This window comes from Terrisporobacter mayombei, assembly GCF_020748465.1.
Lineage (GTDB): Bacteria > Bacillota > Clostridia > Peptostreptococcales > Peptostreptococcaceae > Terrisporobacter > Terrisporobacter mayombei.
The window spans coordinates 115,343-173,013 of sequence record NZ_JAHZMP010000001.1; the positions used below are offsets into that span (position 1 = coordinate 115,343).

At 27.7% G+C, this 57,671-nt stretch carries 49 protein-coding genes, 1 other RNA gene and 5 riboswitches (1 of these 55 cut by a window edge); of the genes, 14 read left to right on the plus strand and 36 right to left on the minus strand.

What is annotated here, in order from left to right:
* Positions 1 to 11 precede the first annotated feature (11 nt).
* Positions 12 to 689 carry a GTP pyrophosphokinase gene (locus K0039_RS00660; protein WP_228103135.1) on the minus strand — a complete coding sequence of 226 codons (678 nt, stop codon included), beginning with the start codon at positions 687 to 689 and terminating at the stop codon, positions 12 to 14.
* A 199-nt stretch (positions 690 to 888) separates the two neighbouring features.
* Here K0039_RS00660 and K0039_RS00665 point away from each other — a divergent pair, with 199 nt between their 5' ends.
* Positions 889 to 1,668, plus strand: coding sequence for a class I SAM-dependent methyltransferase (locus tag K0039_RS00665; protein WP_228103136.1), 780 nt, complete (start codon positions 889 to 891; stop codon positions 1,666 to 1,668).
* Positions 1,669 to 1,733: 65 nt separating this feature from the next.
* On the opposite strand, the gene K0039_RS00670 is transcribed toward K0039_RS00665, so the two are convergent.
* A complete protein-coding gene (locus K0039_RS00670) occupies positions 1,734 to 5,351 on the minus strand; it encodes an AAA family ATPase (protein WP_228103137.1) in 3,618 nt (1,205 codons plus the stop codon).
* 271 nt (positions 5,352 to 5,622) lie between these two features.
* Between K0039_RS00670 and K0039_RS00675 the strand changes: the two genes are divergently transcribed.
* Complete coding sequence (locus tag K0039_RS00675) at positions 5,623 to 5,961, plus strand: hypothetical protein (RefSeq protein ID WP_228103138.1); 339 nt, start codon at positions 5,623 to 5,625, stop codon at positions 5,959 to 5,961.
* Between the two features lie 104 nt (positions 5,962 to 6,065).
* Here K0039_RS00675 and K0039_RS00680 read toward each other — a convergent pair whose 3' ends face one another.
* The 4 genes from K0039_RS00680 to K0039_RS00695 form a co-directional block, all read right to left on the minus strand.
* Complete coding sequence (locus K0039_RS00680) at positions 6,066 to 11,342, minus strand: Cna B-type domain-containing protein (protein ID WP_228103139.1); 5,277 nt, start codon at positions 11,340 to 11,342, stop codon at positions 6,066 to 6,068.
* A 511-nt stretch (positions 11,343 to 11,853) separates the two neighbouring features.
* A riboswitch (cyclic di-GMP riboswitch) is annotated at positions 11,854 to 11,937 on the minus strand.
* A gap of 102 nt (positions 11,938 to 12,039) precedes the next feature.
* Positions 12,040 to 12,123, minus strand: a riboswitch (cyclic di-GMP riboswitch).
* 147 nt (positions 12,124 to 12,270) lie between these two features.
* Positions 12,271 to 12,429: a hypothetical protein gene (locus K0039_RS00685; RefSeq protein WP_228103140.1), complete on the minus strand. Its 159-nt coding sequence runs from the start codon at positions 12,427 to 12,429 to the stop codon at positions 12,271 to 12,273.
* 97 nt (positions 12,430 to 12,526) lie between these two features.
* A riboswitch (cyclic di-GMP riboswitch) is annotated at positions 12,527 to 12,610 on the minus strand.
* 110 nt (positions 12,611 to 12,720) lie between these two features.
* A riboswitch (cyclic di-GMP riboswitch) is annotated at positions 12,721 to 12,804 on the minus strand.
* 139 nt (positions 12,805 to 12,943) lie between these two features.
* Complete coding sequence (locus K0039_RS00690) at positions 12,944 to 13,708, minus strand: lysozyme inhibitor LprI family protein (protein WP_228103141.1); 765 nt, start codon at positions 13,706 to 13,708, stop codon at positions 12,944 to 12,946.
* Between the two features lie 153 nt (positions 13,709 to 13,861).
* Positions 13,862 to 14,767, minus strand: coding sequence for an SDR family oxidoreductase (locus K0039_RS00695; protein WP_228103142.1), 906 nt, complete (start codon positions 14,765 to 14,767; stop codon positions 13,862 to 13,864).
* Between the two features lie 181 nt (positions 14,768 to 14,948).
* On the opposite strand from K0039_RS00695, the gene K0039_RS00700 reads away from it, so the two are divergent.
* Entirely contained in the window at positions 14,949 to 16,277 is a 1,329-nt protein-coding gene (locus K0039_RS00700; protein WP_228103143.1) for a hemolysin family protein, read from the plus strand.
* 63 nt (positions 16,278 to 16,340) lie between these two features.
* Here K0039_RS00700 and yjeM read toward each other — a convergent pair whose 3' ends face one another.
* The 5 genes from yjeM to ilvD all read right to left on the minus strand — a co-directional run bounded on the left by yjeM (position 16,341) and on the right by ilvD (position 25,078).
* Positions 16,341 to 17,876 (minus strand): glutamate/gamma-aminobutyrate family transporter YjeM, encoded by a 1,536-nt coding sequence (yjeM, locus tag K0039_RS00705; RefSeq protein ID WP_228103144.1) that lies wholly within the window; start codon positions 17,874 to 17,876, stop codon positions 16,341 to 16,343.
* Positions 17,877 to 17,902: 26 nt separating this feature from the next.
* Complete coding sequence (locus K0039_RS00710) at positions 17,903 to 19,288, minus strand: aminopeptidase (RefSeq protein ID WP_228103145.1); 1,386 nt, start codon at positions 19,286 to 19,288, stop codon at positions 17,903 to 17,905.
* Between the two features lie 492 nt (positions 19,289 to 19,780).
* Positions 19,781 to 21,397 (minus strand): EAL domain-containing protein, encoded by a 1,617-nt coding sequence (locus K0039_RS00715; protein ID WP_228103146.1) that lies wholly within the window; start codon positions 21,395 to 21,397, stop codon positions 19,781 to 19,783.
* 186 nt (positions 21,398 to 21,583) lie between these two features.
* Positions 21,584 to 23,005: an alanine/glycine:cation symporter family protein gene (locus K0039_RS00720; protein WP_228103147.1), complete on the minus strand. Its 1,422-nt coding sequence runs from the start codon at positions 23,003 to 23,005 to the stop codon at positions 21,584 to 21,586.
* A 411-nt stretch (positions 23,006 to 23,416) separates the two neighbouring features.
* A complete protein-coding gene (gene ilvD / locus K0039_RS00725; protein ID WP_228103148.1) occupies positions 23,417 to 25,078 on the minus strand; it encodes a dihydroxy-acid dehydratase in 1,662 nt (553 codons plus the stop codon).
* A 185-nt stretch (positions 25,079 to 25,263) separates the two neighbouring features.
* Between ilvD and K0039_RS00730 the strand changes: the two genes are divergently transcribed.
* The 3 genes from K0039_RS00730 (at position 25,264) to K0039_RS00740 (ending at position 26,906) form a co-directional block, all read left to right on the plus strand.
* Positions 25,264 to 25,944 (plus strand): FadR/GntR family transcriptional regulator, encoded by a 681-nt coding sequence (locus K0039_RS00730; RefSeq protein ID WP_228103149.1) that lies wholly within the window; start codon positions 25,264 to 25,266, stop codon positions 25,942 to 25,944.
* A gap of 149 nt (positions 25,945 to 26,093) precedes the next feature.
* A complete protein-coding gene (locus tag K0039_RS00735) occupies positions 26,094 to 26,411 on the plus strand; it encodes a winged helix-turn-helix transcriptional regulator (RefSeq protein ID WP_228103150.1) in 318 nt (105 codons plus the stop codon).
* Positions 26,412 to 26,609: 198 nt separating this feature from the next.
* Positions 26,610 to 26,906, plus strand: coding sequence for a winged helix-turn-helix transcriptional regulator (locus K0039_RS00740; RefSeq protein WP_228103151.1), 297 nt, complete (start codon positions 26,610 to 26,612; stop codon positions 26,904 to 26,906).
* Positions 26,907 to 26,929: 23 nt separating this feature from the next.
* Here the strand turns inward: K0039_RS00740 and K0039_RS00745 are convergent, their stop codons facing one another.
* Complete coding sequence (locus K0039_RS00745; RefSeq protein WP_228103152.1) at positions 26,930 to 27,409, minus strand: hypothetical protein; 480 nt, start codon at positions 27,407 to 27,409, stop codon at positions 26,930 to 26,932.
* A gap of 93 nt (positions 27,410 to 27,502) precedes the next feature.
* The gene (locus K0039_RS00750; protein WP_228103153.1) at positions 27,503 to 29,128 is read right to left on the minus strand and encodes a Kae1-like domain-containing protein; all 1,626 of its coding nucleotides are present in this window, start codon (positions 29,126 to 29,128) and stop codon (positions 27,503 to 27,505) included.
* 319 nt (positions 29,129 to 29,447) lie between these two features.
* Between K0039_RS00750 and K0039_RS00755 the strand changes: the two genes are divergently transcribed.
* Positions 29,448 to 30,536, plus strand: coding sequence for a PfkB family carbohydrate kinase (locus K0039_RS00755; protein WP_228103154.1), 1,089 nt, complete (start codon positions 29,448 to 29,450; stop codon positions 30,534 to 30,536).
* Positions 30,536 to 31,456, plus strand: coding sequence for a pseudouridine-5'-phosphate glycosidase (locus tag K0039_RS00760; protein ID WP_228103155.1), 921 nt, complete (start codon positions 30,536 to 30,538; stop codon positions 31,454 to 31,456). Before K0039_RS00755 ends, K0039_RS00760 begins: the two co-directional genes overlap by 1 nt.
* 90 nt (positions 31,457 to 31,546) lie before the next feature.
* Here the strand turns inward: K0039_RS00760 and K0039_RS00765 are convergent, their stop codons facing one another.
* From K0039_RS00765 to K0039_RS00790, 6 genes are all read right to left on the minus strand, one after another.
* The gene (locus K0039_RS00765; RefSeq protein ID WP_228103156.1) at positions 31,547 to 32,458 is read right to left on the minus strand and encodes a GTP-binding protein; all 912 of its coding nucleotides are present in this window, start codon (positions 32,456 to 32,458) and stop codon (positions 31,547 to 31,549) included.
* Positions 32,459 to 32,608: 150 nt separating this feature from the next.
* A complete protein-coding gene (locus tag K0039_RS00770; protein ID WP_228103157.1) occupies positions 32,609 to 33,859 on the minus strand; it encodes a saccharopine dehydrogenase family protein in 1,251 nt (416 codons plus the stop codon).
* A 177-nt stretch (positions 33,860 to 34,036) separates the two neighbouring features.
* Positions 34,037 to 34,143: riboswitch (glycine riboswitch) on the minus strand.
* A 146-nt stretch (positions 34,144 to 34,289) separates the two neighbouring features.
* On the minus strand, positions 34,290 to 34,589 hold the full coding sequence (locus K0039_RS00775; protein WP_228103158.1) for a (2Fe-2S)-binding protein: 300 nt from the start codon (positions 34,587 to 34,589) through the stop codon (positions 34,290 to 34,292).
* Between the two features lie 100 nt (positions 34,590 to 34,689).
* A complete protein-coding gene (locus K0039_RS00780; protein WP_228103159.1) occupies positions 34,690 to 35,226 on the minus strand; it encodes a dihydrofolate reductase family protein in 537 nt (178 codons plus the stop codon).
* A gap of 160 nt (positions 35,227 to 35,386) precedes the next feature.
* Complete coding sequence (locus K0039_RS00785) at positions 35,387 to 36,043, minus strand: hypothetical protein (protein ID WP_228103160.1); 657 nt, start codon at positions 36,041 to 36,043, stop codon at positions 35,387 to 35,389.
* Between the two features lie 277 nt (positions 36,044 to 36,320).
* Entirely contained in the window at positions 36,321 to 36,893 is a 573-nt protein-coding gene (locus K0039_RS00790; RefSeq protein WP_228103161.1) for a biotin transporter BioY, read from the minus strand.
* 227 nt (positions 36,894 to 37,120) lie between these two features.
* On the opposite strand from K0039_RS00790, the gene rnpB reads away from it, so the two are divergent.
* An RNA gene (gene rnpB / locus K0039_RS00795) (RNase P RNA component class A) lies at positions 37,121 to 37,465 on the plus strand.
* Positions 37,466 to 37,711: 246 nt separating this feature from the next.
* Here the strand turns inward: rnpB and K0039_RS00800 are convergent.
* The 11 genes from K0039_RS00800 to K0039_RS00850 form a co-directional block, all read right to left on the minus strand.
* Positions 37,712 to 39,640: a heavy metal translocating P-type ATPase gene (locus K0039_RS00800; protein ID WP_228103162.1), complete on the minus strand. Its 1,929-nt coding sequence runs from the start codon at positions 39,638 to 39,640 to the stop codon at positions 37,712 to 37,714.
* 163 nt (positions 39,641 to 39,803) lie between these two features.
* On the minus strand, positions 39,804 to 40,076 hold the full coding sequence (locus K0039_RS00805) for a metal-sensing transcriptional repressor (protein WP_018590633.1): 273 nt from the start codon (positions 40,074 to 40,076) through the stop codon (positions 39,804 to 39,806).
* A 112-nt stretch (positions 40,077 to 40,188) separates the two neighbouring features.
* On the minus strand, positions 40,189 to 41,337 hold the full coding sequence (locus K0039_RS00810) for a YybI family spore inner coat protein (protein ID WP_228103163.1): 1,149 nt from the start codon (positions 41,335 to 41,337) through the stop codon (positions 40,189 to 40,191).
* A 132-nt stretch (positions 41,338 to 41,469) separates the two neighbouring features.
* Positions 41,470 to 43,143, minus strand: a complete 1,674-nt coding sequence (locus K0039_RS00815) for an ABC transporter ATP-binding protein (protein ID WP_228103164.1) — start codon at positions 43,141 to 43,143, stop codon at positions 41,470 to 41,472.
* Positions 43,133 to 44,872 (minus strand): ABC transporter ATP-binding protein, encoded by a 1,740-nt coding sequence (locus tag K0039_RS00820; RefSeq protein WP_228103165.1) that lies wholly within the window; start codon positions 44,870 to 44,872, stop codon positions 43,133 to 43,135. Before K0039_RS00820 ends, K0039_RS00815 begins: the two co-directional genes overlap by 11 nt.
* 22 nt (positions 44,873 to 44,894) lie before the next feature.
* A complete protein-coding gene (locus K0039_RS00825; RefSeq protein WP_228103166.1) occupies positions 44,895 to 46,091 on the minus strand; it encodes a S41 family peptidase in 1,197 nt (398 codons plus the stop codon).
* Positions 46,092 to 46,323: 232 nt separating this feature from the next.
* On the minus strand, positions 46,324 to 48,252 hold the full coding sequence (locus tag K0039_RS00830; RefSeq protein ID WP_228103167.1) for a molybdopterin-dependent oxidoreductase: 1,929 nt from the start codon (positions 48,250 to 48,252) through the stop codon (positions 46,324 to 46,326).
* A gap of 296 nt (positions 48,253 to 48,548) precedes the next feature.
* The gene (locus K0039_RS00835) at positions 48,549 to 48,710 is read right to left on the minus strand and encodes a hypothetical protein (protein ID WP_228103168.1); all 162 of its coding nucleotides are present in this window, start codon (positions 48,708 to 48,710) and stop codon (positions 48,549 to 48,551) included.
* 34 nt (positions 48,711 to 48,744) lie between these two features.
* The gene (locus K0039_RS00840; RefSeq protein ID WP_228103169.1) at positions 48,745 to 48,984 is read right to left on the minus strand and encodes a hypothetical protein; all 240 of its coding nucleotides are present in this window, start codon (positions 48,982 to 48,984) and stop codon (positions 48,745 to 48,747) included.
* A gap of 95 nt (positions 48,985 to 49,079) precedes the next feature.
* Positions 49,080 to 49,463 (minus strand): VOC family protein, encoded by a 384-nt coding sequence (locus K0039_RS00845; protein WP_228103170.1) that lies wholly within the window; start codon positions 49,461 to 49,463, stop codon positions 49,080 to 49,082.
* Between the two features lie 33 nt (positions 49,464 to 49,496).
* Positions 49,497 to 50,510 (minus strand): ROK family protein, encoded by a 1,014-nt coding sequence (locus tag K0039_RS00850; RefSeq protein ID WP_228103171.1) that lies wholly within the window; start codon positions 50,508 to 50,510, stop codon positions 49,497 to 49,499.
* 218 nt (positions 50,511 to 50,728) lie between these two features.
* On the opposite strand from K0039_RS00850, the gene K0039_RS00855 reads away from it, so the two are divergent.
* The 3 genes from K0039_RS00855 to K0039_RS00865 all read left to right on the plus strand — a co-directional run bounded on the left by K0039_RS00855 (position 50,729) and on the right by K0039_RS00865 (position 52,570).
* Complete coding sequence (locus K0039_RS00855; RefSeq protein WP_334302522.1) at positions 50,729 to 51,061, plus strand: PadR family transcriptional regulator; 333 nt, start codon at positions 50,729 to 50,731, stop codon at positions 51,059 to 51,061.
* Positions 51,061 to 51,993 (plus strand): permease prefix domain 1-containing protein, encoded by a 933-nt coding sequence (locus K0039_RS00860; RefSeq protein ID WP_228103173.1) that lies wholly within the window; start codon positions 51,061 to 51,063, stop codon positions 51,991 to 51,993. Before K0039_RS00855 ends, K0039_RS00860 begins: the two co-directional genes overlap by 1 nt.
* Positions 51,994 to 52,108: 115 nt before the next feature.
* Entirely contained in the window at positions 52,109 to 52,570 is a 462-nt protein-coding gene (locus tag K0039_RS00865) for a hypothetical protein (protein ID WP_228103174.1), read from the plus strand.
* A 57-nt stretch (positions 52,571 to 52,627) separates the two neighbouring features.
* On the opposite strand, the gene K0039_RS00870 is transcribed toward K0039_RS00865, so the two are convergent.
* The 4 genes from K0039_RS00870 to K0039_RS00885 all read right to left on the minus strand — a co-directional run bounded on the left by K0039_RS00870 (position 52,628) and on the right by K0039_RS00885 (position 54,823).
* Entirely contained in the window at positions 52,628 to 52,876 is a 249-nt protein-coding gene (locus K0039_RS00870; RefSeq protein ID WP_228103175.1) for an alpha/beta fold hydrolase, read from the minus strand.
* A gap of 49 nt (positions 52,877 to 52,925) precedes the next feature.
* Positions 52,926 to 53,399 (minus strand): alpha/beta hydrolase, encoded by a 474-nt coding sequence (locus K0039_RS00875; protein ID WP_228103176.1) that lies wholly within the window; start codon positions 53,397 to 53,399, stop codon positions 52,926 to 52,928.
* Between the two features lie 101 nt (positions 53,400 to 53,500).
* Positions 53,501 to 54,100, minus strand: a complete 600-nt coding sequence (locus K0039_RS00880; RefSeq protein WP_228103177.1) for a histidine phosphatase family protein — start codon at positions 54,098 to 54,100, stop codon at positions 53,501 to 53,503.
* Between the two features lie 291 nt (positions 54,101 to 54,391).
* Positions 54,392 to 54,823 (minus strand): hypothetical protein, encoded by a 432-nt coding sequence (locus K0039_RS00885; protein WP_228103178.1) that lies wholly within the window; start codon positions 54,821 to 54,823, stop codon positions 54,392 to 54,394.
* 122 nt (positions 54,824 to 54,945) lie between these two features.
* Between K0039_RS00885 and K0039_RS00890 the strand changes: the two genes are divergently transcribed.
* Positions 54,946 to 55,107 (plus strand): hypothetical protein, encoded by a 162-nt coding sequence (locus K0039_RS00890; protein WP_228103179.1) that lies wholly within the window; start codon positions 54,946 to 54,948, stop codon positions 55,105 to 55,107.
* A 76-nt stretch (positions 55,108 to 55,183) separates the two neighbouring features.
* On the plus strand, positions 55,184 to 55,735 hold the full coding sequence (locus K0039_RS00895) for a GNAT family N-acetyltransferase (RefSeq protein WP_228103180.1): 552 nt from the start codon (positions 55,184 to 55,186) through the stop codon (positions 55,733 to 55,735).
* A gap of 32 nt (positions 55,736 to 55,767) precedes the next feature.
* Here K0039_RS00895 and K0039_RS00900 read toward each other — a convergent pair whose 3' ends face one another.
* Positions 55,768 to 56,568, minus strand: coding sequence for a PIG-L family deacetylase (locus K0039_RS00900; RefSeq protein ID WP_228103181.1), 801 nt, complete (start codon positions 56,566 to 56,568; stop codon positions 55,768 to 55,770).
* 147 nt (positions 56,569 to 56,715) lie between these two features.
* Positions 56,716 to 57,671, minus strand: the 3' portion of a protein-coding gene (locus K0039_RS00905) for an NUDIX hydrolase (RefSeq protein WP_228103182.1). Its footprint extends 292 nt past the window's final position; the window shows 956 of its 1,248 coding nt (coding positions 293–1,248); the start codon falls outside the window, past its right edge; the stop codon is at positions 56,716 to 56,718.

Sequence of the window (57,671 nt, forward strand, 5' to 3'; positions counted from 1 at the left end):
TCAGTTTTTTATTACTTATCTTCTAATAATTGTATATCTCGTTGAATATTTTGCATTGTTTCATCAGTACCAGAAATAGTCGCTGCACATTCTCTTAATTGATCTCTTATTTCTTCTGGTACACTTACATCAACTTTGTACATAAGCTGATGTTCTAAACTTGCCCAAAAATCCATGGCTATAGTTCTTATTTGTATCTCAACTCTAGTAGGAACTTTACCGCTGGATAAGAAAACAGGTATTTCTATAATTAAATGAAGGCTTCTATATCCACTTGGTTTTGGATTTTTTATATAATCTTTTGTTTCTATTAATTTTACGTCATCTTGTTCTGTAAGAAGTCTGGCAATTTCATATATATCATTTATATATGAACATATTACTCTAACACCTGCCACATCATCTAGATTTTCTTTTATTAAATGAACATTAAAATTATCAAATTTTTTTTCAACTTTATTTATTATACTAATAGGAGATTTTACCCTATGACTTATTGATTGAATCGGATTATGTCGATGTTTCAATTGAAATTCATCATTTAGATTTTCTAATTTTGTGCATACTTCTTTTATTGCACAAGAATACTCCATCATTAACTCATTGAAAATTTTTGTATTATCTAAAAATTCTTTTGGCGCATCTGGTACGTTTAATTTTTTTATAAAAAATTGTTGAATATTTTCCATAGTCTCTCCCCTTAAATGGATTTTTGGTTTTTTAAATTATATCACATAAGAATTAACTTCATATTATCACTTAACTATTTAAAAGACAATAATTTTATAATATACTATTTATAAAGCAAGCAATTTAATTAGTACAAAAATAATCTATCATTATTTAATTTAATCATTTTATTTGTGTTAATTTTAAGGGGTGTATATTATGGATAACAAAGAAGTAGTAAAACAAAATCAATTAGCTTGGGACAAAAAGGTTGTAAATAATACTCCTTGGTCAATACCAGTGACAAAAGAAGAAATTGAGAATGCAAAAAAAGGTATATTTAATATAAAACTAACTGCTCACAAGAATGTACCTAGAAGTTGGTTTCCACAAGATTTAAATAAAAAAAGGATATTATGTCTTGCTTCTGGAGGAGGACAACAGGGTCCTATTTTAGCAGCTACTGGGGCAATAGTTACAGTATTTGACATATCAATGAATCAATTAAAGCAAGATGAAAAGGTTTCTAAAGAAAATAATCTGATGATTTCAACTGTTCAAGGTGATATGACACATTTACATTGTTTTAAAAACAATTATTTTGATCTAGTGTTTTGCCCTGTGTCAGTCACATATATACCAGATGTACTTCCTGTATTCAAAGAATGTTATAGAGTTTTAAAAACAGGTGGAAACTTCTTATTTGGTAGTGCTAATCCTTTAATTTATTTGTTTGAAAATAAAAAATATGATAAAGGTGTATTTGAAGTTGCAAACAAGCTTCCATTTAATTCTTTAGATGAATTAAATGAAGAAGAAAAAATGAACTTTTTAAATAATAAGGAAGCCATAGAATATAGTCATACTTTAGAAGATTTAATAGGTGGCCAAACAAGTGTTGGCTTTGCTATTAATGGTTTTTATGAAGATGTAGATAATGATAAAATTTGTAAATATAGTGCTAAATATTTTGCAACAAAAGCTGTAAAAACTAAATAATATTAAAAGGGACTACATTAGAATATTTTTCTATATAGTCCCTTTTATAATTTATTTACTTATAATTAATATCTTAATAAATCTTTTTTTAAAACATTAAATTCTTCTTCAGTAATTAAATTCAAATCTAATAAATTTTTTAATTTAAGTAATTCATCTATAGTATTTATACTTCTACCATAAGATGATCTACTTTTAGTGTAATTTACTAAGTTATCTTGTGCTACATTTTCTTCCTTAGCTTTCATATTACAAGTAGGTTCTTCAATTGTATTTTCTTTTATAAATTGTTCTTTACTTTTTCTTATATCTAAAGCGTTAATAGTATTTATATCTTTTGGTATGATTTTATCATTATAAACTCTTATACTTTGCATTCTTACAACTTTATCTAAAAATTTAGTAATCATAAGTGCATTGTTAACACTAAGATTAGATAAGTTTGAAAGATCTATTATGGATTTTCTTAATTCTTCTTCTCCATCTTTATATATTTCATACCCTCTATAAGTTATAAGATTTGTTGCAATTTCAAATAGTTCATTTTCATTGTAATCCTCAAAATCTAGCCATATTGGAAATCTGCAACTAAGAGCAGGGTTGCTTAATACAAATTCCTTCATACCATCTTTTTCTCCACATAAAGCAATAATTATTTTATTATTATTTTTATCAATAAACTTAATTAAAGATGATATTAGCTCTTTTTTATTGTATTTATTATTAAATAAATGTACTTTATCGATTAATACCATTTTGCCTAAATAACCGTTTAATATATCTTCAATTTGTACTCCTCCATCTAAAAGAGCAGTTATTTCTATTTCATCCATTTCCACTATATTTTTCGATTTTAATATTCCTACACTGTAATACATACTTGATAATATTTTTAATGTTGATTTTTTACCTGTACCATTATTTCCTGTAAATACCATATTACTATATTTACTTAACTGACTTTTAACTCCGAGCTTTTCTCTTTTTTCTTTTGTCTTTATAATTTTATATTGATTTCTTAGAAAGTCCTTAGCTTTTTCATTTGCTGCAATTTTTTTCAACTTAGATTCTAAATTAAAATCATTTGCAGATGTAAATTCGTTTATATGGTCAATATCTTTCGTAGTTATTAGGTTCATTTCGTAAACACTAATATCACTTTCAGAGATTCTAATACTTTGAGCTCTTATTAAGTTTTCCACATAGTTTCTAACCAATCTACCATTTCCAGATTGCATATCGGAGTTTTCATATATATCAACAAAACTCTTTTTAAGTGATGTATAGCCATTCTTTGATAATTTAAATCCTTTAGATTCTAAAAGTTTTATTGCCATTTCAGAAAGTTCATCTGGCTTATAATCTTCAAAGTTGGTCCATAGAGGAAATCTAGAACGAAGGCCAATATTCACATCAAAGAAATCTTCCATTTCTTTTTCATAGCCTGCAAGTATTACTATTACATCTTTTGAGTAATCCTCAATTAATTTAAGTAAAGTTTCTATGGCTTCTCTTCCAAGAGGATCGTAGGCTAGAGTATAAGCTTCATCTATAAACAATATACCCCCTATAGCTTCTTTAAAAGTTTCTTCAGTTTTTTTAGATGTTTCACCAGGAATTTCTGAAACAAAGTTAGATCTATCAGTTTCCACAAGTTGACCTATTTTAAGCAAGCCCATGCTATTTAACATTTCTGCCACAAGTCTTGCTATGGAAGTTTTTCCTGTTCCCGGGTTTCCTGCAAAAACCATGTTTAGATTTTGTTCAATTTCTGTTTCCACTCCTACTGATTTTCTTTTTTCCTGTGCTACAATAAGCTTGTACTGACTTCTTAGTAGGTTTTTAACTTCTTCCAATCCAATTATATCCTTTAGTCTTTCTTCCAAATTAAATTTAGCTTTAACCTTGAAGTTGAAGTTATGTCTTTCTAACAAATCTATTTTCTTTTGTTTATCTTGTAAATACTTTCTAGATGCGTCCATTATGGCATTTTCAATTATATTTCTTACAAATCTGGCATTTCCTAAATCATTTTTTCCACTAATTTGATTTTTAGCAAACAAGTCTATTAAATCATCTTCCACATTATCTGCTATTTTATATCCTTTACTTTTTGCAATATTAACTGCTATGGCATACATTTCATAAGGAGTATAGTCTTCAAAGTGAATTATATTTGGAAATCTAGATTTTAATCCTGGATTTATGCTTAGGAATTTTTCCATATCATTTTCATATCCAGCAAGAATTACTACTAAATCATCTCTATTATCTTCTATTCCTTTAAGAAGAGCATCTACTATTTCTTTACCAACCTTATCATCTTCACTCTCACATAGAGAATAAGCTTCATCAATAAATAAAACTCCTCCAATTGCAGAGTTTATAACTTCCATAGTTTTCTTTGCAGTTTCATTTGTATTTTCGCTAACGAAATCTGCTTTACTTACTTCTCTAAATACTCCACGAGAAAGTAAACCTAGGGCATTTAAATATTCAAAAGTAGTTCTTGCTGCATTAGTCTTTCCTGTACCTGCATTTCCTGCAAATATCATATTCATTGATATTTTAGAAGTAGTAAGGCCCAATCTTTCTCTTATATTTTGTACTTTATAATTATTTTGAACATTATAAATAAATTCTTTAAGTTCCTTTATCCCTATAATAGAATTTAATTTATATTTAGCTTCTTCCAAAGTTGGTGTTGTATAATCACTTAATTTATAAACCTGAAATCCTACCTTACAATATATCTCGTCATTTTCCACATAAATAAATAATCTACTATTTAATTTTATATTTTCTTTAATAACAAGATTTCTAAGAGGATTATTAAGTTTGTATATAACATATTCTGATATACCAAAATCACTATCTTTTTTATAACTCTCTTGTAAATATTTACAAATACCGAAGTATTCTTTATTAGACTCATCTTTATTTAGATCTATCATTATGTCCAAGGATAATTCTTCTTTGATCTTATTTATTGTTTCAATTACCCTTCTTCTTACAACAATATTTCTTTCTTTTTCATCCAAATCTTTAGTATAGAGTATTTTATCAATTAGATTATTACCAAATACTTTTTCTAAATCAATATTTTTATCATCACTAGTAAATACTATAAACTTATTATTACAAATTAATTGATTTATTTTTTCTTTATGAATTTTTTCTGATTTCAAAATATCATTTATCTCTTCTCTATTTTCTTCGTCAGCTTTTACAAATACATTATTTTTTATAATATAATCATCATTTAAGTTGAAACAAGAATTTAAACAAAGTTCTGAGATAACATTAACTATTTCCTCCATTGCATCTTGTATATTTTTAAACATTATGCATTTTGATTTAGATTTTAACTTTTCATGTAAATCACTTAAAAATGCATTATATCCTAATTTAAAATTATATGTATCTAGATTTATTTCGTTTATATTATCACTTTCTATTAGTTCTTCTTTGTACATTTCTTCAATCAAAAGCCTAACACTCGTTTTCTTGCCCGTATCTTTTTCTCCAACTAGAAGAATAACTCCTTTTTCATTTTTTACTGTTTTATCTTTTATATAATTTATTAAATTTTTTATATATAAGTCTTGCCCTATAAGCTCACTTTTTAAAAGTTTTTCTATTTTCTTAAATTTACTTTCTGCTTCATTGTATATATCATTCATAAATTGACTCCTCTCTTTTACTATTATCTATAATCTTATACCCTTTTAGTCCTTATATTCATTATTATTTTTAAAATTCAAACCATAGAGTTATTTATTATTTATATATCAAAATAGTAAATTTGTAAATAATTTCTTTAAAACTTAAAGTATGTTGTATACATATATAATTTATGAAGGTTTATATATTTTTATGTCTAATTATTGAATTAAGGCAATATTTAAACAAATATTTTTCTAACAATAAATTAAGAAGGTTGGTGTAAAGTATATGGCAAGTACTATAGTAAATTTTCCTTTTAATTCTTTAGGTGTTGCAAGATTAGATTCTGATGGTGTAATTCACAATCATTTATATCACCAATGTCCAGTGGGAAGAATAGACACTAACAATATAATTCACAATCATCCAATTAATAATTCTCCAATCGGAAGAATAGATGATAATAATATAATCCACAATCATCCAACTAGTTACTTCCCTGTGGGAAGAGTTGATGATGATGGATATGTATATGATAATAAAAATGTTAAAATAGGTAGAGTAGAGGGAGAAGAATACCTAAAAGCAGGAAGTGCATTTTTATTGTTAATTAATAATTTGAGATAACATAAGAATTAAATATAAAATAAAAAGACTTGCTTATTAAGCAAGTCTTTTTGAATTAATTCTTCATTAAAAATCTAGGCTTTTAACAAAATTATTTTGTTTTATCATTTAATATTTTTTTTACGTTGGATCACAAAAATTATAACTATTGATGATAATAATATTATTAGATAAAATAAAATATTTGCTGAATCTCCAGTTGTTGGTGTATTTGTATTATTATTACTATTTGAATTATTATTATTTGAGTTATTATTATTTGAGTTATTATTATTTGAGTTACCATTAGTATTAGAATTTGTGCCTTTTTTAGTATTTGTGATTAAATACCCTTCTTCTACACTACCAGTTATCGTTGTGTTATAGCCATCAACAAGTACTTCTTTTACTGTATAATTTATTTCTTTACCATCTTTATACTTTTCTAAGTTAGAGAATGTATATTGCCAGTCTTCTTCTTTAGATAATTGTTTGCGTTGTATTTCTTCTCCATTAGCCAACAATATAACTGTGATATTCTTTTCTTCTCCACCCTTCCATACTTTTGTTACTCCAACTGATGTTTTTCCTGTTATTGTGTTAGTTACGGTAAATCCTGTTTCTGCACTTCCTGTTATTACACTTGAATAACCTTCTACGGCTTTTTCTACTAATGTGTAATTTATTTCTTCTCCAGTTACTTCATCATATTTTGGTAATTCTGTAAATGTATGTTTCCAGTTTGTTTCATCTGTAAGTTTTATTGTTTCTTTTTCTACTTTGTCTGCTAAAAGCGTTACTTCTACTTCTTTTGCTGCTTTTCCTACCCATACCTTATTTACTGGTATTGATATTTTTTCTGTATTAGTATTTGTTACTACAAAACCTGAGTTCACATCTCCTGTAATTTCTGATTTATATCCATCAATAGGGGCTTCTCCTATTGTGTAATTAATTTCTTTTCCATCTTTATATTTTTCTAAGTTTGAGAATGTGTATTGCCAGTTGTTTCTTCCATTTAGAATTTGGCTACCTATCATCTCACCGTCAGCCATTAAACTTACTATTACACTATCAGATGCTTTTCCTATCCATTTTTTTGTAACTCCAACTGATGTTTTCCCTGTTATAGTGTTGGTTACAGTAAATCCTGTTTCTGATGTTCCTGTTATTACACTTGAGTAATTTTCTAGTGCTTTTTCTTCTAATGTGTAATTTATTTCTTTTCCTGTTACTTCATCGTATTTTGGTAACTCTGTAAATGTATGTTTCCAGTTTGTTTGTGCTGTAAGCTTTATTGTTTCTTTTTCTACATTATCTGCTAAAAGTGTTACCTCTGCTTCTTTTCCTGCTTTTCCTACCCATACCTTATTTACTGGTATTGATATTTTTTCTGTATTAATATTCTTTATTACAAAACCTGAATCCATATTTCCTGTGATCTCTGTTTTGTATCCATCTACAGCTATTTCTTCAACTGTATAGTTTATTTCTTTTCCATCTTTATACTTTTCTAAATTTGAGAATGTGTACTTCCATCCATTTCCTTCATTTAGAGTTTGGCCGTCTACCTTCTTACCATCAGCCATTAAGTTTACTGTTACACTATCAGATGCTTTTCCTATCCATTCTTTTGTTACTCCAACTGATGTTTTTCCTGTTATTGTGTTAGTTACAGTAAATCCTGTTTCTGATGTTCCTGTTATCACACTTGAGTAACCTTCTAAGGCTTTTTCTTCTACTGTATAGTTTATTTCTTTTCCTGTTACTTCATCGTATTTTGGTAATTCTGTGAAAGTATGTTTCCAGTTTGTTTTTTCTGTAAGTTTTGTTGTTCCTTTTTCTACATTGTCTGCTAAAAGTGTTACTTCTGCTTCTTTTCCTGCTTTTCCTATCCATACCTTATTTACTGGTATTGATATTTTCTCTGTATTAATGTTCTTAATAACAAAACCTGAATTCATATTTCCTGTAATCTCTGTTTTATATCCATCTACAGCTATTTCTTCTACTGTATAGATGATTTCTTTTCCATCTTTATACTTTTCTAAATTTGAAAATGTGTACTTCCATCCATTTCCTTCATTTAGAATTTGACTGTCTACCTTCTTCCCATCAGCCATTAAATTTACTGTTATACTCTCAGATGCTTTTCCTACCCATTCTTTTGTTACTCCAACTGATGTTTTCCCTGTTATTGTGTTAGTTACAGTAAATCCTGTTTCTGATGTTCCTGTTATTATACTTGAGTAACCATCTAATGCCTTTTCTACTAATGTGTAGTTTATTTCTTCTCCAGTTACTTCGTCATACTTTGGTAACTCTGTGAATATATGTTTCCAGTTTGTTTTTTCTGTAAGCTTTATTGTTTCTTTTTCTACATTTCCTGCTAAAAGTGTTACTTCTGCTTCTTTTTCTGCTTTTCCTATCCATACCTTATTTACTGGTATTGATATTTTTTCTGTATTAGTATTTGTTATTACAAAACCTGAACTCATATTTTCTGTAATTTCTGTTTTATATCCATCAATAGTTGTTTCTTCCACTGTATAATTGATTTCTTTTCCATCTTTATACTTTTCTAGGTTCGAGAATGTATATTGCCACTCATTTCCTTCATTTAGAATTTGGCTATCTACCTTCTTACCATCAGCCATTAAATTTACTGTTACACTATTAGATGCTTTTCCTATCCATGTTTTTGTTACTCCAACTGATGTCTTTCCTGTTATTGTATTAGTTACAGTAAATCCTGTTTCTGCTGTTCCTGTTACCACACTAGAATAACCTTCTTGTGCTTTTTCTTTTAATGTATAATTTATCTCTTTTCCAGTTACTTCATTGTATTTTGATAACTCTGTAAATGTATCTTTCCACCCTTTTGCTTCTGTAAGCTTTATTGTTTCTTTTTCTTTTCCATCTGCTAAAAGTGTTACCTCGGCTTCTTTTCCTGCTTTTCCTACCCACACCTTATTTACTGGTATTGATATTTTTTCTATATTAGTATTCTTTATAGCAAAACCTAAATTCATATCTCCTGTTATTTCTGTTTTGTATCCATCAATAGATATTTCTTCTACTGTATAATTGATTTCTTTTCCATCTTTATACTTTTCTAAATTTGAGAATGTATATTGCCACTCATTTCCTTCATTTAGAATTTGGCTATCTATTTTCTTACTATCGGCCATTAAATTTACTGTTACACTATCAGATGCTTTTCCTATCCATGTTTTTGTTACTCCAACTGATGTCTTTCCTGTTATTGTGTTGGTTACAGTAAATCCTGTTTCTGATGTTCCTGTTACTACACTTGAGTAACCTTCTTGTGATTTTTCTTCTAATGTATAGTTTATTTCTTTTCCTGTTTTTTCATCGTACTTTGGTAACTCTGTAAATGTATTTTTCCATCCTGTTGATTCTGTAAGCTTTATTGTTTCTTTTTCTTTTCCATCTGCTAAAAGTGTTACTTCAGCTTCTTTTCCTGCTTTTCCTACCCATACTTTATTTACTGGTATTGATATTTTTTCTATATTAGTATTCTTTATAACAAAGCCTGAATTCATATCTCCTGTAATTTCTGTTTTATACCCATCAATAGACTCTTCTTCTACTGTATAGTTTATTTCTTTACCATCTTTATACTTTCCTAAATTTGAGAATGTATATTTCCAGTTATTTCCTTCATTTAGAATTTGGCTATCTACCTTTTTACCATCAGCCATAAGATTTACTGTTATACTATTAGATTCTTTCCCAACCCATTTTTTTGTCACATCAATATTAGTCTTTTCATTATAGGTATTTGTTACTGTAAGACCTTTTTCTGTCTTCGCGTAACCATTTGGTGTAAAATCTTTTCCATCTTTATCGACTTCTTTTACGAAATAATTATAAGGGTTACCACTGTTATCAGTTTGATCTAAGTTATTCCATTTTACTTCTGAAGTACCGTCTGGAAGAGATTTTATCTCTGCATTTGTAACTTCTTTAGAAGTCGTATCATTTCCAGCACTACGATATAATTTAAAGTATATTGTAGGCTTTTCTGCTGGACCACCATCCCAAATTTTTGTTGCTTTTACATCAATAAGTTTTTTGTTATTTTCAATATTTAATAATGTTCCTTCTGTATCTGTATCTTTTACAGTAAAAGTTATTTCTTTTGATTCAAGTGGATCAAATTTAATCCACTCTGGTGCAGAAATTTCTTTAACTACATACTCTGCTACAGGCAAATTTTTCACATTTGCAATACCATTTTCGTCAGTAATCAGTTGGATGACTTTCTCATTATTTTTAATTACTTCACCATCTTTTCTTTTTAGCTCAAACTTAACATTTGGTATACCAACTTGTGTCCCAGAAATAGACTTGAAAATTTTCAATTCACCTTTAACTGTACCAGTTATTCCTCCACCAGAATGAATATTTTCTACACTATGATTGAAATCTTCTCCTTTTACTGCTGGCTTATTATTTTCCTTGTACCAAGCTTTTGTATTATTCTCAAATTTATCTTGATTTTCATTTGTTATCTTTGTTAAGTACATAATTGAAAAACTATTTAAAGAAGCATATTCTCTAGGAATATCAACTGTAATTTCTCCTGAAGAAACATTCTTGCTTATACGAGAACCTGGATAATCTCTTTCAAAATTCGCTATGGCATTTTCACCATAATATGAATTTGGTCTATATCCTTGAACATAAATTCTAAAGCTATCTGGTTCTAATATTTGGCCAGGTTGAATGATATCTTCAATGTGTATACTTTCATCAACATATGCTTTTTCATTGTTTATATTTAAAAACCAACGGACATGCTCTGTATCATCTGATTGAATATCTCCAGTTTTATAATAAAAAACGCTGCCTGTTCCAGATGCCCCTTTGTGAATTGATACATCTGCTGTTTTTGAACCAGATTCAACATATACTGTTTTTGTATCTTCCTCTGAAGTGTCTGTTAAATTTCTTCCCAAAACTTCAAATTCTACCCATCCTTCAACATCATCCAAATTATTTACTTCACTATTAAATGTAATTGTTGCTTCTGAATTAGTAATAACTGCTTTAGCAACTTCTTTTCCTTGAATTATAAGTGGTATAGTTTTTTTATATCCTGAAAGAAATGCTTGACCAGACGAGTCCCAACTTACATGTATTGTATCTCCCTCATTAATATTCCCACCATTTTCATTAAATTCTAACCGAATAGTTGTTTTTCCCCCATCATCAATTTTTGATGGTGAAACAGATAATTGTGTTACATTTGTAGACGAAATATCTCTACCCACTTGCCTGTTTTCTGCATATACGCCCATGTTTGGCATAATAAGATTTAATATCATTATAGCTGCCATAAATATACCAAATATACTTTTCTTTTTTTGTTTCATAATTATAACTCCTCACTAGTAATATTTTTATTTACAGTTTCTGCACCACAAATACTGTAATAAAGCCCAAATAGAACATATGACTTCTTTTTAAAGATAAAATGTCAAAGAAATATGTTAGAAAAACACGCCTTATGTGTCTGAATATTTTTTATTTTCTGTATATTTTCGACATTATTTTGTTAGTTTGAAACCATATGACTTTTATATTTACAATTTACATAAATCAAATTAAGGTTATCGTCACTACTTACCCTTATATTTAAAATTTTTTATTTTAGTAAATCCCCCCTCGATTATCATAAAATAATTAAGCACCTTATTATCCTGTATGTTTTTCCCTACATGGTTATGACATAATCATTAATTTTCGTTAGATTTCTTATCATTTCTTTATATTATTTTCTCACTTTAATGTCCAAATCAGTTTTTTTAAGTTTTCATAAGCTATGAGATAATACGATTATCAATAAAAAAAGCTATATTCAACAATTAATAAAGTTTTATTAATTGAAAATATAGCCGGTTGCACCACTTACTCCATATATCTTAGGTGCCCATATACAAGATATACTTCACTGTTTCTATTCTATTTTATGTAATTTAAAAAGTAGTTATATAAACTTTCATACGCCATGAGATAATACAATCTATAATAAAAAAAGCTATACTCAACAATTAATAAAAATTTATTAATTGAAAATATAGCCGGTTGCACCACTTACTCCATATATCTTAGGTGCCCACATACAAGATATACTTCACTGTATCTATTTTGTTATTTTGTTTTGTATAAATATAAAAAGTAGTTGTATAAATTTTCATAAGCTATTAGATTATTTATTATAAATGCTTAATTAATTATTAATTTATACTACATACATACATACCTTAAATTGGGTTGGTTTAAACAAAAAAATTAAAATTTTTAATTGGGTTTATAAACACTAGTGTTAACTAGCTCTTTTTTCATAGTATTGTTTTCCTCGTCTAAAAATAATTTATATGTTTGTACAGTAATCTTATTTTTTGTATATTCCTCTACAATTTTTATACTTATTCTTTCTCTACCTATAGTTACATCCATATATTTTTAAGTTATTGCTCCATTTCCAACTATATTTTTTATAATACAATCATGAACAAAAAAAGCTATACTCAACAATTAATAAAAATTTATTAATTGAAAATATAGCCGGTTGCACCACTTACTCCATATATCTTAGGTGCCCACATACAAGATATACTTCACTGTATCTATTTTGTTATTTTGTTTGTATAAATATAAAAAGTAGTTATATAAATTTTCATAAGCTCTCAAATAATATAATTTATAATAAAAAAAGCTATACCCAACAATTAATAAAAATTTATTAATTGAAAATATAGCCGGTTGCACCACTTACTCCATATATCTTAGGTGCCCATATACAAGATATACTTCACTGTTTCTATTCTATTTTATATATTTTTAAAATTGTAGTCTATATATAACTTAACAACTTATATATTCATAGTAATGTTACCATATTTATGTATTTTTTGCAACTTTTAAAATATTTTTAATATAAATATAAATTATAAAATAAAAACATACTATATTATATCATATAATTATAAACTAAATAGTAGCATCTTTCTTTTGTAGATTGTAGTAATGAATCTGCCTTCATCTCCAAACCTAAAGTTCCTGTTCCACCTTCTTCTTGTGCAAAATCAGCATCTGCTTCTTTAGTTTTTATCCATGTTTTTTGATTTCGTGTTAAACCTTTTATTTCTTCATCAGGTAATTGTTCTTTGAGAACAGACCATATTTCATTTAAGATTTTATCCCATTGAGAGTATTCTTTACCTAACATTTCACTAAGTTCTACTTCTGATATAAAGTCATCATAAGCATATTTGTAATTTTCCTCTATTGCATTCAAGCTATCTAAATAATATGTTTTTTTAGAAATAGTAGTATTTGTGTTAATTTCTTCTTCAGAGTCCTCTTTTGATTTTTTTAATAAGGTATTACATTCCTCTTTTAAAGATTTAGCTACATCTTTTATTATACTGCTTTTACTACTTATTTTTTCTACAGTGTCACATAGTTGAATTGCCACATCATACTTTTCATCTTCTATTGATTGTAAAACTTCAACTAAGTTGTTACTTTGGTTGTATAATGCCTTTGCTTCAGTGTCTTCATTATTTTCTTTTGTAGCTAATGAGAAAAATTTACTTGCCACTTCATACTCATCACTTGCTATAGCTCTTTTTCCTTCCTCCATATATCTTTCAAAAGAGTCTGACTCTTTATTTTTACTGCACCCCGTAATTAATGTACTTAATAAAATTAATAAAACCGATATTTTCTTCATAATGATATATTCCTTCCTAAATTCGTCCTGCATTCTCTATAATATCATAATATTTACACAAATTCATTTAGAATATATACATATTAAATCAAATTTAATTAAAACTATTATTTATCAAAAAAAATAGTTGCAACGATGCAACTATTCTAAAATTTATCCTATTACATTTCCTCCATTAATATGTAATACTTGACCTGTCATATAGCTTGAATCATCACTTGCCAAAAATACATAGGCATTTGCGACTTCATAAGGTTGACCTGCTCTATCCATAGGTACTTTACTTCTAAGACTTCCAAATGTTTCGACTTCTTCTGCATCAAAACTGCTTACTATTAGTGGTGTCCATATTGGACCTGGTGCTACTGCGTTTACTCTTATTTTATCTTCTACTAAAGACTGGGACAAAGATCTGGTAAATGCGAGTATGGCTCCTTTTGTTGCACTATAGTCTATTAATAATTCTTCACCTTTAAACGCTGTTGCTGATGTAGTATTAATTATGGAAGAATTATCCTTCAAGTGAGGAAGCGCTGCTTTTACTAAGTAAAAAAAGGAAAATATATTCGTCCTAAATGTTTTTTCCAATTGTTCTTCATCTATATCTAAAATACTTTGTTGAATATATTGAACTGCATGATTATTTACTAATACATCTATTTTGTTAAACTCTTCTATTGCTTTTTTTATTACTAATTTGCAGTTTTCTTCTTTTTGTAAATCTCCTCTTATGGCTATACATTTTCTACCTAAACTTTTTATGTGCTCACAAGTCTCTCTTGCATCTTCATCTTCGTTAAGATATGCAATCACTATATTAGCACCTTCTTTTGCAAATGCATATGCAACTGCTCTTCCTATTCCACTGTCTCCTCCAGTTATAATTGCAACCTTATCTTTTAGTTTGCCACTTGCCTTGTAATTTGCATTTTCAGATATGGGTCTTGGGTTCATGAGGTATTCCATACCAGGATGACAATTTTGGTGTTGTGGGGGAAAGTTTACTTTAACAACTTCACAATTTTCCTTAGTCCCTATATTTTTGTAAACAGGATACATTTACATTCTCCTCTCATTTTCTCTCTTAGTATAAATTATCCTCATTTTCCTTAATTTAATGTATTTTAAATAATATAAAAAATTCATTAAAAAATATTCATAAATTAGCACAAATTTAATATATTATATCTATAATTATTTATATAATATTATTAATAAAAACTTTAGGAGGAGTTTGATAATGAGTAGTCTTGATGACCTCTCGAGGAGTATTATTCCTCAATTATTTTTAATACTAATTCTTACACTGATTAATGGGTTTTTCGCAGCTGCGGAAATGGCCTTTGTATCAGTCAACAAGCACAAAATTAATTCTCTCTGTGAAGAGAATAATAAAAAAGCAATCCTTTTAAGGAAATTGTTAGATGATCCAAGTAATTTTTTATCTACTATACAAATAGGAATTACTTTGGCTGGATTTTTCTCAAGTGCATCTGCTGCAACTACACTATCAGTTAGATTATTTAATTTACTCGCACCATACAACATTCCATATATCAAGGAATTTTCCATGATATTAATAACAATAATACTTTCATATTTAACATTAGTATTCGGTGAGATAGTACCAAAAAGAATTGCTTTGCAAAAGTGTGAAAAAATCGCTTTAGCTTCAGTAAAACCTATTTACTTTGTATCTAAAATTTCCAAACCTTTTATAAAAATATTGTCATTATCCACTAAGGCTGTACTAAAGCTAACGCATAATGATGATGTAGAAGACGAAAACAATATTAGCACAGAAGAAATAAAACTATTAATTACTCAGTCTGAAAAAAATGGAACAATTAATATTATGGAAAAAGAAATAATAGATAAGGTCTTTGATTTTTCAGATAAAATGTCTAAGGAAATTATGACCTCTAGAACAGATACTGTTTTAATTGATATAGATGATAATATTGATACAAAACTTAACACTATTCTTAGTTGCAAATATTCACGGATACCTGTATATAAGGATTCTGTAGATAATATAATTGGCATACTTTATATTAAAGATTTAATATCACATTTAGTTAACTGTAATTTTGATAATCTTAACTTGAAAAGTTTATTACACTCACCTTCCTTTGTACCAGAAACGAAGAAAATTGATGAATTGTTTCTATTGTTAAAACAAAGTAAGAACCATATGGCTATTTTAATTGACGAATATGGTGGTTTTTCTGGTATAGTCACAATGGAAGACATAATAGAAGAAATAGTTGGTGACATTGAAGATGAGTATGACATAGATAATGATAAAGTTAAAAGTCTTGGCAATGGTAGCTTTGAAATTAAAGGTAACATGTCTCTCTTGGATTTTAATAATATTTTTGACACACATATTAAGTGTGATGATTGCGATACAATAAATGGTTATATTATTTCAACTATAAATAAGATTCCTAGTAATGAAGAAAATATTATTTTAAATATAGAAAATTATGAGCTGGAAGTAGTTGAGGTTGACGATAATCGCATCGAAAAACTGAAAGTCAACTTTGCTAAGGAAAGCGCAAGCTAAAACTAATAAAAAAGTCACATAGCTTATATCCAATAAGCATGTGACTTTTTATAGTGTAATTATCTACATTACATCTTTATTTTTACTGATTCTTTTTTGTTTTTTCTCATAACTTCCATATAATAAATATGCTATCAAAGTAAACGCTAAAGGACCTGCTATCATTGTTATTGTGCTTACCAAACCTTCAGATGATTGTATAGTTGGTTGTATTACTGTAAATACATTTGCAAAACCTACTATAAAAGTTACTATTATTGCAAATATTGTTGCTGATGTTTGTGTTTTATATATCATAAAAGGACTTTCAATTTCCCCATTTAATTGCTTCTTCTTAAACTTTATAAATGCCAACGATAAGAACATGTATGGAATTGTCATAGCCACATTTGTCATTAAAGCTAGTATATTAAAGAAGGCTGATGCGCTCTTTCCTCCAAATGATACTATAGCTATAATAATTATTACTATTGCAGCTTGAACTTTCATTGCATATACTGGCATACCATCTTTTAATTCACCAATTTTTCCAGGCCAAATTTCTTTTGGAGATCCTTGTATTAATGTTTTTAAAGGTGAATAAGTTAATGTAAAGAATGCTCCTGTTAATGCTAAGAACATTGATAATCCTACTAATCTAGCTGTCCATGATCCTATACTTAATGCTACTGCCTCACTAGTTCCAAATCCTATACCAATTTGATATCCTAAGTTTTTCATTAATACATATGCAACATTTCCTAAGTGAACATTATCTGAGTTTAGTATGGTATTCCAATTTGTAAACATACCACATGCAAATATACCTATTGCATATCCAACTGATATTATAATAGCAGAAATCATAACACCTTTTGGGAATGTTTTTTCTGCATTTTCAGTTTGATCAACTAGACCTCCAACTACTTCTAAACCTCCAAATGCAAATATTGCAAAAGTTAAAAATGAGAATATACCAGTCATTGATTGGTAGTCAGGACTTGGAGATGTTGTAAATGATTGAGCCACATTATTTATAGGCTCTGATAATCCACCATTTGCAGCAAAAACACATATACCACCAATTAATAAAACTAAATTTAATAAAGTAACTGCTGTTCCACCAATAGAAGTTATTTTACTTATTTTATCTAGACCTTTACTTCCAACAAATGTAACTAGTAATATCCAGGCTATTCCTAATATTCCCAAAGTTTGAACTGAAGTCAATCCAAATAATGACCAAGTAGTTGTCATGTCACTTCCAAATATAGCGTTTGATAATGGAACCCATATTCCTGAACCAACGTTTACCATCCATATTATGTAAGATGCATACCACATAAATGTTCCAATAAATGCATATTTTCCACCTACTGATTTTTCCATCCAAGAATACATTCCACCTGTTTCGTGTTTAAATGCAGCACCATACTCTGACATCATAAAAGCATATGGAATAAAGAACAAAACTGCACTAAATACATACCAAGGTATTGCAGAATATCCCATTAAAAAGAATGCTCTTGGCATATTTGTAAAGCCAAACACCGATGTAAAAATCATAAGTATTAAGGATACTAGTGTAAGTTTTTTTGCATTGCTACTTTCATTCGACATGTTAAGTCCCCCTTAAAATTTGTAATTTATTTTATAAATTGTTTGTAGCCTCTATACATTTCATAAATATCCACTTTAGATATTACTTCATAAGGGGCATGCATGCTTAGCACCCCAACACCACAGTCAATAACTTGCGCTCCATAATTAGCTAAAATAAATGCTATAGTTCCCCCACCACCTTGGTCTACTTTTCCAAGTTCTGCAGTTTGCCATGCTATATTTGCTTTATTGAATATATTTCTAATTTCAGATACAAACTCGGCATTTGCATCACTACTTCCTGCTTTTCCTCTTGCTCCTGTATATTTTGTAAGTACAACACCACTACCTATTTTGCATGAGTTGTTCTTGTCATATACTGATGCAAAGTTTGGATCATATCCAGCTGTAACATCTGCTGATAGCACTTTAGAGTTGTAAAATGCTCTTTTTACCTTTAATTCACAGTAATCTTCTTGTAGATTTACAAGCTCAGATACCACGTTTTCAAAGAACTTTGACTTCATTCCTGTGTTACCTTCAGATCCTATTTCTTCTTTATCAACACAAATTACAGATGCTGTATACTCTGGATTTTCTATATCAAATATGGCCTTTATTCCTGCAAAGGAACAAACTCTATCATCATGACCATATGAAATTATCATAGATCTATCTATTCCTAAATCTTTAGCAAATCCGGCAGGTACTATTTCAATTTCTGCACTTAGGAAGTCTTCTTCACTCATTCCGTATTTTTCATTTAATAATTTTAAGATTGTGTATTTTACTTTATCTGATTCTTCATTTTCATTAGGCATATTTCCACATAATACGTTTAAATCTTCTCCACCTATACCATCACTCATTTTTTTAGAATTTTGATCTGCTGATAAATGAGGTAATAAGTCAGTTATGCAAAATACTGGATCATTTTCTCCATCACCAATAGATATTTCCATAGATGTACCATCTTTTAATATTACAACTCCATACATTGCTAAAGGAATTGTAACCCATTGATATTTTTTAATACCACCATAATAATGAGTTTTTAGCATTGCCAAATCAGTATCTTCATAAAGAGGATTCGCCTTTAAGTCAAGTCTAGGAGAATCAATGTGACTTCCAATAATTTTCATACCTTCTGATATATTTTTTTCACCTATTACAAATAGTGCTACTCCTTTGTCTCTGTTAATGGCATATATCTTTTGTCCAGGCTTTATCTCCTTGTCTAACATTGCATCTTCCAAAGATATATAGCCCCTTTCCTTAGCCATATTTACAATTTCTTTTACGCATTTTCTTTCTGTTTTACCACGGTCTAAGAATTCCATATACTCTTTCGAGTACTGAAAAACGTTTTCGCACTCATTATTTTTTCTTACAACATCCCATCCATTTTTTAATTCGTAATTTAATTTCATTATACATCCCTCCAAAATATTTTATATTATGAATATAATTATGCTAAATGACTTACTAAATTAAACATATGTATGTTTTCACTTACTTTTATTATTTGTTTAAATTCTAACAACATCATTTTCGAATTTCAACAAAAAAAATGTTTTCGCAATAGTAAATATTTTCTATTTTTTCGAATTATTTGAAATATTAAATATTATTTTTCTAACTATTCAAATTTCATTAGTTACTAGATTTTTATTTGTGAAAAATTTAATTATTTAATCAGTAATAGAACACTTCCATTAAAATAAATTGAACTCTACAAATCTTAACTTGCTTTTTTTAAAAAAATGAGTACTTTAAATATGAACATATCAAATGAAAAATAGATAAAATTACTTAAACAAAATAAAAATACTGGAATGAAATATCATCCCAGTACAAAGTCTAAATTTTTAGTTTTAATTCATATATACATATCAATATGTATATTTATTTACAGCTTATTATTATTTCACAGTGAACTTTTCCAATTCTTCAATAGGTAAGGGTTTAGAGTAAAAGTATCCTTGAATATATAAATTATTATGATATATATTTTTTATTTCATCAATTTGATATTTCTCCTCAACACCCTCAATAATAAAGTATTTATTTGTTAGTAATGTTACATTAGACATAAATTTTATTACTTCATTGTTGATTTTCGATTTTGCTATATTATCAGCAAAATATTTATCTAATTTGATAATATCAAATGCTACTATTTCTAACATATTTAAATTTGCATATTCTATTCCAAAATCGTCTATAGCAATTTTATACCCATTATTTTTTAAGATTCCTATGGTAGACTTTATGCCTTCTAAGTCTTTAAAATGAATGTTTTCTAAAATTTCTATGCAAATACTTCCCTTTTTAATTTTATTTTTATTTGCTATATCTATTATTTTATTTATAAAAGCTTCATTTTCTAATTCTTCAAATGATAAATTAATAGATATATAAAAGTCTTTATTTTTATAATATTCATAATTACTTATAATTTTATAATCATGAATTGCTCTTTCTAAAACCCAAAGCGTCATCTCAAAATACATATTTGATATTTCAATATCTTTTAAAAAGCATGAAGGCAGTAATATTTTATTATTTTTATCTTTTAATCTTAATAAACTCTCAAAACCAACTACTTCATTATTATTAGGGTTAACTATTGGTTGATAATATAAAGTAAAGTTATTTTTTTCTTTGTTTTCTCTTATCTTTCTCCTTAGTATTATTTTTTTAATAACAGGATATATAATCCTATATGATATAAAGACTACTAGTAAAATCACACAAAATAAACTAATTGAATTAGTTACTATAATTTCTTTTCTAAAATACTTGTGGTATATAAATAATAATTTATTGTAATATTTAGACTTATATTTTTCATTAATAATTGTATCAAACTTTTTTACTATATCTTTACTATTTTCATTCCCCGCAATATAAGCAACACCAGATGAATAGTTAAATATATTATTGTAATTATTTTTTAAACTATAACTTTTAGGTAAAGATGTTACATCAGCTCTGCCAGTTTCAAGCATATTAACACATTCATCAAGACTTTTAGCTTCTATTAAATCCAGTTTTATATTCTGTCCTCCAAATGCATTATTTATCCAACTGGCAGTTATATCACCTTTGACATATGCGAATTTCTTTCCATTTAAATAATTTACATCTCCATAAACAACATTCTTATCTTTTGTATATATGCTTTGGTCATCTAAAGATATATTATTAACTGAGTAAAATAGCTTTTTTGCCCTATCTTCTCCATAATGCACACCTAATAATATATCAATTTCATTGTTTTTTAATTTTTCTATGGCATTATCAATACTAACATTTACATATTCATATGTTATATTAGAATCTTTGCACAAAACATTTAATAAATCATTATAATATCCAGTTATATTATTATTCTTATCCTTATAGTAATAAGGTTCATATAAGTATAACCCTACTTTTATTGTTTTATTATTTTCATATGCAAAAATATTTATTTTTGAAAAAACTATCACAAAACATATACTTAAAAAGAGTATTTTTCTTATTTTTTTAACCATTCTATCCCCCTTCAATTTTAAGTATTTTCACCATTAATATTTTATGGTAAAAAAAGTAATAATTCAAGCTTCTAATAATTAAAAAGTGCTAATCTAAAATTAGCACTTTGGTTAAAAATCATATTATTTTCTAATTTTAAAGGGTGTATCATTTTTGATACACCCTTTAAAATTATTTATGTTATATTACATAGCTTTTTCTTCTCTATCATCTCTCCAATGTTCAATGTTTTCTAATCCTTTTATGTTAGAAGCATCAAATACTGGTTCTTTTATTCCAGCTTTCTTTTGAGCTGTGTAATCTTGTAAAGCTATAAAAGCATATTTACCAAGTAAAGCTATAGCTATTAAGTTTATTATTGCCATTAGACCCATAAATAAGTCTGCTAAATTCCAAACTATTTCTACAGTTGCTACTGAACCAAATAAAACCATACAAACAACTAATGCTCTAAAAACATTTAACACTGTTTTATTGTTACTCATAAATTCTATATTTGATTGACCATAGTAATAGTTACCAACTATAGAACTAAATGCAAATAGCAATATACATATTGCTAAAAATACATATCCTATTGATCCTATGTGAGAACTTAAAGCTGCCTGAGTTAATTGTATTCCGTCAAGTCCTGCTGTTGAATAACCAGGGTATAACAGTACAATAAATGCAGTACATGAACAAATTACTATAGTATCTGTAAATACACCTAAACTTTGGATTAAACCTTGTTTAACTGGATGAGTAGTATCTGCAGTTGCCGCAGCATTTGGAGCAGAACCCATACCTGCTTCATTTGAGAATAAACCTCTTTTTATACCAACTAATATCATACCACTCATTGAACCTACTGCCATTTCTCTAAATCCAAAAGCACTTTCAAATATAGTTAATATTACTCCTGGTATTTCTGTTATATTAATTGCCACAACAAATAAAGCAACTAATATATACATAACTGCCAATACTGGCACTATTATTTCAGAAACTTTTGCAACTCTGTGAACACCACCAAATATTACCAATGCTGTTAGTATAGCAATAACTACTCCTATTACAAATTTATCTATTCCAAAAGCATTGTTAAATGCAGCTGTGATTGTGTTTGATTGAACTGCATTAAACACAAATCCAAAACATATTGTTATAAGAATTGAGAATAACATTCCCATTTTTTTACTTCCAAGACCTTGCTCTATGTAATATGCAGGTCCTCCTCTAAATCCTTCACCATCTTTTATCTTAAATATCTGTGCTAATGTACTTTCAACAAAGCTTGATGCTGAACCAATAAGAGCTATTAACCACATCCAAAATACTGATCCTGGTCCTCCAGCAACAACTGCCATTGCAATACCTGCTATATTACCAGTACCAACACGAGATGCTGTTGATATACAGAAAGCTTGGAATGATGAAACTGCTCCTTCTTTCTTCTCTCCCTTTGCTCCATCACCTAAAAGTCTAAACATTTCTCCGAAATATCTAAATTGTACAAACTTTGTCCTAAAAGTAAAGTAAAGTCCTAACACAATTAACATTACTATAAGAACTTTTGACCATAAGAAGTCATTAAAACTTAATACTAAATTGTTTAATAATTCCATTATATTTTTCCCTCCAATAATATTCATATTTTATTTCTTGTTTTATTAATGCAAAAAATGCATAATCTATTCACACTTCATTCATTTAAGCTAATTATAAGATATTTTTTCTTAAATTACAACATTTTTTTGCATAATTTGATTATCATGTTGCAATTTATGCAAAAAAAGATTAAGGAAAACATTTTTCCTGCATTTTTTGAAATTAAAAATAAGATACTCTGAAATGCTTTGCAAGATTCATTTCAAAATATCTTTAATTTTTATAATTCTAAATTAGTTAGTATTGAGTAATTTCTTTCCCGCTTTTTTCTGCCTCATCTGTGTCTTTCATATTGGCAAATATGTTGGCTATTATAGCGCCTGAAATATTATGCCATACAATAAATATAGCTCCTGGTAATGTAACTATTAAAACTCCAATACTGCCCCTCTATCTCCAGAAGTAACCATTTTACTATATCTACCTAAATAACCAGTAGTTATCTTTGGTTCTCTTAGAATCCAAGCTTTTCTTCTTTCTTCTAATTCATCTTCAGATACTACCATATCTAAAGTTTTTTCATTTATATTTATTCTTATTAGATCTCCTTCTTTTACTAAAGCTATAGGTCCTCCCACTGCTGCTTCTGGTGAAACGTGACCTATAGATGCCCCTCTAGATGCTCCAGAAAAACGTCCATCAGTTATAAGAGCAACACTTTCTCCCATACCCATACCTGCTATGGCTGAGGTTGGATTTAACATTTCTCTCATTCCTGGTCCTCCCTTTGGACCCTCATATCTTATTACAACCACATCTCCTGCTACTATTTTCCCACCTTTTATGGCAGCTATAGCATCTTCTTCACAGTCAAATACTCTAGCTGGCCCAGCATGTATTAACATTTCATCACAAACTGCTGATTTTTTCACTATAGATCCATTTGGTGCAAGATTTCCTTTAAGAGCTGCAAGTCCTCCAGTTTCACTATATGGATTTTCAATCGGTCTTATAGTTTCTGAATCTTTGTTTTCACATCCTGCTATGTTTTCACCAATGGTTTTTCCAGTAGCAGTTATTAAATCTGTATATAGTAAACCTTTTTTATCTAGTTCATTCATAACAGCATATACTCCACCTGCTTCATTTAAATCTTCCATATATGTATACCCTGCTGGTGCTAAATGACAAAGATTAGGAGTTTTTTCACTTACCTCATTTGCCAAGTCTAGCGTTAATTTTATCCCTGCTTCATGAGCTATAGCTGGTAAATGAAGCATAGAGTTAGTAGAACAACCTAGAGCCATATCTACTGTTAGAGCATTCATAAATGCTTTTTCAGTTAATATATCTTCTGGTCTTATGTTTCTTTCGTAAAGTTCCATAACTTTCATACCGGCGTGTTTAGCAAGTTTTATTCTCTCTGAATACACTGCTGGTATTGTACCATTTCCTTTTAGCCCCATACCTATAGCTTCTGTTAAACAATTCATTGAGTTTGCTGTGTACATTCCAGAACAAGACCCACATGTTGGGCATACTTTATTTTCAAATTCAGCAACTTCTTCTTCAGTCATATTTCCTGCAGCAAAAGTTCCTATGGCTTCAAACATAGAAGATAAACTTCTTTTTTCTCCTTTAACACGACCTGCAAGCATAGGTCCTCCACTTACAAATATGGTAGGAACATTCACTCTTGCAGCTGCCATTAAAAGCCCTGGTACATTCTTATCACAGTTTGGTACCATAACTAGTGCATCAAGTTGATGAGCAAGTGCCATAGATTCTGTTGAATCTGCTATAAGTTCTCTAGTTGCAAGTGAATATTTCATTCCCTCATGCCCCATTGCTATTCCATCACATACAGCTATTGCTGGAAACACTACAGGTGTTCCACCTTCCATGGCAACACCTAGTTTTACTGCATCTACTATTTTATCCAGATTTATATGACCTGGTACTATTTCATTATATGAACTTACTATCCCTACTAAAGGTTTATTCATTTCCTCCTCTGTATGGCCTAGTGCATTGAATAAAGAGCGATGTGGCCCTTGCCCAATCCCTTTTCTCACATTATCACTTTTCATTTTATTTCCCCCTGCCATTTTATATATTCTAAATTTTCAAATAATTTATTTTACAATTAAATATGTTATAATACTATTATCCATCAAATAGTTGTTGGACAACAATACGTGTTGTGTAACATAATATTAGTTCTACATATGTATAATGTCAATTAAATTTTTAAATATACTTTTAGGAGGATTACATGAAAAGAAAAGAACCTTCATTATCTTTACAAATTGCTGATGATTTAAAAGAAAGAATAATAATAAAAAAAGAATATAAAATTGGAGATAAGTTACCCAATGAAAATTTATTATCAGATGAATTAAATGTTAGTAGAACTACTTTAAGAGAAGCCATTAGAATCCTTACAACAGAAAATATTCTAGAAATAAAGCGAGGCAAGGGAACTTATATTATTAATGATAGCCTCGATAATCATGATTTTGGAAAACTAAGTAACACAGTTTCTAATTTGAAGGATTTACTTGAACTTAGACTCATAATAGAGCCTATGGCCGTTTATTATGCCACTAAAAGAGCCACTGAGAAAGATGTGGAGAACATCTTACACTATGGTAAAAATGTTGAAGAGAAAATTCTAAACAATGAAGATAGAAGTGAAGATGAGTTATATTTTCACAACGCCATTGCTAAGGCTAGCCACAATGCTTTTATAAAAGATTTAATGCCTATTATTAATGAAGCTATTAACAAAGGTGTTAATTTATCTAAAGAATTTGATAAGATAAATGAATTAACCCTAAGGGATCATAAAATGATTATGGATTTTATAACTGATGGAAATGCTGAAGGTGCCAAGGTTGCCATGGAATTACATATTATAAATGCTATGACTGTATTTGGTATACAAGGTAATTAAAATTGTTAATAAATTACTTTTCAAAATATTCTGAAATTAGTAGCTTTTCTAAGTGTTTTTGTATATACTATATTTAAAATAATAAATAAAGTTTATTACTAATATAGTTAAATAAAACAAGAACATTCTCAAAAGGAAAGGTGATTACTTTGAAAAATGAAAGAAAAGAAAATAAAGTTTGTAAACAAGTCATAGGATTCGATCCAATCAAATGTGAATGCAAGACTATTACAATGTGCAATTTGCAATCTGGAGGAAAAACTCTATTTAGCCTTCAAAAATTAATGGAAGGTACGAGTTTTGATTTAATGAGTTTAAAACTACAACAGTTAGAAGAAATAGGATTAATATACAAAAGTGTAAACTATTCATATCCTGCTGAGATAAAATACTTCTTAACTATTAAAGGTTGGGAATGTGTAAGATCTCTACGTAGTTATGTGGATGTGGATAGTATAGCAGTATAGGAGATATATTTACAAATGATGTATATAAAATATATTAAATAATAAATGCCAAGTTAAATTACTTGGCGTTTATTTTTTGCTAAAATTTGTATTGTATTTTTTATTTAAGTTTTCTACGATAGTTACCTTTTAGTAAGTATTATATTTTATTTTCTGTGTAAAATATATATATATACAATTAGTTAAAGGAGAATTAAAATGAATAGTCATCATGATACAGTCAACATGGAAAATAACTTTCACACTATAAGGGGTAAATACAAATCTTCAATAATTTGTAATTTGTCAACTGGTAGAAAAAGATTTACTGCCCTACAGAGATCTATTGGCCAAGTAAGCCATAAAGTACTATGTGAAAAATTAAAAGAATTAGAAAGTGATAATTTAATTAATAGAGAATATTTTTATGAATATCCACCAAGAGTAGAATACTTTTTAACTACAAAAGGATGTGAATACTCAAAGCTTATTAAACAATTTGAAATATTAACATAAAAGCCAAGGAAAAATCCTTGGCTTTATTTTATATTGCTTCTATAAAAATCTCTTATTTTTGTATATGCATCTTCCAATTTACCATCAGAGTATTGAAGATTTACATTATAGTCCCCTCTTACCTTAGTTTTAGGTTGTGGAAATTTTATATTTTTAACTTCCTCTCCCTCTTTTTTAAGTCTAATTGCCAATACATCTACTGGTCTGTCTTTGTATGAGTCTTTATCAATATAAATTTCAGATATTTCATTCCAAGATATATATTTCCCCTTTGTATACTTTGTTTTAATTCCTTCTTTATTTACAGTAAGAATTGCATTAGGTATAATTAGTGACTTAATTTGATAAAGTGTTATTGCTCCAAATATAACTAAACATATTATTCCTAATGTATAAGAGCCGCTCAACATCATATACGCGCAACCTAAATCAGCAATTATTACTAAAAGTAAATACATCAATATATCTCTTCTTGACCTTCTATATACTATTTCATTTTCCATATATATTCCCCCTTTGATAAATATGCATATATTTACATTATAACTGAAAAAATAGGCCGATAGATTTATTTTACTTCATAATATAAATAGTTATTATTCTTTATTAATATCTATTATTAATTGCCCTATTGATAAGTTATAATCATTACATGGAAGAATTTTGTGAGTTAATATTTCAAAGTTATTGTTATTTAATTTTTCATATATTCTTGTAAATATTATTTCATTTTCAAATACTCCTCCACTTAAAGCAACTATATTTAAATGATATAATTTTCTTAAGTACAGACATATTCTAAAAGAAAATTCTACTATCGTATTATGAAATTTCATAGCTATTACACATGGATTTATATTATTTATAACGTCTTTGAAGACTTCTTCTACTACATAATCTGTGTCCACTACAAACTGATTATTTTCATAGTTAATTTCAAATTTGTAGTAACCCTTTGTATTCATAGATTTCTTTGCCAAATTTTCTAACTCTACACATGCTTCTCCATCATAAGAAATCTTATTTTGAAAATTTAAAAATGCACTTATTCCATCAAACAATCTTTCCATAGAAGAAGTGAGAGGTGTATTAACATCATTTCTAATCATGTATAATATGGTGTTATAATTTTTGTATTTAATATAACTAAAAAGATTATTTATACTTAAATTACTTATTAGCTCTTCCACAGGAAAATTTAGCTTATTACTTGACCATGACTCAAGTAAACTTACTGCCATCTTCCATGGTTCTTTTGTTGCATTATCTCCTCCAGGCATTTTCATATATTTTAAATGGCCTACTTTATTAACGTTTTTGTTGTCACAAATTAAAAACTCGCTGCCCCATAAATTTTTATGTTCTCCACAACCAGTTCCATCAAAGCATAATCCTATAACTTTTTCCCTTATATTATTTTCAAACATACAACTTACTATATGAGCATGATTATGATTAACTTTTACTTTGCTTATATGATTATCTTTTAAATTAGTAAAATCATACCCTTTTCCAATTCTTATTATTCTTTCTTCATTTAAAAGTACTTTTAACACAGATTCTTCTCTTTGTACATCAATTTCTTTATCATTAATTATAAAAAAATCTGCGATATTTTTTAACTTTTCCAAAGCATCTTCATTTTCATAGACCATAGGCATACCACTTGTATTGCCACTTGTTATTACTAGAGTTTTAAGTTCATCATCAAATAACATGTAATGAAGAGTTGTATAGGGTAACATCACTCCTAAAGAATCTTTATTAAAGGAAATATTATTAGGTAGGCTATTGTTCTTCTTTTTTAAAATAACTATAGGATTATTACTTCTATTTAATATGCTTTTTTCTTTTTCATTAAGATAACAATAGTTTTTAACTTCATCAATGTCTTTCATCATCAATGATAAAGGTTTTGATTTTATATTTTTTCTTTGCCTTAAATTAGCTATGGCTTTGTGATTTGTTCCATCGCAAACTAAATAAAATCCTTCCAATCCTTTAATTGCTATAATCTTACCTTCCTTTATAAGCTTTTTTACTTTCTCTATAATCTTCTTATTGTCACTATATTCCCTACCATATTTATCTATTAATTTAAGATTAAGCTCACTATTTTTGTAACAAGTTGCTTGGGAATCAAACCGTCTATCTAAATGATTCTTATCTATTATTTTTTCTTTATTTTCTATTTTAATTTGTTTTGTTTTTTTACTATTCATAATATCACTTCATTTCTTTCTTTTTTATTCATAAATTACCTCCTATTTGTAAAATCTCTTCTATATTATAAATATTCTTAATTTCCTTTCAAAATACATACATAGTTCTTTTAAACAGTATACATAATCTTTTATATGCCCAATTTTATTTATCAAGATTAAATACCGCATTAATATAACACATTTATCATATTTCACATTTAATACATACTATTTGTAAATATTAATAAAAAAAGTATTGTACTTTATAAATAATGATGTTATTATATCCTTAACAAATGTTTATACACATAAACAAATATTAATTTTAGGTGATTAAATGACTTATAGAGAAAAAGAAATTTTGCAAATCCTAAAAAGTAATCCTCTGATTTCACAACAAGAGCTGGCAGATATGCTAAATATATCTCGTGCTTCTGTGGCTGTTCATATAACTAATTTAATGAAAAAAGGACAGATTTTAGGCAAAGGATACATTTTAAGAAAAGAAAATTACGTTACAGTTATTGGTGGATCAAATATGGATATTCAAGGTTTTCCAAATAATCCTCTGGTAATGCATGACTCTAACCCTGGTCAAGTAGATATATCCATGGGTGGAGTTGGTAGAAATATAGCAGAAAATTTAAGTAGACTTAATGTGAATACTAAACTTGTTTCAGCTATAGGAAATGACTTATATGGAAATACTATTCTTTCTGAATGTAAAAATCTAAATATAGATGTAAATGATTGTTTTGTATCAGATGAATACTCTACTTCAATTTATGTTTCTATATTAAACGACTCAAAAGATATGCAACTTGCCATAAGTCATATGGACATTATCGAAAAACTGGATGAAACTTTCATTCATTCAAAGCACAAATCAATAGATGATTCTAAGGCTATAGTTTTAGATACTAATTTGTCTAAAGAAACTATAGATTTTATCACAAGAAATCACAGTCATTTACCAATTTTCGTAGATACTGTTTCTACTGCTAAATGCGTAAAAATAAAAGATATACTTCATAAATTTGATGGAATCAAATTAAACAAATATGAAGCAGAAACATTGTCTGGAGTTAAAATAGAAAATTTAGACGATGCTAAAAAATCTTGTGAATACTTTATAGAAAAAGGTGTTAAAAGTGTATTTATAACACTAAGTGGTGATGGTGTATATTGTGCTAACAAGGAAAAAACACTGCACATACCAGGCGTAAAAATTGATATAGTAAATGCCACTGGAGCTGGAGATGCTTTTATGTCCGGTATAGTATATGGATTTATGAATGATCTTGATATAGAACAAACTGCAAAGTTCTCTGTTGGAGCATCAATTTTGGCACTATCTCATAAAAATACAATCAATCCTAATTTAAGCGAGGATTTAATAAATAAAACAATAAAGGAGCTAATATAATGTTAAAAAAATATTTACAAATACATCCAGAAGTTGAAGCAGCAGTTAAGGAAGGAAGACCAGTTGTTGCGTTAGAATCTACAATAATATCTCATGGTATGCCATACCCACAAAACGTTGAAATGGCTAGTACTGTTGAAAATATAATAAGAGAAAATGGTGCAGTTCCTGCAACTATAGCTATACTAGATGGAGTTTTAAAAGTTGGTTTAACTAAAGAAGAAATAGAATTCTTAGCTACTAGCAAAATTGTTGTTAAGGCTTCTAGAAGAGATTTACCATTTATAATATCTAAAAAATTAACTGGAGCTACTACTGTTGCTACTACTATGATCCTTGCAGATCTTGCTGGTGTTAAAGTATTTGCTACTGGTGGAATAGGTGGAGTTCATAGAGGTGCTGAAACTACTATGGATATATCTGCTGACTTAGAAGAATTAGCTAATACTAATGTGGCTGTTATATGTGCTGGAGCTAAGTCTATACTTGATATAGGTTTAACTTTAGAATACTTAGAAACTCATGGTGTTCCAGTAGTAGGATTTGAAACTGAAGAAATGCCTGCTTTCTACACTAGAAAATCAGGATTTGGTGTTGATTACAGAGTTGACTCTTCTATGGAAGTAGCTGAGGCTCTAAAAGCTAAGTGGGACTTAAATCTAAAAGGTGGTATGGTTATAGCTAATCCAATACCTAAAGAATTTGAAATGGATTACGATACTATAACTAATGCTATAGAATCTGCTTTAAAAGAGGCTGAAGAAAAACATATAGGTGGAAAGCAAGTTACTCCTTTCTTATTAGATAAAGTAAAAACTATAACTGAAGGAAAATCACTTGCTTCTAATATAGAACTTGTTTACAACAATGCTAGAGTTGCTGCTAATATAGCAAAGGACTTAGCTGATTTAAATAAATAGTAATCCTAAAAACGGCTATGGTACAATAACTTTTAATCCTTGTACTATAGCCACTTATTTTATATCATTATTTTAATTTTCACTTTTAATTTAAAATAATTCTTTTATTAATTTTGTATTTAAAAGCAGTCCTATTATAACTACTTTGGGCTTACATATTTCATCCATATATTCATAAGAATAATTCTTTGGAGTAAAGTCAAAGTGAACAGTTTTTCCATTTTCAATTTCAATTATCCCTTTTCCCCTTAACACATATCCTTGTTTTTTATCTTTTAGTAATTCTAATGCTTTTTTTAATTCTTCTTCTGTAAAAACTTTAGGTTTATCTATTGTAGTAGATTTCAATAATTTCTTTATTCTACTTGTATCCTTTAAATTTTCTTTTATAACAACTCTATCTATCTCTAAAGCCTCAATATAATGTTTTAAATTTAATTCTCTTTTAAAATACCAGTCTTCTTCTATTATATAAGCTTGCTCGTTATAGTCACTAAGTTTATCTACAATAGTTTCTAGCTCATTTTTATTTACTTCTTTCAAGTGACTAAGTAGTATAATGTTTGCATTTTTTATTTGGTTTAAATAAAAATTCCCAAAATTATCTTCATACTCATAAAAATTACATAAATCCACTATTGTTATTACATTAGTGATTATCATTTCTTTATTTGAAGATTTACAAATATCTTGGCACAATTTAATTATATCTGATAACATAGCAACCCCAGAAGGTTCAATTATAATTCTATCCAAACTAACTTCTTCACTTAGTGATAGAATTGCTTCTTTAAAATTACCTATTAAACTGCAACATATACAGCCTGAAGGTAATTCTTTTACTGTGAAACCGCCCTTTATTAAATCACTATCTATGGAAATATCCCCAAATTCATTCTCAATAATAGCAATTTTTTCATCTGTATTTTTGATAAATTGATTTAAAAAAGTTGTTTTTCCCGCACCTAAAAATCCTGAGATAATATCGATTTTTATACTCATTTCCTGTCCCCTTTTGTCTTAATTTAACTTAATTCAATTATAAGAGTAACATATTAGAAACATTTATTGAAATTGATATTTTCTATAAAGTTTGAATACATATAAATTTCATTGATATATATTAACATGAGAAACTAAAGTTTTTTGAGTTTACATATTTATTACTTCGTATCTAAATCCTGTTTCTTTCATTAAATCTAAGTATGGAATTGGATTAAAGTACTCTGGTGAAAATACTCCTTCACCCTTCCAAATTCCTTTAGCAATAAGTTCTATAGTAAGAGCTGCACCAAATCCTGTTTGAGCTACTACTGCTTGCATACCCCAATCTTTTATCGATTGTTTATTTTCAAATGGTTGATATATGAATATTTCTTTTTTCTTTCCATCTTTTATACCTATACAATGAACTCCAACAAGCATCATACCTGTCATTTCATCACCTATATCTTTTGGTTGTGGTGCACATGCTGCAACTACATCTCTTGGCACAACTTTTACTCCACCTACGTCAACTTGATGTATACTTCTAAGACCTAATGAGTCTATTACTTTTAGTGCATTTATCAAAGCTGGATCTAAAGCTATTTTGAAAGTAGCTTTTTTAAGTCCATATTTACTTAAATATCTTTGCATAGTAACTACTTCTTCATGTTCTACTTTTATTAAAGTATTTTCTCCCACACCTTCAGGCATGATAAATGTTTCTTCTCCACAAAAAGCATCTTCCACTATAAATCCGTCCTTGTCTTTGTCATACTCCACATTTGGATTCATAACTTCATCTAAAATAGTCCATACGTTAAATCCAAATGTTATATCATTTTCTTTAGCACCTGGTATTTCTAAGTTTCCACCATCTTTTATATGCACTTCATATAGTTCATCAAATTCATACTCTGCAGCATATTTTGCAAATACATTTACTACACCTGGGTCTATACCCATACATATACAAGCCATTTGATTTTTATTTTCCCAGTTTTCATGTCTATCAAAATTGTACTTCGTCATAGGTTCTATATAACTATTTTCTATACCTATACCAAATTTAGGGTTATCCATAGGTACTGACCAAGTTCCCATACTTCCGTAATTTGTTCCACCCTCATAAGCAGCATCAAATATTTGGTTACTTACAAATGGTGCCGCAGCATCCATTACAAAATCTATATTATACTCTTTAATTAATTCAATCATCTCATTTTTATTTTTAGCATCAACTTGAACTGCCTTATAATTTTCTCTTTCCTTTAAATTTTCTATTACTTCTTTAGCTCTACCTAGATTATAATCAGCTACTAAAACAAATTCTAACCACTCTCTATAATTTTCTCTACTTTGCAGTATTCTTAATATTGATTCTCCTACTGCTCCTGATCCTACTAACATCATTCTCATAATAATTTTTATCTCCCTTATTTAAATTTATAAATATACATTTATACATAAATATGATTTTTGAAAATGAAAAAGGACAGAGTAATAAGCATACTAAAATTAAGTATCTTATTACTCTGTCCTTTTGCCAGTTGGTTATAGCCACGTAGGCGACGGTATCCGTTCTCTCCAAAGCTTCGTCAAATAATCTTCCTTTTGCCTGTCAGTTTCAAAAAAGATTAAGATAAATTCTTTTTTTTGCTTCTTCGGCCTTACATTTAAGTAATGTCTAAGATTATTATCATCCGATCATATTTATTTTACTATTATATTTTATAATATATATTTTCATTGTCAATATATAATTGGGATTGCTCTTTAAATTATGTATCTTACACATATAAAAAACCTTAGTAATAGTTTTCTATTTACTAAGGCTTATTTAATATAATTATTTTTTATTTTTTAAAATATTTTCTATTATTCCTTTACATCTACCACAACCAGTACCTGCATTAGTTTCTTCCATAACTTGCTCTACTGTCTCTGCACCATTTTTGACTGCTGCTACTACTTCATTTACAGATACATTTTGGCATTTGCAAACATTTTGTACTACCCTATCAATTTCTCTATATTCTTCATCATTTTCTATAACTATATCTGTCATTACCTTAATATCTTGTACTGTTCTAGCTCCTTGTGCTTGAGCTGCTCTAACTTTTATATATTTTTCCTTATCTAAAATCATATGCATACTCCTTATATTTAGAAATAATATTATTTATTACTTTAAATCTATTATTCCATTTTAGTGTAGGTTTATACAAATATCATTTTTTAATATAATTCTATCTTTTTGTATAAGTTAAAACTGCAATTCCATCTGAGAAACTATAATTTTTTAAATGTAAATTTATAGTTGGATTATTTTCCAAAAATAACTTTCTTCCCTTACCTAAGATGCATGGAATTATGCCAATAATGTACTCATCTATAACGTCAGCTTTTATAAATGAATCTGCTAAAATTGCGCCACCAAATATCCATATATTTTTTCCTTCTTCTTTTTTCAACTTAAGTATTTTTTCAACAATATCTCCATTTATAATCTCCACATTATCTTTATTTATATTAAGTTCCTTATTAGTAACCAGGTAAATTTTTTTATTTGAAAACTCATCAAAAGTTTCTCTAGGTATATCTTCATAAGACTTTCTTCCCATTACTATTGTGTCACAAGTTTCTAAAAATTTATTAAACTCAAATTGTTCTTTAGTATCCAGTGAATTATTATCTTCACCCACAATCCACTCAAACCCACCATCTTCGTCGCTAATATATCCATCTATACTCATGGCTAAGTTAAAGATTATTTTTCTGTTCATTATATTTCTCCTTTTTTCAATAATTAAATATCTTTAAATAGTATTTCCTCTATATACCCATTATTTATTCACTTAAATAAAAAAGATAGGAACGATACATTAATGTATTGTTCCTATCTTTTTATTATATCAGGTTATTCTTTAATGATTATTTAAATTATTATTCTACAAAGCTATCCTTTCCAATTAGATAATATAATCTGTCAGTATTACTAAATGAAAATGACTTATTTTTAAATAAACTAGCAACATTATTTTTTGTATCTTTGTTAAGCTCGTAATCATAACCGCTTATTTCTAGGGTTTTGCTATCTTTAGATAATTTTTCATAAGTTTTATCACTTACAACAAGCTGATTAGTGAAAAGTCCAGTTATTAAGATTTTCTTATTAAGAACACCTTTTATCTTTAGATCAATATCCTTTACTTTAAATTCCTTTATTCCTTTTTGCTTCTTTAAATATGATATATTCTTTATCCCATCATATCTAGGTATAATCATTGCTTCATCACCAGAAAGATTAACTTCTTTGAGCCTTTTATCTTTAGCCAATTTATTATATTCTGATTGCTTAATAACTACAGTTCCTTTATCATCTACTTTAAGCATATCAAAATCAGTCTCTTTTACATTTAAACCTTTCAATGCTTCATTTATTGCTTCTTCTTGTGATTTTTCCTGTTTATTGCCTTCTTCTGATATATATATAAGTCTGTATGGATAATCATTAGTTGATGATTTGTATACAGATACACCACCTGCTATAACTATTATTCCTAAAATAGCTGCTATAACTTTTCCTTTTGAAATTTTCATTTTACCATCTCCCTTACATTTCATTAATTCAATTTCTATAAATCCAACAAACAACGTGGAAAATATATTATTATTTTATATCAGGTCAGGTTTTACAACAATGGATTTACATTGCAGAAAAGTTACATTTTTGATAGGTTTAGTTTAAGTGATATTAATTCAAATAAAAAAGATGACATTAGCCATCCTTTTATATTTAAATATATTTTATTTTTCAATTATTTCCTTTAGATAAATTAATGCTTTCATCATAGTTATTAAGAATAATCATACAACTTTAAGCGTAATTTGCATTTTCTCTTTTTACATATTTACTTAATTTTGAACCTACTAAACTAGCCGTAATACATAAAACTATATCTCCTGGAATATCCAGTGGAAAACAAGATAATAATATTGCTACAAAAGGCATTTTAGTTCCCATATAGAAATTCAAAATAAAATATTTATACGTAAGACCTATAGCATAAGTCACTAAAAATCCACAAAAAGCTGCTATTAAGTACTTAGATATTTTTTTGCTTTTTATTTTTTCACAAACAAAACCTGTAACAAACGCACATAATATAAATCCTATTAAATATCCAAAACTAGGTCTTAGTATATATGTAATTCCTCCACCTGCTGCAAATATGGGAAATCCCATAAGACCTGTTATAACATATACTGTTACAGAAATCCCTCCTAATTTTGATCCAAGTAACATACCTGCTAACAATACAAATAAAAATTGTAGTGTGAAATAATCAAGATTTGGTATAGGTATTTGAATAAATGCACTTATGGCAATCATTGCTGCAAATAAGCCACAAATAACTATTTTGGATGTTTTATTTTTTAATTCAATCATTTTTATCCTCCTAAATTTTCTAAGTTTATATTTAGAAGTATAATTATGATTTTTATTTGTGTCAACTTTTTATTTTTTTAAGTTAACCTTTTTTCATTAACAAAAACATCCTTTTATGAAACTAGTACTATATATTTGTTACATATCCATATTTTTTTAATTCTTTTAAATATTTACTTTAGACATATAAATAATTTTATGTTATGATTAATTCATCAATTAAATAATAAGTAAATCAGATAATCGCGGGTAGAGATTTTCTCTACACGAGGAAAGTCGGAGCTCCACAGAGCAGGGTGCTAGGTAACGCCTAGTGGGAGTGATCCTAAGGAAAGTGCAACAGAAAACAACCGCCACTTTTGTGGTAAGGATGAAAAGGCGAGGTAAGAGCTCACCGTTTCTTCAGTGACGAAGAAAGCCGTGTAAACCCCACCCGGAGCAAGTCCAAGTTAGGATGAAAAAAGATGCTGCTCGCATCTTCCAATTGGTAGGACGCTTGAGCTTATTGGTGACAATAAGTCTAGAAAGATGATTATCTAATACAGAACTCCGCTTATAGACTTGCTTATTCTAATCTATATGAAATTAAAGAGTATAAATTGAGTTTATCAATTTATACTCTTTTTGTTTTTTATAATTTTTTTAAAAAAATAAAATTTTATCTTGCGGAGTTTGTCGAACTTTGTTATTATAAATATACAGTTATTTCCCCAATAACTGATTACTCCCCAAATAAATATATTCCCTAAAAACCCCTTTTTACAATATATTTTAAAATCCTTGCTTGATCGGTAGAGCAAGGATTTTTTTATACATTTTTATAAACTTGAACAACTTACTTCTCTACTTTTTCTTGAAGCTTCATTTTTCAAATATTTTTCATTTTCATTTGATTTATTATTATATTTTAATAGTAAAGCAGAATTCATAATAACTAAAACTGAGCCAGCATTATGAACAAGAGCTCCTACTACAGGTCCTAGCATACCTGTCATGGCAAGAATAACTGCCACAAAGTTAAGTCCCATGGAAAAAGCAAGATTTATTTTAATCGTCTTCATCATATGTTTTGATAATTTTAATAAATGAGGTAAATTATCTATATCATCTCTAACAAGTACAATATCTGCTGCATCTACTGCTATATCACTACCAACACCACCCATGGCAATTCCTACAAATGCTTTTTTAAGTGCTGGAGCATCATTTATTCCATCTCCAACCATACAAACCATTTTCTTTTCTTGTTCTTGGCTCTCTTCAATTATTTCTAATTTATCTTGGGGAAAACATTCTGATTTTACTTCTTCTATATTAACTTGAGACGCAATACTTTTTGCCACATATTTATTGTCTCCAGTTAAAAGAACAGGTGTAATTCCTAAGTTTTTTATACTTTTTATCATAAACTTGGACTCATGTCTAAGTGTATCACTTAGTATTACATAGCCAGCAATTTTATTATCTATCCCAATATAAATTATTGATTTGCCTTTATTTTTATATTTTTCTCTAATAAATCTAATTTCATCTCTTTTAAATTTTTCATCTAGAAGCAAATGTTTATTACCAGCTATTATTTTTTTATTATTTACTTTTGCAACTACTCCTCTACCTGGAGTTATTTCAAATTCCTGCGGAGGATTTATTTCTGTTTTATGATTTTCTTTAAAAGAAGATACTATTGATCTTCCAAGAGGATGCTCTGAGTATAGTTCACATGAAGCAACCATTTCATAAAGTTCTTCATTACTTAAATTATTCATTACACTTACAACCTCTTCCACCTTTGGCTTTCCATAAGTTAAAGTACCTGTTTTATCAAAAGTAATTTTACTTATCTTGGAAAGTCTCTCTAGTGCATCTCCTTCTTTAACTAAAATACCATGTTTTGAGACGTTTCCTATGGCTGCTACTATAGCAGTTGGAGTTGCTAAAACTAAAGCACAGGGACAAAATACAACAAGAATTGTAACTTCTCTTATTATTTCTCCTGTTACTAACCAAGTTAAAATAGCACTTGAAAAAGCAGCTATAACAATATATGTTGCCCATTTATCTGCCACACCTACTATTTTTGCTTTACTGGCATCTGCACTTTGAACTAGCTTTATCATTCTTTGGATAGAACTATCTTCTCCAACCTTTGTTGCTTTCATTTCAAAAGATCCAAACTGATTAACTGCACCAGAATATACACTGTCTCCTTCACTTAAATCAAGAGGAATAGACTCTCCACTCATAATAGAATTATCTATGGAAGTTTTGCCTTTTGTAATTACTCCATCAACTGGTATTATTTCCCCTGGATTAACTCTAAGTATATCTCCAACTTTAACATCTTTTGCATTAATAGATTTTTCCTCATTATTTACTATTATTCTTGCTAATGTAGGTGTTAAATGTACTAGTTTTTCAATTCCTTTTCTTGATTTTCTAACTGTAAATTCTTCAAGAAATGCTCCTATTTGCATTATAAATGCCACTTCACCAGCTGCAAATACTTCTCCAATTATAACTGATGCAATAAGTGCCATAGATACTAGTACATCTGCTTTTATATCAAACTCTGTAAATAGACCTTCTATAGCTTCTTTTATGATGGGAATACCACAAAGTATTATGGAAATCCAAGCTAAATCTAAATTAAATAATTTTATATGACTAAAACTAAATATAAGTGCAATTCCTGATATAACCAGAAATAAAATGTCTCTTTTTATTTCATCTTTAAATATGTCTTTCATAATATTCTTACCCCTCCTTATTAAAATATACCCCCCTAGGTATACTTGAATTATACCCATAAGGGTATATTTTAGCAACAAGAATGTTTATTTTCAAAAAATAAAACAAGGTTGTTAGCCCTTGCTAAACAACCTTGTTTTATCAAATTTATATTTAATTATTTTACATTCTCGAAAAATATTCAATTGCTTTTGCGAAATCTTCTATTGTTTTATCTGCATCTCCATGTTCTATTCCCTCTTTAACACAGTGATGTAAGTGGCCTTCCAAAACTATTTGCCCAACTTTATGAAGAGCTGATTTTGCTGCATTAATTTGCATAATTATATCTTCACAAGGTACATCTTCATCTACCATTCTATCAACAGCATTCAACTGACCTATTATTTTTTTCATTCTTCTGTGTATATTATCTGAATCCATACATTGTTTCATAAGTTATCCTCCTAATTGTTTTCATTTATATATAATGGATTTTTATCTATTTGTGTTATAGCCATTATATTATTATATGTTAAATTTTACTAGATAATTTTTGTGAAAAATTTTAACTTCTTGCATCATAATTAATTTCGCAAGTTAGATTATTTATATCTAAATCATCAAATACATTGTATTCATTTGAAAAGAAGGATAATAATATTCTCATTCTATCCTTTGGCTTTAAACCTTCTCCTATGTCAACTCTATTAAACACTTTATTTCCTACTATTCTATCTTGGTCATCTTTTAATATTATCTTCAAATTACTTAATGATTTTATCTCATAACTTTTTAAGTTAAGTAAATATGCATCAACATATAGTGTGTTAGCTTCTTCATCCATGGATTTTATTATTAAGTTTAAATCATCATTTCGACTATTATTATTTTTATTTTTTGAAGAATATGTTTTTATAAATCTACTTCCTTCAAGTATTTTTCTTTTTTCCTTAAACTGATTTTTTAATTCATTTTTCAATTTATGAACTTCTTCATATGGATATGATAATAACCCTTCATATACAATATTTATCTTATTATTATTTAGATTTATTAATGTTTCAATTGTTCCAATAACATCGCTATTGTTAATTCCCACAATCCTTTGATAAATAAGCAAGTTATAGCAATCATTAAATACTTCTTTTATAGGAAAAATCTCACTGGGATTGTCTAAAGTTGGTCTTAAATTTGTTTTTACCTTTTTATTTTCATCATATATCTCATTTAAATACTCTTTAGATCTTGTAGATAAATCTATTAAATATTTTTTCTTATTACAAGATACTGAAGTTCTATAATTATTTTTAAATTTAGCAGAAGGTAAATTATTATTTTTATATTTCTCCATATTAAAAATTTCTATTAATTTCTCATTTTCATATTTGTAAATCACACCTAATTCATAACTTATTAAATTGTTATGTCCATTTTTATCAACAAGTGTATTATTATACTCTCCTCTAATCATTATATTGTCAAGTCTATCTCCAGTAAAATCTTCAACAAAGAGTTGCATATTATATCCATTGTATGGAACATTTATGGTAAGGGGTAAATTATTTTCTCTATTTATAACAAGTTGCAAGCTGTTTGCGTAATTGCTTTTTTCATCAGGAAATTCCCCAACTAATATAACTTTGTCATCTGCATATTTATTAGTTATGCTGCCATAAGCTGCATCAATTATTACTTTTTTATTATTTAATGTCATAAAAATTCCTCCCCCAATTATTTAATCCTAATATATTATTTATTTATCATGGATTGTCCTTATTACTAATACTATCTCATGTTAAAAATTTATAATATTTTAATTTTTGGAGGAGGATTTTAAATTTATTTTTTACATGACTATGCTTTTATTTTCCAATTTAATTATTCTATCACATGTTAAAACAGATGATAATCTGTGAGAAATTGAAAGTACAGTTCTTTCAGAAGAAGCACTTTTAAGTACAGAAATTATTTTCTCTTCTGTTTCTGAATCTAAATTTGCTGTAATTTCATCCAGTAACATAATTGGTGGTGAAGTTACAATAGCTCTTGCAATTGATAGTAATTGTCTTTGACCCTGTGAAAAAAGATGATGAGATGCAAATGTGTCATATCCTTCTTCTAGAGTTATTATATAATCATGTAAACCTACAAATTTCATGGCATTTTCTATATCTTCTTTGCTTATTTTTTCATCTTTTAAACTAATCTGCTCCCCTACACTTCCCTTAATAAAAGAAAAAGATTGCTCCACATATCCAAAGATTTTTCGCTTTTCATAATTAGGTATTTCACTAACTTTCACATTACTTAAAGTAGCACTGCCACTACTTGGCTCCAAAAGTCCAAGGATTAATTTAAAAAGCGTTGTCTTTCCAGCACCTGTTCTTCCTGCAAAGGTTACACTTTCTTTGTATTTAATGCTAAGACATATATTTTCTAGAATATTCTCACCTTCTTCATAGTAGAAGTTTACATTATTAAGTTCTATATTTAAGTTATTATTTATAATTTTCTCATATGTAAAATCAACATTCTTCTTTGTTTCTTCTTTTTCATTTAAGAATTGATCTATTCTGTAAATCCCTGCTATGGACTGTTGAATATTTTGTAGTTCCATACCTAGATTTTCTATTGGTGTAAATATATTGTTTATTAACTCTATAGCTGCTGCAACAGTTCCTATAGAAATTCCTAAGAAAGATAAATGATCACTAGATAAAATAACTACAATAGCTATGACAACTGCTCTTAGTACCAAAATTATAGGAGAAAAAATTGAGTCATAGAAATTTATTTTATCCATAGCTTCATAACTTTCATCTAAATAATTCACATATTTATCTTCCATATATTCTTCTTTTGCAAAAGATTTAATCATCTGTATATTATTTATACTTTCTGGTATGTGGTTATTTACTTTAGCTGTTAAAACACGATACAACCTTTGTGCATTTAACATTTTTTTCTGAAATTTTCTAGTCAAAAAATACACTACAGGTATTATAAACAAAACTAAAATTCCAAGTTTATAACTAAATATCCAAATAGAAATTACAATGCCTATAATCTTAAAAGCATCTACAAACATACTGACTATACCACTTGTAAATAGTGAACCTACAGCTTCAACATCGTTGGAAAAACGAGATACTATGGAACCACTTTCATTTGTAGATAGGTATCCTATAGGTATTTTCTCCAACTTTATCATCATTTCTTCTTTAATTTTTCTTATTATTTTCTGACCAAATATAGTTATGACTCCTTCTTTTCCAAAATTAAAAATACCAAGAAGTACAATTGTTGCAAAGTATAGTAAGGATGGAAATAACAGACTTTTTCCTCCAACTGTTAAATAATCATCTATAATATATTTTAGTACTTGAGGCGTTGCTAAACTAAATCCAATAGTCCCAATTATTATGAAAAGAAGCAAAAAAGTAAGTGGTTTATATTCTTTAAATACATTTATTATTAATTTTACAACTTTGCTGTTGATTTTTATATGCTTACTGCTCATCTTTATCACCTTCTTTTCTTCGTTGTAAAGAATAAAGTTGATTATACAGTATAGATGAACGAATTAATTTTTCGTGACTTCCATATTCTAAAGTTCTGTTCTCATTTATTAATATGATTTTATTTAAGTATTTAAAAATTGATAGTCTATGGGAAATTAGTATAATTAAGCAGTCTTTGTAATGATTTCTCAAATTATCTATTATGATTTTTTCCGTATTCATATCAACTGCAGAGAAAGGGTCATCTAATATTAGCATTTTATTTTTATGATAAAGAGTCCTTGCTAAAGCAATTCTAGCTTGTTGACCTCCACTGAGTCTTATTCCACCATTACCAACCATAGTATCTATCCCATGTTCCATAAATTTTAAATCTTCATGAAAACAAACCATATTAAGTACGTGAGATATATCTCCATCATCTCCTAAAGTTATATTGTTGTAAATAGTGTCTGAAATTAAATGAGGATTGTGTCCTAAATAAGATATGATTTTACTTCTTTCAAATTCGCTGTAATTTCGCAGTTCTTTCTTGTCTATTGTTAAACTACCTTCATAATCATAATCTGCTAAAAATATTTTCCCTATGGTCGATTTACCACAACCTATAGGTCCTGTTATTCCAATTATTTGATTTTCTTTTCCTTCAAAATTAAGATTTTCTATTATATACTCTTCGCTATATTTAAAATATAAATTCTTAGCTTCAACATTTGTTTCTTCCTCTATCTCATTTAAGTTTTTATCAATTTGACTATATTCTTTTAAGTAAGGCTTTATCCTATTCCAGGATACTCTAGATTTTTGAATTGTGTTAAATAATCTGGCAATTCTACTGGCTTTTACTGCCATAACAGAAAATATTGAGATGTAGGCAGAAAATTCACCAACAGTAAAATCGCCTTTGTAAACCTTCTCTCCCATCATGATTATGACAAATACAATTCCACCCATGGCAATCACATTATAAATCGGCTGCATGGCATTTTCCCATATATTTGCTGTAATTGCTTTTCTCTCAAAGTCTTCTAGTTCTTTTTCATAAATCGTTTTGTTATCAGTTTCTCTGCCATAAAGTCTGTATAAAATTGCATTGTCTATCATATCGTAAGTTATATCTGATACTTTAGATATTTGACTTCTATAAGCTTTCGTAAATTTAAATATAATTCTTTTTAATTTTTCTGCAATAAGTATGGCAACTGGTATGAAGATGCAAGCATACAATGTTATCTTCACATCGTACTGTAAAAGTGTTATTAAGTATGATACAAAGAGCACTCCTGTGTCAAATACCTCTGTGGTAGATTTTCTCATACCTTCCACACAGACATCCACATCAGAAATGGTCTTTGTCATAATACTTCCCATATTTTCTTCACTTAACTCTTTTTCTGTTTTGTGCAAGATATTATTGTAAAGCATAAATCTCATGGTTGCTGTTGTTCTATTGGCAAATTGTCTCACATAATATCTTTTATAATATCTAAAAAATTGAACTATAAATGTAATAAATATAAATATTAATGCTAGATTTATTACATTATTAAAACTAATCTTTGCAATTAAAGCATCAATTAGTTTTCCTTGATAAATAGGCCTAGCAACCATCCCCACATTATACAAAACCCCAAATACAGTGAGCAGAATTACTGTCTTCTTTTCCTTAAGCCAGTAATTCTTTATTTTATCAGGATTTTTTATAGACTGGGTTAATCTTTTTTTCATATATTCCCCCCCTATAAATTTATTAATTGAGCTTTTCTATCTCTAATACTTTTTTTATGCAATTATCATTTTTAAAATTAGAAGTTTTTTCACAATCTTCTATTTTATAATCTGGAATCACTTTTAATTCTTCATCACATACTCCATCTTTATTTAAATACATACAGCTAGCCATTCTAATAATTAAACCACTATTTTTTAGGTTAATTAATACAGGATCTATAACTCCACCATCTCCTCCTGTAGACTCCCCTATTACTGTTGCAAATTTTGTTTCTTTGCAAAGCATAGAAAATAACTCTGATGATGAAAATACTTGTTCATCCACAAGTAAATATATATTTCCTTTAAATTTCAAGTTAGGATTGCCTTTTATAGTATAAGATGTATTTTCAAAATCAGTAAACTGTTTTAAAATTTCCTTTGGTCCATTCTTTTTTATATGCTCAGGTAAATTTTTTATGGGCTGTAATTTTATATTTCTTTTTTGTGTATATTTTTTAATTGTTTTACAGTTGTTTCTATAAATCCTATAACCACTTACTTTCGTATCATCTTTTATAAGTTTAGATAGTATCCCTTGCCAATAACTATCACTTCCACCTGCATTGTCTCTTATATCAATAATTAAAGCTTTGTGATTTTCTAATGTGTTAATATAGTCGCCTATTTTGTTGAAATCTTCATTAAAAGACCCACCACTTGAAGACATCGATGGCAAATAAATATATCCAACTTTATCTTTAATTATATCTTTTAAAGTCAATTCTTTTTTGAAAAAATGTTCCTTTGATATTTTTATCTTTGGTTTTATAGAATTATATCTGTTTATAACTTTTTCATCATTAAGAAAATCATACCAATTATTATTTGAATATGCTGTTTCAAAAAGTTCAAACCTACTTTTATTATCTATTAATTCCGTATGTCGATTATGTAAATCGCCTACTATTGATGACATTTCTTCTATAAATTTCTCATCATCAGGCGTATCTTCAATTCTCTTTAAATATTTTTCTTTGTTTTCTAGCCAATCCACATTATAACGTCTTTTATTTACATTTAAATAAGGATATCCTTTCTCTATGTTGTTGTACAAATATTCAAAGTCCTCTATTTTTTCACTTTTAGAGAGTTGACTATTTTTAGAATAAATACAATTACCTAGTCCCATTATAAGTATAAAAATCATTATTAGAAGCAATATTTTCTTTTTCATACAGTTCACATCCTTATTATTCCAATTACTTTGCCCATTGTAACATTACTTTATAAAAAATTCAAATGGCGAAATCTAATATGTATTCTAAATTTATACTTATACTTTATGATATATTTCAAATAATAATCGTAATTAGCAAAAATTTTTTAAATATTTACTAAAAATAAAATAGGAGCTGGATAATCATTACATCCATCTCCTATTTTTACATCTAATTTTAGTTTACATTTTAATATTTATATAATTTCACGAAAGTCTCGTTATAAGTTACTTGACCGCCTATATCTGATATACCTGATTTTATTATCCAGTTGGGATTTCCATGCTTTTTCCAGAAACCTGCATACATCATAACTACATCATCGCAAATAGAATCATCAATTTGTATTAAAACTTCTATTTTTCCTTCACTTGATTCCATATTTATCAGATTATCTTGATAAAATTTATATTTAGATGCCATCTTCTTATTAATAAATGCTTTGGCTTTGTTTTCGTAGTCCATATAATGCTGACTAAATAATGATTCATTTCCATGATTTGTTAATAACCTAAAGTTGTATTCTTCATCTACTTTATTAACGTTTAAGGCATTTTCATTTATAAATATTTCGAACTTTCCCGACTCAGTTTTAAATTTTTTATCTTCCCAAGCTATATATTCATGTATTGTAAAATAGTTTTTTGCAAGATAATCTAAGCTTATATCTTTATTTATATTTCTTAGCGGTTCTATCACTTTCTCCAAATACTGTCTTTTGTCAACATAAGGATAATTAGTAAGATTTAATTTTCTAGCTACTTCTTGGAAAAAATAATACTCGTCCATAAAATTATTTTCTGGTTCCAATGCTTTTTCAATATATGTTAAATAAGGATTAGTCATAGAACTATATAACAAATCTTCACTTTCGAAAACACTTGTTACAGGAATAAATAAATCACAACTCTCTGCTGTATCAGTTAAAAATAAATCAAAGCATACCTTAAATTCAATTTTGGACATAGCTTTTTCTAATTTTTTTAACTGAGGTAGTTGATTTAAAAGATTGCTCTTTGTTATTACTGCCATTTTAATATTCTTTTCTTCAATAAAATCACTTATCTTACTTACATAAAAAAATTCATCATCTGCATGTTTATAACTAAGGTAAGGATCTGTGTTTAATACATCTGGATAAACTCTATTTGCATAATTCACTCCTCCACCACTGTATCCTATTTGACCAGTTATAGCTCCTAATGTATTTATATATCCAATAGTACTTCCACCATAATTATATTTTTGCATACCATATCCTTGTAAAATAGTCGAATACGTTTCTACATATTTTTTTACTATAAAATCTAGGTGGGGTAAAGTTACTCCACACATTTTGCATAAATTTCTTAAGCTCAACTTATCTAAATAAGCTTTGTATTCATCAAAGTTTTTCACATATTTATTTATATAATCTTCATTATGCAAGTTTAATTCAATTATTCGTTTTGCCATAGCCAAAGCTAAAGCTCCATCGCCACCAGGTTTTATACTTAAATGAAAATCAGCTTGCTTTGCTGTAGGTGTAAGGATTGGATCAATAACGATAACATAAGCGCCTGATTTTTGAGCTACTTTGATCATATTCATTGTATGTATTGTTGTATTAGCTGGATTTTTTCCCCATACTATAATAGTTTTACTATTTAACATATCTTCCAATGAATGACTTTTCACATCTCCAAAATTTCTTTTTTGAGCCTCTATTCCTGCACTCCAGCAAGGCCCACCTTTTTGTTTACAACTGCCTCCAAAAAAATTAAAAAATATCTCTCCAATACTTTTAAGAAGACTTCCACTTCCATATTGTTCATAATATATGAAGGATTTTGATCCATAGTTTTCTTTATAATGATTTAACTTTTTTGCCATAATATCTATAGCTTCTTCAAAAGTTATTTCTTCCCATTTATGATTAACCTTTAATAAAGGTTTATATTGTCTATTTAGATGATTATGTCTTTTAACATGCTTTAGCCCCTTTTTACAAATAAATCCTTTAGTGTATGGATGGCACTTGTCCCCTTCTATTTTTACAATATTGTTGTCTTCAGTATATACATTGAATTTGCATGCATCATAGCAATCTAATGTACAACCTCCACTTAAAACTTTCATCTCATCACCCTCATTTTACCTAGAAATATTTTATATACAAATACAACCTCATCCAAGGAATATATATCTTCTACTTTGTGGATTCTCTACTTTGTATTCTTAACACAACTTTAGTTGTTCACATACAGTATATCAAAATAATAAAAGAAGTGGTGAATTGTTTTTAGTTTCACAATAAAAGCTCATTTAAAATAGTAATGAGCTTTTATTGTGAAAAATAATTTTTAATTTTTAACCTTAAAACTTCGTAAGTTTACTTATAAATTTTAGCTTTGTTTATTTTATCTATTTTATTTTTATACCTTAATTACAAAAAAATCAACGCTATCCTTGTTGTTTATTATTAATAGTTTCAAGGTATAATCATTATAATTTAATTCTGTTGAAAACTCATTTTCTCCCCATAATCTTCCCTTTACTGTCTCTATATCTATTATATCGCCATTGGTATTAAACACTTTTACTTCTATTAAAGTTTTAATACTATCTTCTTTAAATATCTTTTAATTTATTTTTACTAATATTAACATATAAAATATCATTTTTAACTGTTCCAGCATATTCATATACCTTATTTGCAGTATTGTCTTCAATCATTAAATTTATTAACACATTTTTATTACAGTAAATATTATACATGGAATATAATTTAACACTAATAGTTAACTTATCATAATTATAAAAAACATTTTCCATTTGTGGAGAAATTAATGGTTTATTATAAAAATCCATAAAATTCCCTCCCTTTTAAATTCTTAATTTATAATATGATAAACAAATATTTCAGCACCTTATATGAAATATATAATTTAATTCAATTTATTATATTATGCAGTTATTTCAATTTGATTATTTTCAGGCCCAAGTATGCAACTTTCATAATAACCATCTCCTGTTGTACGTGGTCCACTTATCACTTCATATCCTGCTTTTTTTAGATCTTTTGTTAACTTATCTACCTTTTTCTTACTTCCCACACTAAAAGCCAAGTGAATATATCCACTTTGCGTAAGTGATTTTTCTATTGCTTCCACCTCGGGACGTGTCATTATCTCAAGTTTAGTATTGTCATCAAATGTTAAAAAATATGTTTGAAGTCCTGTTAAAAAGTTATGATATCTTTTATCTATTTTTGCTCCGAAAAACTTAGTATAAAAATCCTTTGTATTTTCCAAATCATTTACATACATTGCTACATGTTCTATTCTCATTTTATTCTCTCCTATTTTATAAGTATATTTGATTTATATAATTGTCTTTTTTGTTATTGTAAGATTAGATTTTAATGAATCCTTACATAATAAATTTATGCCCCACATAATGTATTCAATAAGATCATGTATTTTAATTAGCTCTGGTAATTCTTCTTTATTAAATATATTATTTAGATTTTCTTTAATATTTGAGTAATCATCTACAATTGTAGAACAAATACCAATAACCTGAGGGTTTAGCATAGCTATAATAGACTGAGTATATCTAGTAATTAACTCTTCATGACCCTCCTTAGAATTTAAAAGTATTTCCATATTATCTGTAAGGTCAATTGGTAAATATTGAACCTCACCAGCCAAGTTATTCATCCCTTTAAGCATTCTTCCATTTACTATAATCCCTACACCTGCGCAATGATTGGCTGGCTGGAACAATAAACAAATATCTTCGTAATTTTCTTGATCTAAATAAAATCCAATTGCTGCTGTATTAACATCATTGCCAAAAATAATCTTTTGCTCGTATTTTTCCTTTAGTAACTGTATAATATTAATTTCATTAAAATCATCTATTCCCGTAGATATTACATTTTCATCTTTTATAATCCCAGGGATACTTACACCTATAACTTTAATATTTTCTACTTTTTCTAAAACACTATCTAAAATTTCATAAATATCTTCAATTGAAATTTTAGGTTTAGCAATTCTATTTTCCATTAAAATCTCATCTTTTAAATTGTAAACTCTATAAACAAGATGGATTCTATTACTATTTTTAAATATAGATAAACATAGATTTTTAGAATAATTACTATTTAATTCATAATGTTTTGAGGGTCTTCCTCCTGTAGATTTAGCATATCCAGATTCAATAACCTGATCACTTTTTAATAAATCACCTACAATATTATTAACACTACCAAGAGACAATCCTGTCAAAATTGATAATTCGTTTTTTGTACATGCATCTCTATTTATCAATGCATTAATTATTTTTTCCTGATTTATTTTTCTTAAATTTCTTGTATTACTAATGTTCATTTATTTTCCTCTTTTCAACTGAATAATTATAGTTTTTAATTATTTTAACAATCGTTAATACTTTTGATAAGTCTTATTAAAAGTATTATAATATATATCTTGCTATAAAGGTAATTTTTATTATAATGTTTTTTTTATACAGTCTTAATTTTATAAGTATCACTTGACTTTAAGTCAAAATTGAAATACTATCTTTTTATAATACATAGGAATCCGAGGTGTTGATTTTGAATAAAGAACTTATTAAAGGTAGTACTGTTACATTAATTTTGAATACTCTTGAAAAAGAGCCCACATATGGTTATGGAATGATTAAAGAAATTGAAAACAAATCTGGTGGAGTATTTCTTTTTAAAGAAGGAACTCTATACCCTATTTTGCATGACCTTGAGAAAAACAAATTTATTGAATCATTCTGGGAAAGTGAAAATGGTCGACGTAGAAAATACTATAGAATTACAAAGAAAGGCTTAACAGAATTAAAAAAACGTGAAAATGAATGGGAAGTATTTAGTAAAACAATGAATCTGGTATTAGGGAGGCAATATTAATGGCTACAGAAAATAATACTATTGAAAACTTTCTACAATCTGCATGTAGATTTATTTCCACAGAAGAAAAAGCCCAAGATATGAAAGATGAACTTAAAGATCATATTTATAGTTATATTGAAGAATATACAGAAGATGGTATGAGTAGTAATGCTGCCACAACTATGGCTTTAAAACAAATGGGGGATCCTTATGTTTTAAGTAAAATTTATAAGGATAAAATTTATAAGTATAATAAGTTATTTAGAATTTTTTCACTAATAATAATTACATCCATATTTATACTTACAGACTTTGCTTATATTTCTTTAAATAGTTATAATAATTTTCAAATATTTCTATGCTCATCTTTTACTCTACTTATTTCTTTACAAAGTATATTTGAAATTGTAGATTTTATAAGAATTATTAAAAAAGATCGTGAGCTTTCCAAAGAAGAACCTCTTTTTTATATTCAATCCTATAAAGAATCTATTTGGGATGAAAAAGCTATGAAGTATGTTCAAATTTGTTTATTTGGATTTTGTCTTATACTTTTTCTCTCTCTTATAGATAAATTTAATACTATTGAATCACCAGAAGTATTTTCTTCTTCTTTAGTAACCATAAATAGCATAAGTTTCACTTTGCTTGTGGTAATGAGCGTATCAATATTTAACCCTAAGAGAAAAAGTGCAATTGTATATAATGAAGGTATACTTATGTTTAATTCATTTGTTCCCTTTTCCAGTATGAATGGATATATGTGGTCAAAGGAAAATATAAATGGAAAAGCTTGTTATAGTCTTGCATTTTCAACTAAAAAAACATCTATATTTAAAAAGTCATCTTTGATTTCCAATGACAGAGCTTCTATAAAAGTTAGTTATTCTCAAATTACTTTATTAAATGAACTGTTTAAAAGTAATAATATAGATGAGATTAATAGTTAAAAATAAGTAATATAAAATTTTATGAAGAAATGAATAACCCCATGTTTCTCATATTCAATGAAGGTAATTATGAATTTTTTAATATCAATAATAGTTGCAATATTGCTGGCAGCTTTTGGTCGCAACTTTATCAGCCTGGTTTATAACTACTATTCTTCCTATTTTAATAAAAAGTACTTTTTCTACCTCTATTTTTATTATTGTTATGTACACAGGGGCTTTTAGAAATGAAAGTAAGTTAATTAAGTATTTAATGCCTATTAGAGCCGAGTTATCAATTATAGCAGGTATACTTACTCTAGCTCACAATATAAGCTTTGGTAGAAATCACTTTGTAAATCTTTTTACTGCACCAGAAACTATGTCAACTAATATGAAGACTGCTGCTGGTGTGAGTATAATATTAATTGCAATAATGGTTCCTGTTGCTCTTTCAGATGACACTAATTGCATAATAAACGTTGCGGCTTATAGTGTTGTATTTATAACTTATGCTGTAATGCGTATTTCTAAGTTTTTAACTAAGAAGTTATTATATAAATCAAAACAAGGTTCTACAATGGCAACTGCAAACTAAAAAAAAGTTGTAGATAGTTTATTATAATAACTATCTACAACTTTTTTATTTAATATGTTAGATGCTAGTTTTATTTATAAAAATATTAAACTCATTTAGCAAAAATTTTAATTCATCTTCGTTATAGTAAAAATGCCCTGATTTTTCTAAGTTTATAATTTTATAATCATTCTGTAATTTATTATTATAAGCTTTTAAACTTCTGTGACTAACAAGTTCATCACTTTTACAGTTAACAATTAAAGTTGGTATTTCTATATTTTTAAGTTTTTTTCTACTTAATGTTATTAAATTAAACAAGTCCACATATCTAGGTATCCAAGTAAAATAAGTTAAAGGCGAGCATCTATCAACACTAAAAGCTTTTTGTGCACGGTTTTACTAAAATGTCTTCTTCTCTAATCCTTCCTAAAGCTACTTTTATGCTACTAATCATCATATTAAATTTAACAAAAACTTTAAGAGGTGCTGATATTAATACAAGACCTTTTATTTTATTTTTATATTTTAAAGTAAATAATAGTGATATTAATGACCCCATGGAATGCCCTACTAATATGATATTTTCATATTTATCTTTATGTTTTAATATTTCTTTTTCAACTGTATCTAACCATTTATTTTTGTTGCTTCTTCCAAAATCTTTCCCACTTTTTCCATGTCCGTCTAATAAAACTGCTGAGTATGAAAAACCTTCTTTATGTACAATTTCTGCAAATTCTTTAAATTGATTTGGCCCTTCTAGTATTCCGTGAATAAATATAACCATAGTATTTGACTTTTTATTTTCAAAAGCAAAGGATTTGTGTATTTCTTTTTCTACTACCATTAAAACACTCCCGAAATTATTATATATTTTACATAGTATGTTACCTTTTAAAAGGGTGTATCATTTTTGATACACCCTTTATATGTCATTCGTTACAATTATTAATAAGCCAATGCTTCTTCTATCTGATTAAAATCATGACGAATAATTTCAACTAATTTGAACTCTTTATTTTCGTATTCATATTTAAATATAGTACAATTAGGTATACCTGTTTTCATTAGTTCATGAGCATCTTCAAAATTTGATAAGAAACATAAAGACGCCAATCCATGAGACACAGCTAAAACAGTATTGTGGTCTTCTTTTTCAATTATTTCCGTACATGTTTTAAGCATTCTTTCTTTAACTTGTGATAAAGATTCTCCACCATATTGAACAAAGAAACTCTCATAATCTTTTTTATCTCTAGGTTTTAAATCTTCACTTTCACCTTCAAATACGCCAAAACTCATTTCTTTTAAACCTTTTAATCTTACATAAGGTATACTTCCATTAGTAGCAATTTCCAAAGTGTCACAACATCTTTCTAAAGATGAACTATAGGCATGATCTATATGAATATTTTTTAAATACTCTCCCGCTATTTCAGCTTGCTTTTCCCCCAAAGGTGTTAATGGTGAATCACAATGTCCTTGCATTTTTTTTCTTAAATTAAATAAAGTTTGCCCATGGCGCATTAAATATAATGTTTTCTTCATATTCATTCCCCTTCTAACTTTTATGATAAATGTATCAAGAACTATGTAATTCTATATACATATGATAATTGTAGCATAAAAATTGTTAAGGTTAAGTAAATGAGTATTATATGCTTAGTCTAATGGGAAATTACGAAGATACTCCACAAATTTTGCATCCATAAATATCCTCACCAATGATATGTAGCACTATATAAATCTATAGTTCTTATATCTATGAATCAAGCTAAAGATTTAGGTCCTAGACTTGCATTCCAAGTACTACTATAAAATTACTATTTAAATTATTTGTTACATTTTAAGATAGCTCTCTTGTAACTTTTTTACACCTTCTAACTCCTTTATACATTCTTTAGCTTCATTGTTATTTATATATAATAAACAAGATATATCATCATTTTTCTCACTAATTCTAGTAGTTACTCTAACATGATCTTCTAAAACTTTGGTTTCAAATTTGTATATTAAATCAAGGTGACATTCCTCATTATCTATAATCACATTTACACTGTCTGCTACTATTTCCATATTTACATCTCTTTTTGTATCACTTTGTGATATGTTTCCAAACTTAGTGTATTTATATGAATGACCTTTATAATCAAATCTATTACTAGTCTTTATTTGTTCTAGTATGTACTTTCCATCTTCTACCTGATTAACAAAATCATCTTCTTCATAAAAATAATATTTCGAAAAATAATCTAATTTATATTTACTCATATTTCCCTCCTAAGTATAGTTTAAATTTAGTATCTGCAATTATATAAAGTAAATTCTAACTCTTTTAATTTCATTTATTATGTTGTATCATAATGTTTATGTTACAAGTTTAGGAGGATATTATGGAAGATACAACAATTTCAATAGAAGAAATGATAGAATTTATATATAGTAGATGTGCAGGCAATATTTCTAAGGATGAAATAGAAATGATTTTAGATTTACAAGAAGAATTTTTAGCTTCAAAAGGTTTAATTGAAGTAGAAGAAGATGAAATATATTAACTTCTAATTTAAAGTAGTTTAGATTTCTTTCTTATTATTTGATTGATACAATATAATTTTTAACTTGGAGGAGAAAATGTGTATTATTGAAACTGAAAGATTATTATTGAGAAAAATACAACAAAATGACTACAATGAAATGAAATCAATTTTACAAGATGAAGATTTAATGCTTTTAGGATGGGGAAAAACTTACTCCGATAAAGAGGTTAAAATTTGGATTGATAAAATCACACAGCAATATGAAGACTTTGGTTATAGTTATTATATAGCAATAGAAAAAGCAAGTAATTCAGTAATTGGAATAATGGGAATACTACCAATAACAATAAAAGAAGTAAAGTACATTGAAGTTGCTTATATACTAAAAAAGGAATATTGGAACAAAGGATATGCCACAGAAGGAATGAAAGCATGTGTGGACTACATATTTAATGTTCTTAATGCTGATAAATATATAGCTCAAGTAATTCCCGAAAATATTAATTCAATTAAAGTTGCTGAGAAATTAGGAATGAAGGTTATAGATGATTACATGAGAGAACATAACGGAAAAGATGTATTTCATTTAATATATGCATTAACTAAAGAAGAGTATTTTAAACATAAAAAAGAGAGCTGTTTTTAATTAGCTCTCTTTTTTACACTTATATTCTAAATTTAGTATGGTAAATGAAACACAGAAGTTAATTCAGGATCGCTTAACAATTGGTCAAAATGACTATGAGCAGAAATATATCCTATACCATGTCTGTCTTCATCTTTATTAATAACTCTATATTCATTACAAGCATTGACAATAGCCTCATAATCTTCGTGATTCTTAGCCTTGTATATGACTCTTTTATCTGATGGAACTTTCTTTATATATTTAGGTTTTAAATAAAACATTGCATCTTTTATTTTTCCTTCATTATATAAATCAAAAATTATTCTTCCATTTTTTCTATGCATGGGATGATCGTCGTATTTGTATGTGTGGGCCACATGAGTCACACTTTTATATTTTTGTTCGAAATTTAGTGCAACTTCCTTCATTAAATCAAAATGGCTTCCTGATTTGTTATCCATATCTGCAAGTATTAAAATGTTCTCTTCTTTAATTCCCAAATCATATAGTGCTGCATAAAACTCCTTGTTTCTTAGTTCTCCTTTTTCTTTTCTACTTTTATTTTTATAAAATTCATCATTAAACACATTAACTCCACTTCCATCCGAGCCTAATACTATAAATACATGATCTGAACCTAAAGTGTTTACAGCTCTTTTTAAGGCACTTCCTCCCCACAACACCTCATCATCTTGGTGTTGTGGATAGAATACAGCGTACTCTTTAAATCCTCTGTTATGAATACCTATATCTCTTTCAATGATATAATCTGAATTTGTTTTTTGTATCCAAAAGATTAATATAATTAATCCTATAAAAATACAAAGTAATATCTTTTTATTTTTACTCATTAATATTCACCACTTACATAAGTCTTTCTATATGATTATTCTATCCATTTTATAATAATACACTCTTTTTTATAAACCTCTTATATTTAGGATGCATCTTTTCCCTGAAATATTATTTTTTATATAACTTTTTAGTAAATTGCTTAATTAATCAAATATTGTTTGCCAATTAGGATCTTTTTCTGCTAGAAAGCACATTTTTATTTGCTCTTCCGTGTTTTTTGCCATATCTAATTCAGGCAATTCATTTAAACTAAAAAATCCACTATCACATGTTTCGATATTCTCTTTAAACTCACCACCAAGTACTTTGCATAACATGAAGACTTTACAAACTCCATAAGCATATCTTGGTATATTATGTTTATTTCTATCTTGAATTGCTATTAACTTACTAGGAATAACATCAAGACCTGCCTCTTCTTTAACTTCTTTAACAGTATTTGAATAAATAGACTGATCTACATCAACCCAGCCTCCTGGTAAAGCCCAAGTATCTGTACTAATTTCTTTAACTAGTAATATTTTATTATACTTAAAAATTGCTGCTCTTGTATCTAGCTTAGGTGTTTGAAAGCCCGTCTCGTTGCAAAATAAATCATTAACTTTATCAAAATTTAATTCTGTTTTTGAGCTAATCATTTCTGCTGATATATGACGAACCATTTTAAATCGTTCTATATCATATGGATCTTTTGAGTATGCTAGCCCTACTTGTGCTAAGTGCTGCAATTCAATTGCCCAATCTAACCATTCCATCTTATTTTCATCAGATTTCATTATAATATCTAATATATTTTTAGGATATTTTAGCTTATATGTAGCTTTTATTTTTTCTGTATCATTTGCCCCCCATAATGCTAATGCGAAGTCAACACATGCATCTTTTGAACATTGCATATCATAAATGGAATCACCTATGTATATAGTTTCTTCTTTATTCGCTTTTGTAATCTCTATATACTTCTCCATAGGCTCTTTATCAGGTTTGTGTTTTCTAGTATCATCTGCACAAATAACTAAATCAAAATATGAGTTTATCCCAAATTTTAAAAAGTCTGTCTCATATTCTTTTCTTGTCTTAGATGTTATAATACCTAGAC

Coding starts and splice junctions, on each gene's coding strand:
- K0039_RS00815 (WP_228103164.1), bottom strand. CDS start 43,143: ATGAGCAGTAAGCATATAAAAATCAACAGCAAAGTTGTAAAATTAATA.
- K0039_RS00680 (WP_228103139.1), bottom strand. CDS start 11,342: ATGAAACAAAAAAAGAAAAGTATATTTGGTATATTTATGGCAGCTATA.
- K0039_RS00755 (WP_228103154.1), top strand. CDS start 29,448: ATGACTTATAGAGAAAAAGAAATTTTGCAAATCCTAAAAAGTAATCCT.
- K0039_RS00875 (WP_228103176.1), bottom strand. CDS start 53,399: ATGGTAGTAGAAAAAGAAATACACAAATCCTTTGCTTTTGAAAATAAA.
- K0039_RS00880 (WP_228103177.1), bottom strand. CDS start 54,100: ATGAAGAAAACATTATATTTAATGCGCCATGGGCAAACTTTATTTAAT.
- K0039_RS00895 (WP_228103180.1), top strand. CDS start 55,184: ATGTGTATTATTGAAACTGAAAGATTATTATTGAGAAAAATACAACAA.
- K0039_RS00745 (WP_228103152.1), bottom strand. CDS start 27,409: ATGGAAAATGAAATAGTATATAGAAGGTCAAGAAGAGATATATTGATG.
- K0039_RS00850 (WP_228103171.1), bottom strand. CDS start 50,510: ATGAACATTAGTAATACAAGAAATTTAAGAAAAATAAATCAGGAAAAA.
- K0039_RS00845 (WP_228103170.1), bottom strand. CDS start 49,463: ATGAGAATAGAACATGTAGCAATGTATGTAAATGATTTGGAAAATACA.
- K0039_RS00775 (WP_228103158.1), bottom strand. CDS start 34,589: ATGATTTTAGATAAGGAAAAATATATAAAAGTTAGAGCAGCTCAAGCA.
- K0039_RS00860 (WP_228103173.1), top strand. CDS start 51,061: ATGGCTACAGAAAATAATACTATTGAAAACTTTCTACAATCTGCATGT.
- K0039_RS00750 (WP_228103153.1), bottom strand. CDS start 29,128: ATGAATAGTAAAAAAACAAAACAAATTAAAATAGAAAATAAAGAAAAA.
- K0039_RS00660 (WP_228103135.1), bottom strand. CDS start 689: ATGGAAAATATTCAACAATTTTTTATAAAAAAATTAAACGTACCAGAT.
- K0039_RS00885 (WP_228103178.1), bottom strand. CDS start 54,823: ATGAGTAAATATAAATTAGATTATTTTTCGAAATATTATTTTTATGAA.
- K0039_RS00805 (WP_018590633.1), bottom strand. CDS start 40,076: ATGAAACAATGTATGGATTCAGATAATATACACAGAAGAATGAAAAAA.
- K0039_RS00665 (WP_228103136.1), top strand. CDS start 889: ATGGATAACAAAGAAGTAGTAAAACAAAATCAATTAGCTTGGGACAAA.
- K0039_RS00890 (WP_228103179.1), top strand. CDS start 54,946: ATGGAAGATACAACAATTTCAATAGAAGAAATGATAGAATTTATATAT.
- K0039_RS00800 (WP_228103162.1), bottom strand. CDS start 39,640: ATGAAAGACATATTTAAAGATGAAATAAAAAGAGACATTTTATTTCTG.
- K0039_RS00690 (WP_228103141.1), bottom strand. CDS start 13,708: ATGAAGAAAATATCGGTTTTATTAATTTTATTAAGTACATTAATTACG.
- K0039_RS00720 (WP_228103147.1), bottom strand. CDS start 23,005: ATGGAATTATTAAACAATTTAGTATTAAGTTTTAATGACTTCTTATGG.
- K0039_RS00785 (WP_228103160.1), bottom strand. CDS start 36,043: ATGAAAATTTCAAAAGGAAAAGTTATAGCAGCTATTTTAGGAATAATA.
- K0039_RS00740 (WP_228103151.1), top strand. CDS start 26,610: ATGAATAGTCATCATGATACAGTCAACATGGAAAATAACTTTCACACT.
- K0039_RS00770 (WP_228103157.1), bottom strand. CDS start 33,859: ATGAGAATGATGTTAGTAGGATCAGGAGCAGTAGGAGAATCAATATTA.
- K0039_RS00695 (WP_228103142.1), bottom strand. CDS start 14,767: ATGTATCCTGTTTACAAAAATATAGGGACTAAGGAAAATTGTGAAGTT.
- K0039_RS00710 (WP_228103145.1), bottom strand. CDS start 19,288: ATGAAATTAAATTACGAATTAAAAAATGGATGGGATGTTGTAAGAAAA.
- K0039_RS00810 (WP_228103163.1), bottom strand. CDS start 41,337: ATGACATTAAATAATAAAAAAGTAATAATTGATGCAGCTTATGGCAGC.
- K0039_RS00765 (WP_228103156.1), bottom strand. CDS start 32,458: ATGAGTATAAAAATCGATATTATCTCAGGATTTTTAGGTGCGGGAAAA.
- K0039_RS00790 (WP_228103161.1), bottom strand. CDS start 36,893: ATGATTGAATTAAAAAATAAAACATCCAAAATAGTTATTTGTGGCTTA.
- K0039_RS00760 (WP_228103155.1), top strand. CDS start 30,536: ATGTTAAAAAAATATTTACAAATACATCCAGAAGTTGAAGCAGCAGTT.
- K0039_RS00715 (WP_228103146.1), bottom strand. CDS start 21,397: ATGGTTAAAAAAATAAGAAAAATACTCTTTTTAAGTATATGTTTTGTG.
- K0039_RS00820 (WP_228103165.1), bottom strand. CDS start 44,872: ATGAAAAAAAGATTAACCCAGTCTATAAAAAATCCTGATAAAATAAAG.
- K0039_RS00825 (WP_228103166.1), bottom strand. CDS start 46,091: ATGAAAAAGAAAATATTGCTTCTAATAATGATTTTTATACTTATAATG.
- K0039_RS00700 (WP_228103143.1), top strand. CDS start 14,949: ATGAGTAGTCTTGATGACCTCTCGAGGAGTATTATTCCTCAATTATTT.
- K0039_RS00670 (WP_228103137.1), bottom strand. CDS start 5,351: ATGAATGATATATACAATGAAGCAGAAAGTAAATTTAAGAAAATAGAA.
- ilvD (WP_228103148.1), bottom strand. CDS start 25,078: ATGAAAAGTGATAATGTGAGAAAAGGGATTGGGCAAGGGCCACATCGC.
- K0039_RS00685 (WP_228103140.1), bottom strand. CDS start 12,429: ATGGATGTAACTATAGGTAGAGAAAGAATAAGTATAAAAATTGTAGAG.
- yjeM (WP_228103144.1), bottom strand. CDS start 17,876: ATGTCGAATGAAAGTAGCAATGCAAAAAAACTTACACTAGTATCCTTA.
- K0039_RS00830 (WP_228103167.1), bottom strand. CDS start 48,252: ATGAAAGTTTTAAGTGGAGGTTGTACATTAGATTGCTATGATGCATGC.
- K0039_RS00675 (WP_228103138.1), top strand. CDS start 5,623: ATGGCAAGTACTATAGTAAATTTTCCTTTTAATTCTTTAGGTGTTGCA.
- K0039_RS00840 (WP_228103169.1), bottom strand. CDS start 48,984: ATGGATTTTTATAATAAACCATTAATTTCTCCACAAATGGAAAATGTT.
- K0039_RS00780 (WP_228103159.1), bottom strand. CDS start 35,226: ATGAACAGAAAAATAATCTTTAACTTAGCCATGAGTATAGATGGATAT.
- K0039_RS00900 (WP_228103181.1), bottom strand. CDS start 56,568: ATGAGTAAAAATAAAAAGATATTACTTTGTATTTTTATAGGATTAATT.
- K0039_RS00730 (WP_228103149.1), top strand. CDS start 25,264: ATGAAAAGAAAAGAACCTTCATTATCTTTACAAATTGCTGATGATTTA.